Origin of the sequence: Photobacterium obscurum (genome assembly GCF_026191635.1) — a bacterium.
In the GTDB taxonomy this organism is placed as follows: Bacteria; Pseudomonadota; Gammaproteobacteria; order Enterobacterales; family Vibrionaceae; genus Photobacterium; species Photobacterium obscurum.
Genome location: NZ_JAKRRW010000003.1, coordinates 288,358 through 346,028, shown reverse-complemented (window position 1 = coordinate 346,028; position 57,671 = coordinate 288,358). Strand labels below are relative to the sequence as shown.

The window sequence follows — 57,671 nt, the reverse complement described above, 5'->3', positions numbered from 1 at the left end:
GATGTCCATTCTTTCTCTAAGTATTAGGCTCCAGGATCTCACTCCCTTCTTTTAAGCCACTCCGCCAGTCGCTTTCGTGAAACTTTAATCCCACCAGCAGCTAATGCTTCCGGCAAAACATAGTAGGCAACCGGCCGGCGAAATCCAGTAACCCGTGATTCCATATAGCTGTGGAGCTCCTCACGCAAAACGTTATCGAGTGCTTGCTGGGTTTCCACTATCGCTACCGGGCGCTGACCAAACTCGATATCATCGACAGGCAGAACAAAAGCCTGTTTGACGTCGGAATGGGCTAGCAACACCTTCTCTATCTCTTCAGGCTGGATATTCTCGCCACCTGAGATAAACATGTTATCGGCACGCCCCAGAATATGCAGCTCCTCGTCATGCCAGCAGCCTAAATCTTTGGTTGCAAACCACTCATCCTCAGCCACTGGGAAGATAGTCTTGTTACGGTAGTAACCGATGCACAGTGTTTTACCTCTTACCAGGATCTCACCGTCTTTCAATGTCAGTTCCCGGTTAGGCAATACTGCGCCGACGCCAGCACTGGCATCTGCTCGCTTGGCTGTTACCGTTGACCCCATCTCTGTCATACCATAGCCGCACCAACAGTGAATACCAGCCGCTTCAGCCTGCTTGGTCAGGCTAACGGGGATCACCGCACCACCAAGCAATACCTGCTTCAGTGTCAACGAGGGGGCTTGTGCTTTCTCCCGAGTCTCCAACAGCCGCTGCAGCTGAGTCGGGACCAGTGAGGCATGGGTGACCTTAGCCAGTGCTCCGTCAAGCTGTGCAGCTCCAGCAACGACCAACTTGGCACCGCGATACAGCCAACGCCAGACTATCGCTAACCCCGAGATATGAAATAACGGCAAGGAGAGCAACCAGCTATCTTGCTCATCAAAGTCCATCCACTCCAGTAGTCCAGCAGCACTCGCCAGCTGGCTTTGGGCAGAATGAACCACAGCTTTCGGCTGCCCTGTCGAGCCAGATGTCAAAGTCAGAGTCGCTGGGCGTGTCGGTTGCCAAGTCACCGGCACCAGGCGATTCTGCTCAGAAGGCAGCAGTTGCAACCGGGTGTATTGTTCAAGTGAAAAGGCAGTCTTCGCAGGATACCAAATAAAATCACATTGAAGCTGTTCTAGTTGCTGATCCAGTTCCGACTGGCTGCTACGCGGGTTTAATCCAACATAGCGGGCACCAACACGCAGCGTAGCGAGGATCAGCCACAGAACCTGAATCGAGTTGGTAGAAACCACAGCAATCAGCTGATCACGCTTCACTCCCTGCTCGACTAAGCCCTGAGCATATTCATCAACCCGTAATGCAACTTCCGCCCAGCTAAATGTTTGCTCACCAAAACACAAAGCGGCCGCTGACGGCCGCTCTGTTGCCCAATGTTGCCAGGGCCATGTGGCAAAGTATGACGTTACTTCTGCCATACCACCTCGAGATCAGCCAATGAAGTCACTGGCAGCTCACAATCCGGCCACGGTGTTTCAAGCTGAGCTTTAAACAGCTGCATGGTATCGAGGCCAGGGATCACCGCAGGTGTTTGCCAAGCGGCAAAGCGAGCCAGCTGGTTCAAGCCTAGGCTCGACTCCATGCTAGAACTAATCACGGCAGTCAGCCCAGCCTTGTGTGCTTGCTGAACAAGCTCTGCACAGCGCTGTACCGACCCGATCAGTGATGGCTTGATCACGATAGCAACCACACCAGGTTCTGCCTTTACCTCGAAGCCTTCATCACGCACGGTTTCATCCCACGCGATATTGATACCTGTCTCCTGGGCAAAAGCCAGACTGTCAGCCGGTGTTTTACACGGCTCTTCTAGGAACGCGATCCCTGCCCGGTGTTCAGGCTTCACATACTTGGCAAACTGCTGGGCTTTCAGCGGCGTCCAGTTACGGTTGGCATCAAGACGAAGGCGAATTTCCGGGATCGCCTCGATAAACATGTTGGCCACCATACCGTCACGCACTGCTTCGTACATGCCGACTTTGATCTTGGCAATCTTCTCGCCCGGCATCTTGCTAAGTGCGATGACCAAGTCATCCGGATCACCCGAACATAGCGGTGCAACCTGATAGTTACCTTCTGCCGGTAGTTCTCCCGCCAGCTCAAGCTCGGCCATACTCAAGCCAAAGGCAACGGAAGGAAGGGCAGAAGACAGATCCCATTCATCACCTTGTACCCAAGAATCTAACAACTGTTGAGCTTGCTCACCGGCCTGCTCTGCTGTTTCCTGGCTAAATTCCGGCAAAGGTGCAATTTCACCAAAGCCCACCGCATCACCGCTACGTAATTCAACAATCCAGCCTTCACGAGTGATCAAACGCTGATTACGTAGGATCACGCCTGAGTCCATTGGTAACTGGTACTGATACAATTTTGCGCTACGCATATTCGATGTTCGCCTTAAGAGTTACGTTGGAACGCCCTATTCCAATCTATCTAAAAAATGAGAGACCGCCATGCTGAACTCATGAGGCAGTTCAACATGAACGTTATGTCCCGCTGTCGGAATTACGGTAAGATCTAATCCTGTTTTTTCAGCCAGACATTTGAATTTGTTATCGTTTTCTCCGCATACGTAACAAACGGGAAACGGTAGTTGCTCAACCTTCGACTTCAGTTCAGGTTGCTTGGCCAGCGATGTAGCCAGTAGCATACGTGCTATACCAGAACCAAGGTTATCACTGCGTTTCTGGATCAAACTTTGTCTTTGGTCATGATTTAGTGACGAAAAAACCGGTTGCAGATACCAATCAGCCAAAACCAGCTCTAGCGATTCAGAGTCAAAGCGCTTTGCCCATTCCTCATCATTGGCTAAGCGAGAATCACGCTCTTTGGCAGGCAGTCCAAAATGCCCACCTTCCAATACCAGCCCGACCAGCTTTGCTTGACTTTCAGAGCAGGGAAAACAGGCATGGTACATTGCCAGACGAGCCCCCATAGAATAGCCAACCAACACATAGTGGCGAATATTACGATGGTTTAACGTCTGCACAATTTGCTGGTTAACGTCTTCGAACCCAGAAGGTGTCAGTAGGTTGCTATGACCATGCCCGGGCAAATCAATCGTCAGGCAGAGATAAGACGGTGATAACTCGTTCACCACCTGACGCCAGTCACGCCCGGAGCCCAGCAAGCCATGCAAGAAAACCAAGACCGGTCGTTCATCGCCAGCAGATAGGCGATGACCATAAGTTTCAGAGTAAAGTGGCATTTTTCACCTCGGCAAAAAGAGCTTTCAGCAGCTCACCGCTCTGGCCGGAAGGCGTTTTGACTTCAATCAATGTCGCCCCATTGTGCTGCAGTCCCAGACGACAGGCCTGCTCAGCCTCTGCCAGTGTTTGCGGGCATTGATAATCCAGACCAAACATCGCTGCCGCGTGGCGGAACTCCAAGCCATGAGGCATGCGATAGAGAGATTCTTTCTGCTGTTCCGGAACCGGTAACAAGTCAAAGATCGCCCCGCCATCGTTATTGGTCACCAACACCACCACCGGCTCAGTGATAGTTTTTAGCAAGGCCAAGGAGTTGAGATCATAAAGCAACGAGGTGTCACCCAGCAGGCAAAGTAAAGGAGCCTTGCGGGCTTTTTGTACCCCGGCAGCCGTGGCAATCAGGCCATCAATACCCGATGCACCGCGGTTAGCAAATGTCGCGGTTTGAGGCAGCTTACCGCACATGTCCAACAGGCGGACTATCAGGCTATTGCCCAAAAATAGCTCGCTGCCTTGAGGTAGCCACTGCATCAGGTTCGCCGCCAACGTCATTTCATTAAGACTGTTATCACGTGCCGCCAGCAGCTCGAAATAGGTAGCAGAAGCCTGTTTTAGGCTATCAGCCCAGCCATAATGGTTAAACGCGCTAACCAGCCGAGAAGCTTCATCAGCCCAGCTTTTCACTGTAGCCTGAATACGCAGGCTACGTCGGTGAGAAGGGTCAAGCCGACCAGACAAGGGATCAATTAACCAGTACTGCTGCCAACAATGATCAGCAATAAGCTGTAGTAAACGTTTTGAGACCAGGCGGGCGCCAAACTGCAACACCACCTCAGCCTGTTCAATCTGCTGCTGGCAATGCGGATTCTGGAGCCAGACATCATACCCTGCCCAATCGCTGCTTCCCCCGGCCTGAGGATCCACCAGCAAAGGCCAGCCGAGCTTCATCGCCAGAGCTTGCACTGCAGGTAGCTCACTTGGCTCCATTCGTCCGGCAATAATAATTCCCTTGTGTTCAGTCATTGACTGCCAGGCAGCTGTATCAATAATCACAGGGCCAAAGCCAGCTTGCTGGTGCCGAGTATATGGCAGGCCGTCATTCAGCCAGCTTTCCAGCGGAGTTAGGTAGGAAGAAAAGTCTACATCGCTACCGTAAAGAGGCTCGGGGTAATGACAGTTAAAATGCACGGCCCCGCCTCGTACTGACTGCTGAGACATGGCTGCATCAATTGTCGTGAGCAACCAGTTTGGCGAGATATCTAGCGAGGGTGAAGGCAGATCGTTAAATTCGGTAACATGCTCAGAAAAGATCCCCTGCTGACGGATCGCCTGATTGGCTCCGCATTGAATCAGTTCCACGGGACGATCGGAGGTCAGCAGTACCAGTTTTTCACCGGTCAGGCCGGCTTCGGCGACAGCGGGCAATAAGTTTGCAACAGCAGTACCGGATGTGACCACGACAGCAACAGGCTGTTGTGAAGCTTTGGCAATTCCCAGCGCCAAAAAACCCAACCCGCGCTCATCAAAGTGGGTATGCAGGGTCAGCTTCTCATTTTCATCAGCCGCCAAAGTCAACGGTGTTGACCTCGAACCCGGCGCAATACAAACATGCTTTACACCAAGCCGAGCAAGCTCTTCTAACATTAATCCAGCCCAAAGCTTGTTCAGGGCTGCACGGTATTGCAGCTGTACACAGGTGTCCGGTAGCGCTTTCATCATGCCGTCTTGCGCTCCAGTTCCGGTTCCTCTGAACCCAACAGGCTGCACAGCGTCGAGGTTTTACGATCCAGCTCTTTCCACTCGCTATCGGCAGTTGAGCCCGGCACAATTCCGGCTCCGGCAAAGAGGTGCAGCTCCTCACCCATGATTAACGCACTACGGATAGCCACACAGAACTCACTGCGCTGACGGCTGAGGAAGCCCACCGCACCGCTATACCAGCCACGGGCAAAGGGCTCGTGCTCGGTAATAAAATCCAATGCCTTGTCACGCGGCAGTCCGGCGATAGCCGCCGTCGGCTGCAGGCTATCAAGCAAATCGGCACTGTATACTTGCTCGTTGAGTTGAGCATCAATGCTGCGTTTTAGATGCTGTACCTTACGAAGGCGAACCAGCTCAGGAGTCTGAGCCACATTCATCGACTCACAACGCGGAACCAGACGACTGACAATATCGTCCACCACCAGACGGTTCTCGTAACGGTTTTTGTTATCATCCAGCAACCACTGAGCCAAGCGGTTATCTTCCGACGGATCGTCATCACGGCCAATCGTACCGGCAAGGGCCTCCGTCAGCAGATCCCGCTCATGACGCAGGAACAACCGCTCCGGAGTCGAACCCACAAAGCAATGCTTCGCGTCCAGCGCCATCATGAAGTGAAAGCTGTTCATGTTACTGCTACGGCTGGCTTTAAGCAGCTGTGCCGGAGCAACTGGTACATCAAGCTTCAAGGTGGTCTTACGGGCCAGTACCACTTTCTCAAATACTTTCTGGGATATTGCATCCAGTGCATTACTGATCATCGATGACCAGCCAGCAAAATCTGGTGCATAAGAGCGCCCTAAGATCTTGCTTTTTATTTCCGCCACTTCAGATGTCGTCGATGTGATCTGGGAAAGTGCCTGTAGCACCTTTTCCTTATCATCAGCAGAAAGGTTAACGGCCAGTTGCCAACAGCCATCAATTCGGATTACTTCCAAAAGTGGCAAAAAGAAAAAAGAAGAAAGGCAACGGCGGTTACGGCTGGTACGGCCGTCGAAAGAACGTCCGCCCCAAATCCGCTGTTCGTCCGATAGCACTTTCTCAGCAGCCATCGGATCAGTAAATGTTTTAATCTGACCTAGCGCCACAACCTCTTCACGGCTATCCCTGGACTGCCAGTAGAATTTCGGAAAGAGCGGTTGGGATTCCATCCAGTCAATAAGGTCGGTGTTGGCCGGCAAATCCAGCTTCACCATCAATCGTTGAGTTGTTTCTGTAGCTTGTTGAATTTTTTCAATTAAAGACTCAACTGCAGTTTGTAACGCGGTCAAGATAACCTCACTCAGCTCTAAAGCACCATAGCGGCTCGTCCCTGGCTGATTGTAAATATGCCAATCACTTGGCACATAGTTCGACCTTCATGTTAGTTAAAGAATTAACCACATAATGAATCCGCCATTCTACCTCACTAATAGCGATCTGACTAATAAAGTAATGACTCAACACGAATCTTCATATCTCAACATATTTACTAATCTTCGCTCGTCGCATAACGAGCCAAATCCGCCCCTCCGGCAAGTTAACTTACAGGATAACCCGCAGAATTCATAAAGGTACGAATCGCTTACCCCAAAATAAGAAAGCAGAGGATCGCACTCCCTAAAATAGAATTTAATTACACAAAACACTATTCTTCGTGATTTTTTTCTGTTCGCTATTTATTTTATCCAGTTTCATAGTGTAATTTGTTGGTATTAGATAATAATTTGCAGGAAAACAGCAATGCACAACATCGGGATGTCATCCAAGTTAAATAATGTTTGCTACGACATACGAGGTCCCGTTCTTAAGCATGCCAAACGCATGGAAGAAGAAGGCCATAAGATTTTAAAACTGAATATCGGCAACCCGGCACCATTCGGTTTTGATGCCCCGGACGAGATTCTGGTCGATGTGATCCGAAACTTACCGACATCGCAGGGATACTGTGATTCAAAAGGTATTTACTCGGCCCGTAAGGCAGTTGTGCAGCATTATCAGAAGCGCGGCATGCTCGATTTAGACGTCGAAGATGTCTATATCGGCAACGGCGTATCAGAGTTGATTGTGATGGCTATGCAGGCCCTGCTCAACAACAATGATGAGATCTTGGTACCCGCACCGGACTATCCGCTTTGGACTGCCGCAGTTTCACTATCGGGCGGCAACCCCGTGCATTATGTCTGTGATGAAGAAGCAGACTGGTATCCGGATCTCGACGACATTCGCAAAAAAATCACCCCGAATACCCGTGGTATTGTACTAATCAACCCGAACAATCCCACGGGTGCGGTCTACAGCCGTGATTTTTTACTGGAAGTAGTGGAAATTGCCCGCCAGCACAACCTGATTATTTTTGCTGACGAAATTTACGACAAAATCTTATATGAAGGCGCCCAGCATACCTCTATCGCCCCGCTGGCACCGGATGTCTTCTGTGTCACCTTTAATGGCCTATCAAAATCTTATCGTGTCTGCGGCTTCCGCGCTGGCTGGATGATCTTATCCGGACCCAAACATCTGGCCAAAGCCTATATCGAAGGACTGGAGATGCTGTCATCGATGCGCTTATGCGCCAATGTGCCTATGCAGCACGCAATCCAGACGGCACTTGGGGGCTACCAGAGTATCAATGAGCTGATTCTGCCAGGCGGTCGATTGCTTGAACAGCGCGATAAAGCCTACGACATGATCACCTCGATCCCGGGAGTCTCATGTGTCAAACCGAAGGGCGCGCTGTACCTGTTTCCGAAACTGGATCAGAAGAAATTTAATATCGTCGACGACCAACGAATGGCATTAGACTTCCTCCAGCAGGAAAAAGTACTGATCGTCCACGGCACTGGCTTTAACTGGAAGAAACCGGATCACTTCCGCATTGTTACCCTGCCTAGGGTGGATGATCTGGAAATGGCAATTGGCCGCCTGGAGCGCTTCCTGCACAGTTACCGTCAGTAATTTCTCGCCCGCCCCACTTTCAAGCCTCAGTTTTACTGAGGCTTTTGTTTTATACCCAAAGAATAATCATTTAACTCACCGATATTTCTGTTACCTTTATCTAGTAGTTATACCAAGCAGCATACGCACTTGCTCATTGCTGCTGGTTAAAATCGCCTATTGCCGCAAAGAAGTATCGATATGGAAAAAAGTCATTTTTTTGCTCACCTTGCTCGCATGAAACTCATCCAACGCTGGCCACTCATGCGTTGTGTTTCCACAGAAAACATCTCAGAACATAGCCTGCAGGTTGCTTTCGTCGCCCATGCGCTGGCGCTGATAAAAAACCGTAAGTTCGGCGGCAACACCAACCCCGAACGGATCGCCCTGCTCGGTATGTTCCATGACACCAGCGAAGTGTTAACCGGTGATATGCCCACTCCAATAAAATACTACAACCCAGCCATCGCCGAAGAATACAAGAAGATAGAGCTTGCCGCGGAACAAAAACTGCTGTCGATGCTGCCAAAAGAATTTCAGGATGACTATGCCCCGCTGCTCGATAGTCACCAAATCAACAAAGACGACTACGCTATCGTCAAACAGGCAGACAGCCTCTGTGCATACCTGAAGTGTCTGGAGGAACTCAATGCCGGCAATCACGAGTTTACCCAAGCCAAAAAGAGGCTGGATAACACGCTATCGGAACGCTCAACTCCGGAGATGGAATACTTTCTAACGACCTTTGTCGAGAGTTTCAATTTAACGCTGGACGATATCAGTTAATGACGCAATTTATTCTTAACCCCGAATGGGAAAGTCGCACAAGTAACGAGCAAAAAGTACGCCGCAACGATCATCGTTCGGTTTTCCAGCGTGACAGGGCAAGGATCCTCCACTCTGCGGCTTTTCGCCGGCTCCAGGCCAAAACACAGGTCCACGGTGCCGGACATCATGATTTCTACCGAACTCGCCTGACGCACTCGCTCGAAGCCTCGCAAATTGGTACTGGTATCGTCGCCCAGCTCAAAATCAAGCAGCCCAAGTTTCGCGACTTGCTCTCCTCAACCAGCCTGATGGAAAGCCTGTGCCTGGCCCATGATATCGGACACCCTCCTTTTGGCCACGGCGGCGAAGTGGCACTGAATTATATGATGCGGGAGCATGGCGGATTTGAGGGCAATGCTCAGACATTTCGCATTGTGACCTTGCTCGAACCTTATACCGAACATTACGGCATGAATCTGTCGCGTCGTACCTTGCTCGGCTTATTGAAATACCCTGCTCTTATCAGCAATACCCGAGCCACAGAGCAGCCAGCCGAAGTCAGTAACTTTCGCCACCTTAAAGCCAAAGACTGGCATCCAGCCAAAGGCGTATATAACGACGACAATAGAACCTTTGACTGGGTCCTTAAACTCTTGTCGGAACACGACAAAACCCTTTTTGGCCAAATGCGCCATGAACGCAGCAATCCGACCGATCATTTAAAAACCCGCTTCAAATCTCTCGACTGTTCGATCATGGAGCTGGCCGATGACATCGCCTACGGGGTTCACGATCTGGAAGATGCTATTGTAATGGGCATTGTCACCCGCGAGCAGTGGCACGAAGCCGTCGCCTGCAAACTGGCCGACTGTGGCGAGCCTTGGCTGGAAGAGCGTATTGGCCAGCTTAGCGAACAACTTTTTGGCACCCATCATCAAAGAAAAGATGCCATTGGCGCGATGGTGAATGCCCTGCTAACTTCCATCCATATTGCCCCGGCCATTCAAAATGGGATCGACAGTTTTGATGAACCTCTGTTGCAATGGAACGCCTTCCTAACAGAGTCCATGGAGCGAGTGCTTGAAGTCCTTAAACAATTCGTCAGCGAATACGTGGTCAGAAAGCCGGAAATCCAACTGGTTGAATACAAAGGCCAACAACTGGTGATGGAGCTGTTTGAAGCTTTTGCCTCGGATCCTGAGCGTCTGCTTCCTGCCAATACCCGCGAACGGTGGCTTCAGGCCACCAGCAATGGCGAGAATGCCCACCGGATCATTGCCGACTATATCTCAGGCATGACCGACGGCTTCGCCCAGCGACTATACAGCACCTTATTCCAGCCAATGGCTGCGGTTGGAGTGGGGAGCGAGGGCCATGGGTTTTAGTTATTATAATTTTTTTCGAAAACCCCCTCCGGCATCTGCTGTATCTGGTATTCAATCATCTGGTTGAAGGCATCAATCAAAGACATGAATTTATTGTTGTTACCTTCCAGTGCTGTCAATGCCAGGTAGCCCGCTTCAACCGTCGAAACACCTTGTTCTTTCGGTGACTTACGGATCCGATAGTTACCCTGTTCGACATTATCAAGGTTCACCGTTGGCAGAGCGTGCAGATTGGTGGAAAGCTGCCACATTTTATAGGCTTTCTTCCAGGTACCATCGAGTAAAATCAGACTTCGGACTTTATCTGAAGTATGCGGCTTTACAGCCAGCTGCGATATCGGAAGAGAACCTTCACCCGGGTAGACTAGGTAAACCTCACGCTGCGGATCTTGCAGCAAGGCATTGAGTTCATCATGCTGGGAAAAGTCCTCGCCAACCCACAAACGGGCATTCGCTAATGACAATGTCAGTATGCGTGCTGTACCAATTGCGCGTTTTACCTCTGACGGGTGTTGTAATATCCACAATTCAGTTTTAGCATCAACAGCTTGAATCCAACGGCAGATACAGGCTTTCTTGGCCTTGCCGCACTGTTCACAATATCGACTCATCGAGGTGACCTTGTCTATTCGTACATATTTAGTAATTGCCATCAGCCTCATGTTTATTGCGCAATGGCCAAGTATCCAAGACTGGCTGGCATGGGACCGCAATGCGATTCAAGATGGCGAAGTCTGGCGGATACTAACAGGAAACCTGACCCATACCAATTGGCCGCATATGATAATGAATAGCCTGGCGTTGGCAATCATCTCGTTTATCTTCCGGACCCATTTTTCCGTCCGCTTATATAGCTACCTGCTGCTGGTACTTGCAATATCGGTGGGCTTAGGAATCTTTGCGTCAGAGATCCAGTGGTACGCTGGACTTTCTGGCGTACTTCACGGGCTATTTGGATGGGGAGCAGTGAAAGATATTCAAGCCAAGCACAAAGGTGGTTGGCTGCTACTAGCCGGGTTAATTGCCAAAGTTAGTTGGGAACAAGTCTTTGGCGGCTCGGCAAGCTCTGAGCTGCTTATCGGCGCTCGTGTTGCTACCGAGGCCCACCTATCCGGAGCAGTTTCTGGCCTACTATTCGCCGGGCTGGCAATCTTCCTAAATAATAATAACGAAAAAAAACAGCGCCTTAGTAAAAAATAGTTCAGCGCATCAATATTAAATGATAATCACTCTTGATTAGCTACCACAAAGTGGTATTTTAAATACAGCTTTAACCTATTCCCTATAGAGAGATTGATTATGAGCCACCTTCGAATTCCTGCAAACTGGACGATACAGCGTTCAACACCGTTCTTCACTCCAAGTAATGTTCCGGCCGCCCTGCTCTCACACCACAACACTGCAGAAGGAGTATTCGGTCAGCTTTGTGTTATGGAGGGGACGGTCACCTACTTTGGTTTTGCCGACGAGAACGCAACAGAACCTGAAATCAAAGTTACCATCAACGCAGGACAGTTTGCCACGAGCCCGCCACAATACTGGCACCGTATCGAGCTGTCCGAGGATGCCCAGTTCAACATCAATTTTTGGTCTGAAAGGGATAAAAAAGATCAACCGCTATTTACTACAAAGAAATAGCTTAGGAACAAATAGCAAGGTATATAGGAATGAAAACGCCATGGAAGGCATCGAATCGAAGTTAGGTAGGTTAGGTTACAAAGGAGAACCACAGACTTCTCTCCTTCAAGATTTGTGACTACATTTAGGACCAATTAGATGCAATGCCTAGAGCTTGATGCGCTCAATATTCTTGGCTACTGTCGATGCTCCAATCCCCTTCACTTTCGCCAAATCGTCTGCCGTAGCAAACTTACCATTGGCAGTACGGTAGGCAATAATTCTCTCCGCCTTCTCAGGGCCAATACCAACCAATAGCGTATCCAATTCTTCTGCATTGGCGGTATTAATGTTCACGGTGATCTCGATCCCTTCATGTGAATCCCCACTTGCGTGACTCACTGGAACAAAACAAAGTGCAGCAATCAGTAACATGGCTTTCGTTAATAAATTCATTCTCACCCTCAATTCATAAATTTGTAGATACCAAATAAATACCAAATAAAGTAAAACTGAAGCTTGTTAAGCTCCATTAGCATATCGGCCAATAGAGGAAGGTAAACCAGATTGAAAAACAGGAAAGCAAAAAAACGACGGGCCGCACAATGGCGGCCCGTTAACTAATCAATAGATTACAATTAGTTTGCAGGTGTATCTAGCGTTGGGTAGCTCACTTCAGCCGTATTACGCAGCACTTTCAGTGTCGCCATAACATCCTGTTGTGCATTCATTTGCTCAACCTGAGTCGCCAACTGGCTATCGGCAGAAACCGGCTCAACATCCGCTTCGATAACGTCATCAAGCGCAATAATCAGCATATTGCCTTCCATGTCGCGCGTCATACCGTATACGGATTTGCCGTCAACCGGCTTGGCAAGACCAAAGGCTACTTGAGCAACCATACGATCTGCACCGCTACGACCGATGGTCTGCGCTTCTGAGAAGCTCAGGCCTTCAGCGTCCAGGATCTCTGTTTTGCCTTCACGTAGTGCTGCTACAATTTCGTCCGCTTTTACCTGGGCATTCTGCTCACCCTGCTGGGCAGCTAGCTGCTGCTTGACAGAACCAGCAACTTCGTCAAACGGTAGCACCATTTCGTCACGAGCATCTTCAACTCGTACAACCACAACGTGCTCTGGACCAATTTCAATCACATCTGAGTTCAGACCGTCTTCACGAACCTCTGGGCTAAATACCGCCTGCATTACTGCAGGGGTAGCCAGTACACCCGGAGCATCATTCTGAGAGAAGAAGTCCGTTAGCTGTACTTCAGCATTCACTGCTGCCGCTGCATCATCCAAAGAATCTGGCATCTCGAATGCAGTTTCCGCTAGCTTAGTCTGCAGGTCGTAGAATGCTTCAGCTGCACGCTGCTCACGAAGTTCTGCAGTGATCTCGCCACGAACCTCAGCAAAAGGTTTAACCTGAGATTCTTTAACGTCATCAAGCTTGATGATGTGGTAACCAAAAGACGTTTGAACAACAGTGGATGTTTCACCTTTATTCAACACAAAAGCTGCATCTTCAAAAGCAGGATCCATCACACCACGTTCGAACCAATCAAGCTTACCGCCATCTTTTGCACTGAACGTATCATCAGACGAAGACTGTGCTAGCTCGGCAAAATCAGCCCCGGCATTTAGCTGAGCCAGTAGCTCCTCGGCTTTCGCTTTTGCATCGCTGCTATCACCTTGAATCAGAATATGGCTAACCTGACGCTGCTCTGCAGTACCGTACTTCTGCTGGTTCTCATCAAAGTAGGCTTTCGCATCTTCTTCAGAGACTTCAAGCGTCGTTTTCAGTCCTTCACCAGATAGCTCAATATAAGCGGCTTTCACCTGATCCGGACGAGTAAACATCTGTGGGTTCTGATCGTAGAAAGCCTGAATTTCGTCTTCCGAAACATCAGCATTCTTGGTGAACTCAGCCACATTCAAAGTCAGATCACGAATTACGCGCTGCTGCTTCTCAAGCTTCGTCAAGGCTGTTAGCTCATTGCTCAGCGCAAAGTCACTGCCCTGGATCGCAACAAGCAACTGCTGGCGCAGCATGTCAGTACGCATAGATTCCGCGAACATATCTGGTGTAAAGCCAGAACGACGTAGCAAAGTATTGTAGAGCTCGTTGTCGAACTTACCATCACGCTGGAATTCGGTCATCGAGACAATCGCTTTACGGATCTGCTCATCGCTGATACGCATACCAAGTTCATTCGCACGTTGCTCAATCAGCACATCGTTAACCATGCGGTCTAGCACGCTACGACGGAACTGCTGAACATAAGCCGGATCACCCATCAACGTTGCAAAGTAATCACCTAGCTGTGACTGCATGCGGTTACGCTCATTCTGGTAAGCCTGCTCAAACTCACGCTGACTGATTTCACGATCATCGATCTTTGCTGCAGCTTGCTGACTGCCACCGGCGAGGTAGCTGCCAACACCGGCAAAGACAAAAGAAAATATAATTAGGCCGAGAATAATCTTAACCCAAATGCTGCTAGCGCCTTCGCGCATTCGCTCCATCATAATTTGCCGTATCTCCTACTCATTCGATCTGGCATGGTGTTGTGAAGAATGCCTTCGCGTACCTATCAATAAATGCCAGGTACTGAAAAATATCACACTGATACAAAGTAAAAAAAGCGCATCAACCCGATGCGCCCTCATTTCATGCCAAGTTGCCAGTGATTATGACAACCCGCATCGATGTTTGTTCAATACAAACAGTGGGCAGAAGCCCACTTTTAGTTTACAGAATCTTTAAGCGCCTTACCTGCTTTAAAGCCAGGTACTTTTGCCGCTGCAATCTGGATTTCTTCACCTGTCTGCGGGTTACGACCAGTGCGTGCTGAACGCTCACGTACAGAGAAGGTACCAAAACCAACAAGAGCAACCTGATCACCTGATTTCAAGGTGTCTGAAACAGCGTCAATGAATGCATCCAGGGCACGACCTGCCGACGCTTTTGAGATATCTGCATTTTCAGCAATTTTATCAACTAACTGAGTTTTGTTCACGATTTCATCCCCTCTATGAACATTGTCCGCAAGCAACCTTGTCAACAAGCATGAACTTGTAACGGACAATAAAATTTGTATCAGGCCTAATTATATCAGCACAGAGCACCAGAAATACGGGTAAGTATTGATATTATTGAGCTTACAGCGAATTAGACCTAACTTATAGCGATACAAAAAAACGCTGACAAGGCTTTTCGCACCTGAAAGCGTCTTTTCTTTACTTAACTTTGCTGCATGTCACTGTTTTCGGCGTTTACCAGCTCAATACCTGTCGGATTGTTCTGCAATGCTACGGTGAGCACTTCATCAATCCAACGTACTGGACGCACTTCCAGATCAGCAATCACGTTGTCTGGAATCTCTTCCAGATCACGTTCATTCTCTTTCGGGATAAGCACCGTTTTGATGCCACCACGGTGAGCAGCCAGCAGCTTCTCTTTCAAGCCGCCAATTGGTAATACTTCACCACGCAGGGTAATTTCACCCGTCATAGCAACATCACCACGTACAGGATTGCCGGTCAGGCTAGAGACCAGTGCCGTACACATCGCGATACCCGCACTAGGGCCATCTTTCGGTGTCGCGCCTTCAGGTACGTGAACATGGATATCACGCTTCTCGTAGAAGTCTGGAGCAACCCCTAGACGCTCTGCTCGCGTACGAACCACAGTCATTGCAGCCTGGATCGACTCCTGCATCACATCACCCAGCGAACCGGTGAAGGACAGTTTGCCTTTACCCGGCATCGACTCGGTTTCGATAGTCAGCAGGTCACCACCAACTTCTGTCCATGCCAAGCCGGTAACCTGACCAATACGGTTGTTCTCTTCTGCCTTACCGTAATCAAAGCGCTGAACACCCAGGTAAGCTTTCAGGTTTTCCTGGTTGATCGTTACTTTCTTGGTTTCAGAGTTAAGCAGGATCTCTTTCACTGCCTTACGACATAGCTTAGAAATCTCACGCTCTAGGCTACGCACGCCCGCTTCACGAGTGTAGTAGCGAATAATACCGATTAGCGCAGAGTCATCGACCTCAACCTCGCCCGGCTTCAGACCGTTACGCTTGATCTGCTTCTCTAGCAGGTGGCGTTTGGCAATATTGAGTTTCTCGTCTTCGGTATAGCCCGACAGACGAATCACTTCCATACGGTCCAGCAATGGTCCTGGAATATTCATCGAGTTTGACGTCGCAACGAACATCACATCGGACAGATCATAATCCACCTCAAGGTAGTGATCGTTAAATGCGTTGTTTTGCTCGGGATCAAGCACTTCTAGCAGTGCCGACGCCGGATCACCACGCATATCCGACGACATCTTGTCGATTTCATCCAGCAGGAACAGTGGGTTTTTCACTTCCACTTTCGCCATCTTCTGGATCAGCTTACCCGGCATAGAACCGATATAGGTACGGCGGTGACCACGGATTTCCGCTTCGTCACGTACGCCACCCAAGGCCATACGTACATACTTACGACCAGTAGCCGCAGCAATAGATTGACCCAGAGAGGTTTTACCCACGCCCGGAGGACCAACAAGACAAAGGATCGGACCTTTCAGCTTATTGATACGGCTCTGTACCGCCAAGTACTCGAGAATACGTTCTTTGACACGCTCGAGGCCATAGTGGTCTGCATTCAGAACCTCCTCGGCTTTGGCGAGGTTTTTCTTCACCTTAGAGCGCTTGTGCCAAGGCACACTCAGCATCCAGTCGATATAGCCACGTACAACCGTCGCTTCGGCTGACATTGGTGACATCATTTTCAACTTATGCAGCTCTTGCTCGGTCTTCTCGCGAGCCTCGGCCGGCATTTTCGACTCTTCGATTTTCTTTTTCAAAGACTCGAACTCATCCGGTGCATCATCCAGCTCACCCAGCTCTTTCTGGATAGCTTTCATCTGCTCGTTGAGATAGTACTCGCGCTGGCTCTTTTCCATCTGCTTCTTGACGCGACCACGAATGCGCTTTTCAACCTGAAGCAAATCAATCTCAGACTCCATCATTGCCATCAGGAACTCAAGACGTTCAGTGATATCAATGATTTCAAGTACTTTTTGCTTATCTGCCAATTTCAGAGGCATATGGGCAGCAATGGTATCAGCCAGACGCGCGGCTTCATCAATCCCATTGAGCGAAGTCAGTACTTCCGGCGGGATCTTTTTGTTCAGCTTGATAAAACCTTCAAACTGATTGATCGCGGTACGGACCAAAACTTCCTGCTCACGCTCATCCATTTCCTGGGTCACCAGGAACTCGGCATCAGCCGTAAAGAACTCGTCATCCTTCAGGTTTTCAACTTTGGCGCGTTGCTGGCCTTCGACCAGCACTTTCACCGTACCGTCAGGCAGCTTCAGCAACTGAAGGATGGTAGCAACCGTACCAACATCATAAAGGTCTTCGATCGAAGGCTCGTCAGTGGCCGCTTCTTTCTGGGCCACTAACAAAATTTGCTTATTGTCATCCATTGCCGACTCCAGGCAACGAATAGATTTATCCCGGCCTACAAACAATGGAATAACCATATGAGGGTAGACCACCACATCACGCAGTGGCAGAACGGGGATCTCAAGGCGTTCCGAACGCTCCAGGTTCATATTCTTCTCTCTTCCGTTCAATCTCTTTACTGAGTATATGGGGGTAAACCAGAAAGATTCAACGGGATAAGTAACAGAAAATAAAAAAGGAGGCAAAAGCCTCCTTTTTTTAAACATTATGAGCAGTTATTAGACAATCACTCAGCGCCAGCTGCTTGATTTTCCGTATTTTCATAAATCAGTAGCGGATCAGACTCGCCTTTAATTACTGATTCATCGATCACTACTTTGCTCACGCCTTCAGCTGAAGGCAACTCGTACATGGTATCTAGCAGAACCGCTTCAACGATTGAGCGCAGACCACGAGCACCGGTTTTACGTTGCATTGCCTTACGGGCAATAGCAACCAGCGCATCGTCACGGAACTCCAGTTCAACGTTTTCCAGCTCAAGCAATGCTGCGTACTGCTTGGTCAACGCATTCTTCGGCTCACGCAGGATCTGTACCAATGCATCTTCATCGAGCTCGTTCAAAATCGCTGTCACTGGCAGACGACCAATGAATTCAGGGATCAGACCGTATTTCACCAGATCTTCTGGCTCAACCTGCTCGAACAGATCGCTCAGGGTACGCGACTCGTCCTTAGAGCGGACATCGGCACCAAAGCCGATACCTGTACCCGTTGCAACACGCTGGTCTACAACTTTGTCCAGACCGGCAAATGCACCACCACAGATAAATAGGATCTTGGAAGTATCAACCTGCAAGAATTCCTGCTGTGGGTGCTTGCGTCCACCTTGCGGCGGAACAGATGCAACCGTACCTTCAATCAGTTTCAGCAAGGCCTGCTGAACACCCTCACCTGACACGTCCCGAGTAATCGATGGGTTGTCTGACTTACGAGAAATCTTGTCGATTTCATCGATGTATACAATACCACGCTCTGCTTTCGCTACGTCATAATCACATTTCTGTAGCAGTTTCTGGATGATGTTCTCGACATCTTCACCAACATAACCCGCTTCAGTCAGCGTGGTTGCATCAGCCATCGTAAATGGTACATCCAGCATACGTGCCAGTGTTTCAGCCAGTAGCGTTTTACCACTACCAGTCGGACCGATCAGCAGAATGTTACTCTTACCTAGCTCAACACCTTCACTGGTGGTATCGCCATTTCGAAGACGCTTATAATGGTTATATACCGCTACTGCCAGTACCTTTTTCGCATGGTTCTGACCAATAACGTAATCATCCAGGTTCGCACGAATTTCCTGTGGCGTCGGAAGCTCGCTGCCGTCACGCTTTGGCATCACTTCTTTAATTTCTTCACGAATGATGTCGTTGCACAAATCAACGCACTCATCGCAAATATAAACAGAAGGGCCTGCAATCAGCTTGCGAACTTCGTGTTGACTTTTACCGCAGAAAGAGCAGTACAGCAGTTTTCCACTACCACTCTCTTTTCGCTTATCTGTCATTCGCTAACCTCTTTTTGGGTCTCACCCCATCATTGCCTTGTTTTGAGTGTATAACAACTCTAGTCATTTTGCTCCGCGACTCAGCAATCCTGTGTCACGGAGCCAAAAAACAGAGTTAGTCACGATGACTCAAAACTGCATCTACCAAGCCATACTCAACTGCTTGCTCTGCCGACATGAAGTTGTCACGATCAGTATCGCGCTCAACAACTTCCATTGGCTGGCCAGTATGCTCTGAAAGCAAAGTGTTTAGCTTGTGCTTGATAGTTAAAATTTCTTGTGCATGAATCTGAATATCAGATGCCTGTCCCTGGAAGCCACCTAGCGGCTGGTGAATCATCACCCGCGAGTTTGGCAGACAGTAGCGCTTACCCTGCGCACCGCCAGCTAGCAGGAAAGCACCCATTGAACATGCCTGGCCCATACATACTGTGCTGACGTTAGGCTTGATAAACTGCATGGTGTCATAAATTGACATACCTGCAGTGACAGAACCGCCAGGAGAGTTAATGTACAGGAAGATGTCTTTATCTGGGTTTTCAGACTCAAGGAATAAAAGCTGCGCAACCACTAGGTTGGCCATGTGATCTTCAACTTGGCCAGTCAAAAAAATCACACGCTCTTTTAGTAGTCGGGAATAGATGTCGTAGGAACGCTCACCACGAGAAGTCTGCTCGACCACCATAGGAACCAGCGCATCCATAATCGGCGACATGGCGTTTTTTTCTTGGTAGCTCATAACGTTATTTCCCTAAAATAAATGGCCCGAATGAAATTACTCTCACACGGACCATTGTTAGCAGAAGATTTGAAACAAAGTCAAATCTCTACAGTAATTTCAGCAAATTAAGCTGCAGGCTGCTGCTGGTTCATTAGCTCGTTGAAGCTAACTTCTTTTTCAGAAACCTGTGCTTTCGCTAGAAGCGCGTCAATCGCTTGCTCTTCTAGAGCAACGTTGCGCATGTTGTTCATCATCTGCTCGTTCTGCTCGTAGTAAGCAACAACTTCTGTTGGATCTTCGTATGCAGAAGCCATTTCAGTGATTAGCGCTTTAACACGCTCGTCATCTGCTTTTAGCTCTTCAGACTTGATCACTTCGCCAAGAAGTAGGCCAACAACTACGCGACGCTTAGCCTGCTCTTCGAACAGTTCACGTGGTAGCTCAGGAGCGTTCTTAGCATCACCGCCGAAGCGCTGAGTCGCCTGCTGGCGAAGAACGTTGATTTCCTGGTCGATAAGGGCAGCAGGAACTTCAATGTCGTTCTGTTCGATTAGGCCGTTAAGAACCTGATCTTTGATGCGACCTTTAACTGCTTGCTTAAGCTCACGCTCCATGTTCTTGCGAACTTCAGCTTTCAGACCTTCGACAGAACCGTCTTCAACACCGAACTTAGCAACGAACTCTTCAGTTAGCTCAGGTAGCTCTTGCGCTTCAACTTTGTGTAGTTTGATAGCGAAAGATGCTGCTTTACCTTTTAGGTTCTCCGCGTGGTACTCTTCAGGGAACGTCACTTCTACAGTGAACTCATCGCCCGCTTTCTTACCAACGATACCGTCTTCGAAACCTGGGATCATACGGCCCTGGCCCATTGCAAGAGCGAAACCTTCAGCTTTACCGCCTTCGAATTCCTCACCGTCTACAGAGCCAGTGAAGTCGATAGTTACACGGCTGTCAGCAACTGCTGCTGCGTCAACTTCAGACCAAGTCGCCTGCTGCTTGCGTAGCGTATCAAGCATAGTTGTTACGTCTTCGTCTTTAACTTCTACTGCTGGTTTTTCAACAGCGATTTTGTCTAGACCAGATAGTTCGATCTCAGGGAAAACTTCGAAAGAAGCTTTGAATACTAGATCTTTACCTTCAGCGATCTCAACAGGAGCAAAAGTTGGTGCGCCCGCTGGGTTGATTTTTTCTTTAACGATCGCTTCGATGTAGTGACGCTGCATCACTTCACCAAGGATGTCTTGACGTACAGAAGCGCCAAACATACGAGCAACCATTTTCAGCGGTGCTTTACCTGGACGGAAACCATCGAAACGACGATTCTTAGCAATTTTCTTCAGTTCTGCTGTTACTGCATCTTCAATGTTAGCAGCAGGAACTGTGATAGTTAGATGGCGTTCTAGGCCTTCAGTGGTTTCAACGGTAACTTGCATTTTATTTAACCTCAAACTTACTCAGTATTCTCTGAGTGATGTTGCCGATCAGTCATACGCTGACGGTGGCATCCTTTCGTGTTATGGCTTGCGGACAAGCCGAAACCACAACGCCTTAATTCTGATAATTTCTGTTTCTGTCGGCTTTGAAGCCACTGAGCCAGAAATTAAAACGCGGTATTATAGCGAGACAGTGACCTCTCGTCGAGACAGAGTCGCCGCTACCGCACTCAACCTTTCACACAAGATAGGGGCAAAAATTCCATTTTCAAGGGTAAATAGTAAAAATCCCTCTCCCTTTTCTGTTTTTTTGACAACGAATTGAAATAAAGCCGGCAAAAATCGGTAATTGCTTCTTTAATGCACAATGCAACCCATGGTCTAAGTGACTATATTTTGAGCATAACTACGTCTAGGTTCTAGCACTCATTGTCATGCTGGATTATTTAACGACCAGTAGGAGGGTTAATGAACTACCTGATTTTTGGCGCTTCCGGCGGTATAGGCTCGGCATTAGTAGAACTGTGCCTGACACATGGGCATGCTGTAACCGCGATTTCTCGCCAACATAGCTCCCGGCTTGACCAACTGGCACAACAATACCCCAATCAACTGGCCACGCTTCAAGCTGATGTTTTGAATTGGCAGCCAAAGGACAGTCGACAACTGGAGAAACTGTGCACCACATTCGGTAAGCCCGACATTACCTTCAATGCAATAGGTATACTGCATACCCCGCCAATAGATTCAACATCCCAGTCCAACAAACTAAAGCGACCAGAAAAACAGTTAAGTCAAATTGATTATGGCTTTTTTCAACACAACATGAAGGTTAATTGCTTCTCGAGCATCGTTATAGCCCAATACTTATCCACTCTCTATCTGCGTAATGAAAAATTTGGCTTTGTAACATTATCAGCCATGATTGGCTCTATTTCCGACAATCGCACCGGAGGATGGTATAGCTATCGCATGAGTAAAGCGGCACTGAATATGTTCATCAAGACTTTAAGTATCGAATGGCATCGCACCTTCCCACATGCCTATGTACTAGCCATTCACCCCGGAACGACAGATACCAAACTGTCAGCGCCATTTCAGCAAAGGCTCACCAGCAACAAACTGTTCTCTGCCCAACAAACTGCCGAACGTATACTCGCGATCGTTGAGCAGGCAACCTCCGAGCACTCAGGCAACTACCTCTCCTGGGATGGTCAACCATTAGGATGGTAATGGCCTTATCAGCTACCAACGGGCATTAGGTCCCTCAGAACTCAGGCCAAACCGATAAATTAAGATAGTGAAGAATGAAAAAACACAAAACCTTCTAAATACGCATCAGAACGCACAAAAAATAGACAGTAATACCCTTATTATTTGTAGGCTGCATACTTCCCCCTACTGTAGATACCCAAGGAGAACAACCAATGAGAAGGAATAAGGCAAAAGTTATTGCTTGTTGGCAACCTAGCAACCAAAGAGAAGCCGAAGCATTAAAAGCATTGCTAGTACAAGAGATTGGCGGACAACCTAAACATCATCCAGGTGGTACCGGTAAAGTCGGAAAAGATTCAGGTCGAGTTATTCGCTAAGTGTACTTAGAGTTAAGGCAATAAGGCAGATGTAACAGTTGCCTGAAACACAAGATCAGCAAAATTGAAAAATGTATATTGAGTGTTTTCGATTTTAGGAAAGGAAATGGCGCGCCCTGCAGGATTCGAACCTGCGACCACATGCTTAGAAGGCACGTGCTCTATCCAACTGAGCTAAGGGCGCATCATTAGGCGTAACGATAAGTTACGGGACGGGATTATACGTTCCCTGACAGGGACGTCAACGCTTTTTCCCTTAATTTCTTCCCCATACCCACCAAGTGTTCAAACTAACAACAATTTGCATTAAATTCAGTAAGTAACTGCTAAAGGTATCAAATTTAACTTAAAAACGGACATAGAACCCTAGCTTAGTCATTTCGCAATTTTAGTTGAAGAGCCATCAATCGATAACAACCTTTCAACATGCTGTTATATTTTTCACTTAAACGCAAAAGGCAAACGTTTGCGCTATAGATCTTACTCACATTCTTTGCGACAATGCCATACCAAGCAGAACAACGATCTGACTTTTTCAGCAAGATAATTGCTCTGTTTGTACTGCTCAGTTAATTACAGCCCAAAGGATAAACATGGCCGCTCAAATTATTGATGGAAAACTCATATCTCAAACCGTTCGTCAAGAAGTCGCAGCACGTGTAAAAGCACGGGTAGAGGCAGGATTGCGTGCTCCGGGCTTAGCTGTAGTTCTAGTCGGACAAGATCCAGCCTCACAAATATATGTCGGCAGCAAACGCAAGGCATGTGATGAAGTCGGTTTTGTCTCCAAGTCTTTTGATCTCCCGGCAACAACTTCTGAAACTGAGCTACTGGCCCTGATCAATGAACTAAACAGCGATAACGACATTGATGGCATCCTAGTACAACTTCCACTGCCAGCTGGTATCGACACGACGAAAGTGCTTGAGCAAATTGACCCGGAAAAAGATGTCGACGGTTTCCACCCTTATAATGTCGGCCGCCTATGCCAACGAATTCCTAAGCTGCGCTCATGTACCCCGAAAGGCATCATGACACTGATGGAGCGCTATAACATTGAAGTACGTGGCAAGCATGCTGTGATTGTCGGCGCATCCAATATTGTCGGCCGCCCGATGACCCTTGAGTTGCTACTGGCAGGTGCCACGACAACAACCTGTCACCGCTTTACCAAAGATCTTGAGAGCCATGTTCGTCAGGCTGATATTCTAGTTATCGCAGTAGGCAAGCCCAACTTCATACCGGGCGACTGGATCAAAGAAGGTGCCACCATTGTGGATGTCGGCATCAACCGCTTAGATAGCGGTAAACTAGTAGGTGATGTTGAATATGATATTGCCCGAGAAAAAGCCCGCCACATCACCCCGGTACCAGGCGGTGTGGGTCCAATGACAGTTGCCACATTAATTGAAAATACCCTGCTGGCTTGTGAGCAATATCATTCGGAGTAACCGCCGAAACGGGATCCTAGTTCCGAGCTCCTCAAAAAAGCAAAAAGCGAGAGCAACTGGCTCTCGCTTTTGTATTTTGGGTTCTAGCAAATTAAAGCGTCTTCGCTACTTCTTTCAAGTATGCGGTGAAATCTTCACCAAGGCTTGGATGGCGCATTCCGTATTCAACAAATGCCTGCATATAACCCAGCTTGCTACCACAGTCATGGCTCTTGCCTGACATGTGGAAAGCATTCACCTGCTGTGACTCCATTAGCATATCAATCGCATCTGTCAGCTGGATCTCATCCCCGGCACCAATAGGCGTTCTTTCTAACAAGCTCCAAATCTCGGCTGGCAGAACATAACGACCGACAATCGCCAGATTAGAAGGCGCATCTTCAAGTGCTGGTTTTTCAACGACCTTGGCCATCGGTGCTGTTTCGCCAGGCTTAAGATTTGCACCATTGATATCGGCAACACCGTAACTAGAAACTTCTGACATCGGCACAGGCTCAACCATTACCTGGCTGATTTCAGTTTCGTTGAAAGCCTGAACCATAGCAGCCATATTCTCTTTGCGCAGATCGCTGGCTGCATCGTCTAAAATCACATCGGGCAAAACAACCGCAAATGGCTCATCCCCAACGAGCGGGTGAGCACTAAGTACCGCATGACCAAGCCCTTTAGCCTGACCTTGGCGGACATGCATGATAGTCACGTCTTTCGGACAGATGCTTTGCACTTCTTCTAGTAACTGTCGTTTCACGCGCTTTTCAAGCGTCGCTTCCAACTCGAAAGAAGTATCAAAGTGGTTTTCGATAGAATTTTTCGAAGAGTGTGTTACCAACACGATCTCTTTGATACCCGCCGCCACACACTCATTCACCACATATTGAATCAATGGTTTATCAACAATAGGCAGCATTTCTTTGGGAATGGCTTTCGTTGCAGGCAACATACGGGTACCAAGACCAGCAACCGGTATAACAGCTTTACGTACAGGGGAAGTATTAGACATTTTTAATTCCATTAATCACTAATCAGGCGGACTATAGCAAACAGCCCATGAAGTTTCGAGACAAGAGCTGGTTATAAACAGTAGGATTTACTTCTTTACAATGTCTTCGTTCTGAACACTGACTTTCACGGGTTTTCCGAGTAAATTGATCAGCATAAACGAGCGCTTCTCACCATCGGGTTCCTGATAAATAGCTTCAATGCCCTTAAATTGACCCTGTTTCAATTTCAGGCTCTCACCCGGGCGCGGCAGGCTCGACAGTTTTGACTGATGCTCTTCACAATCTTCATTCATCATTAAGCCATAGATCAGATCCGGCTGGACAACCTGCGGTCTCGCTCCCTGACGGATAAAGTCTGCAACTCCTCGGGTTGAACGTATTGTTGTATAGCTAATAGTTTCAGGATCAAAGTAAACAAACATATAACTGGGAAATAAGGGCTCAGACACTTCAACCCGTTTACCACGCACAATTTTCTGTACCGTTACCTGTGGGTAGTAACACTCAACCCCCTGACGATCAAGATTGATCACCGCGCGTTCTTGCTCACTACGCTTGCAATATAGAAGGTACCAATCTTTCATATTTTTCTCTACAATTCACCGCCAACTGACATCTGCCATAAATTATAAATACTGGCATACAAAGAACAACTTATTCCACTTCATTGAAGTAATCGAGCAAAATTTCACTTCACATGCTTACATCAATTGTAACAACTATTAAAAAGTATTTTTTATGGTTTAAAAATCCAATATTTACATAAAAAACAAATTAAAACACCATTCAATAACAGCATTCCAAACAATCCCCCCAAAACACCCATATGAATCTGAGTTTTCATTTTTGAATAAAAGATATGCAACCACTTTAAAATCAATAACTTGGCGTGTTTTTCTTTTGTTCTGCAAATGTGAAAATTTGCAGTTTAAAACTTTGTCCTTTATAAAAAGAACCGAATTTGCAAACACACAAACAATTCATTACTAGAGAATAATTATGAGCAATCTGAAAAGTGGTACATTGCTTGGCCACCCTAAAGGTTTGTTCTTACTGTTTGGAACAGAACTGTGGGAACGATTTTCTTACTACGCCATGCGCGCAATATTGGTACTTTATCTTACAGATAAAACCATCAATGGCGGTCTTGGCTGGTCGACTCAAGACGCACTTAACCTTTACGGCATCTACACCGGTCTCGTCTACATTACCCCTCTAATTGGTGGATGGATTGCCGATAACTTCCTTGGCCAGCGCCGCTCGATCATCATCGGTGGTATCCTAATGGCACTTGGCCAGTTTACCTTGGCACTGCCTAACAGCATGGTCGACCCGCATTCTGTTACCGCCTTCTACCTAGGCTTAGGTTTACTGATCATTGGTAATGGTATGTTTAAGCCAAACATTTCAACCATGGTTGGTGATTTGTACCAAGAAGGTGATAACCGTCGTGACGGTGCATTCACAATCTTCTACATGGGTATCAACCTAGGTTCTCTACTAGCTGGTATCATCGCTGGTACTGCCTCTGCTGCTTACGGCTGGAAAGCCGGCTTCCTGACAGCGGGTATTGGTATGCTAATCAGCCTGGTAACTCAGATGGTATTTGCCGAACGCCTGCTAGGCGATATTGGTAAAGTGCCTGCAGCCAAGCGCGCCGCAGCGATGAACAAGTCTGGCAAACAAGAACCACTAACCAAACAAGAGCGTGACCGCCTGAAAGTCATCATGATCATGGGTCTGTTTGTGGTTATCTTCTGGGCTGGTTTCGAGCAAGCCGGTGGCCTGATGAACATCTTCTCGCAGCAATATACTGACCGTATGATCGGTAGCTTTGAAGTCCCTGCGGCATGGTTCCAGTCTTTGAACCCATTCTTTGTTATCACACTGGCACCTATCATTGCATCTATCTGGGTGAAGATGGGGCCTAAAGAGCCAAGCTCTCCTATCAAGTTTGCAATGGGTCTATTTTTCCTTGCAGCAGGCTTCCTATGCATGATTGGTGCGGTTATGCAGCAAGGTGGTGACATCACAGTTAAGACATCAATGATGTGGCTGGTTGGCGCTTACTTCTTCCATACTCTGGGTGAGCTTTGCCTATCTCCAATCGGCCTATCAATGGTAACCAAACTTGCTCCGCTACGCCTGGCCTCTCTAATGATGGGTGCATGGTTCGGCTTTAACGCCATTGCTAACTATGTCGCTGGTATTGTCGGTGCGCAAGTTGGTGAAGCAGGCCCAATGGCTATCTTCAGTGGTATTGCAATTGCAGCTACTATCGCTGGCGTACTTCTACTACTTTGTTCTAACCAACTTATCCGCTGGATGCACGGTGCAGAAGGTAAAGTTGTTGAAGATGACGTTGCTGAAGCGCAGCCAGTTGAAGCGTAATTATTTTTATAATCCAAGAGCGGGGACCTAGATCCTGGTTCCTCATTCCTGGATAAAGCAAAAAGCGAGAACCTAGGGTTCTCGCTTTTTTTTATTTTGGGTGTCCAGGAACGGCTCTTTATATCATTGGATCAAATCAAGCTCTTGCTCTTCCTAGGTTCTGTTTTTCTCGGGGCGATGGAACCTACTTTTAAAACCCACATCGCTTCAATGTTAGGCTAAAACTGGCCGAGCCTATTTCACTCAACGACAGTCGCCCCCCAGATTCAGATAGCTGCAGCTTCACAATATCATTTTTCCCAGCATTCATACCTAGCCATGGCTGGGCAATAATCTCTCTATCCCCTTCACTCGTTTGAAGTACAGCGGACAAGCCTGCTGATGTCACTGATAAACTGCGATCACAGGCATCAAAAATACCAAATAGTGCTTTTATGGGTGAGGCATAACCTGAATGTTTTATTCCTTTCTCAATCAATTGAATAAGGCTGGCAATATTATTTTCATCTGACATCCGGGTACGAAGATAGTCATTAAAGAAAGCACGTATTAGTAGCGTAGTCGCTGTGCCATTTTCGTCCCCAGCTGAAGAATCAACAAGATAAAAAGCCAATCGTCCGTCAATCAGCCAAGTGTAATCCAATAATACAGGTTGAATATCCGCCGACTGCAGAACGCAGTAGTTTAACTGCCAGTCACCTTGCTTAGACTCGGTATCAGGCATAAGCCCCATTAACAGCTCACGAGCTGCCCGTGGGTTGGCTTTTAGCTCTTCAATATGCCACTCAAGCTCTTCATCAATTCCACTCTCATCTTCAACCACACCAAACCATTGGCTAGAAAAATCTCTGGTTTCTGTGGCTGAGTCTTGTGATTTTAAAACCGACAAAATAGCAGACTTCAACACCATGATGTTATCAAGCGGTTTAATTAAGAAGTCCTTAACACCATGCCTAAGTGCTGTAGCAACATCAGCCATGTCACCCGTTCCAGATATAACGATTACCGGTACCATGGGATATTGCAAAGAGATTTCTTCAACAAACTCCATCCCAGTTAAAACCGGCATTGCCAAGTCACACAGCAACACATCAGGGATGCTATCTCTTAATGCCTGCAAACCACCCAGACCATCCTCCGCTTCACGCACATTACATCCCTGGCTTTTTAGAAAACCAGTAATCATCAGACGGAACACGGGATCGTCTTCGACAACGAGAACATCTTTATTCTCAAGCAAAGGTTGTGCCCTCCATGAATGATGAGTTGCCACACCCTGCTCTTGCTCAGGGGAGCTGACAAATTTATCTGAAAAAGTGTGCATGAATACCTGAATTGCTGATCAACCTAACAAAAGCATAGGTCGGAATTTATGTTCCGTCATGGTTATCAAGCTTTTCAAACCAGAAAGAGTACGATTATGCAACCTACTTCAAATATTGATCTTTTTAGAATTAATGACTCCCCATCGTCAAATAAGACTGAGATATTGATTTACAGCAAAACTTGTTAGGATAATGACATATTTCAATATATTTTGTTATACAATTCCCAATTATAAGTTTTCAGTGATGTATAGTTATGAAGCTTGACGATTTAAATTTGTTCCGCATGGTTGTTGAAAATGGCAGCTATACCGCCGCCTCTCGAAAAACTCAGGTACCCGTTGCCACATTGACCCGACGGATCCAAGCCTTAGAAGAGTGCCTCAGCATTCGCCTGTTAAACCGTCATGCACGCAAGCTTTCATTGACTGAAGCTGGACAAAAATTCTACGACGATTGCAGCCCACTGCTGCAACAGCTGGTAGATACTAGTGAACAAATCAGTGAAGAATGCAAGGGTGCTGCAGGCAAGCTTAAAATTGCTGCCCCTTCTAACCTGACAAAAGTCATGCTGCAGCCGATGCTGAACGCATTCATGCTGGATCACCCGGCCATTAATATTGAGCTACATATGAGCAGTGAGCCAGAGCAGCTTGACCCAACTGACTGGGATGTCATTTTCCGTGTAGGGCCACAACGTGACTCAACGCTGATTGCCAGACGAATAAGTGCTGTCAAAGATATTTTGGTAGCCAGCCCCGAGTATTTGAAAAATAATGCTGAGCCCAAGCACGCGCAGGATCTCCACCAGCATTCGCTATTAAAGGGAAAACCTTTACTGCGCTGGCGCTTAACCGACTGTAATGGAGAAACCATTGCCGTTAATGAGCGGGGACGCTTTGAAGCAAACCAACTCAATGTTGTTCGTAAAGCCTGTGTAAGCGGCCTCGGGATCACCCTGATGCCAGATGTTATGCTTGAAAAATATATCGCTTCCGGCGAGCTGGTGCGTATTTTAGAAAACTGGTCAGCTAACCCGCGTGAAGTTTATCTGCTTTATAATCACCGTGATTATCAACCAGAAAAACTCCGCCTATTTATTGAATTTGCCAGCCAATACTTCAAGCTCTAACCCTCGTTCCTGCTTTCCAACCAGCCAGATTCTCTGGCTGGTTACTCCCAATTTCTTGCCAAGCCTGTTAACCCCGACTAAACGTTAATATACCAAACAGAACAATTATCTGTTCTGCACGAATACCTACAATCCTAATGGCAAGAGTGTACCGTTGAAATAGGACAGGTGATCTTGAATGCGATGCTAACTAGCAAGTTCACGCACACGACATCTAGACGAAAGGTCAGATAGTTATTCTGTTTGGTTACGCAAAAGAGCACCATTGTGGGTTGGGTTATTGCACTAAGTGTTCTTTGGACTAATGACATTATCGTGCGGAATTCGCACCTGATAACGAGGAAACGTTATGATTCTGGGACATTTATTCGGACTATACACGCATCCGAAACAAGAGTGGCGTGCCATTGACAAGGAACACGAAGGAGTCCAAAGCAGCCTCAGTCACATTCTACTGATCGCTTTACTACCACCAATATTTGCTTTTATCTCCAGTGTATTCATTGGCTGGCGTATTGGTGTCGGTGAGCCTATTTTCTTAACCCAGTCCAGTGCCTTAGGAATGTGCATTGCAATGTATATTGCCCTGGTCGCAGGGGTGTTCGCCCTCGCCTACCTAACCTACTGGATGAGCCACACATTTGGTTCAACGCCAACCTATACACAAGCTCTTGAACTTGCGGCTTATACTGCAACCCCGTTATTTATGATCAGTATTGCTGCTATCTATCCACAAGTATGGTTCTTGATGATTGCCGGGCTGATCGGGATTGCCTACTCAGTCTACCTTCTATACACCGGGGTGCCGATCCTCATGCACATTCCCGAAGAACGTGGCTTTATTTACGCCAGTTCAATTGTGACCTGTGGCTTGGTTTTGCTGGTATCGATTATTGCCGGCTCCGTCATTCTCTGGAATATGGGACTAGGGCCGCAGTTTAGTCATTAAAAAACAGAGGCTAGTTGCGGGGCCCTAGTTCCCAGAAAAAGCAAAAGCGAGAGGTCGATACCTCTCGCTTTTTGATTTTGGGTAGTGGGTACTGACAGAACCTTGAAACTTGCTCAAGCTCTAGCTACTCCCTAGAGCCTGCCTTTCCTAGCCCTCCGTTCTTAAACCCCTTCGTTGTGAAGCTCCAGGTTCGCTAAATCCTGCTGGATCCCACGCTTAGTCTTGGAATCTTCGCTTCGAAGTGATTCTAGATATTCCAAATATTCTTGGTTCACATCACCGGTAACGTATGTTCCGCTGAACACTGAGGCTTCAAACTGCGGGATATCAGGATTGCCTTCCGATACCGCGGCCACCAAATCCTGCAAGTCTTGGAAAATCAGGCCGTCAGCACCAATCATTTTGCAGATTTCATCGACTTCACGGCCGTGGGCAATTAACTCATTTGCGCTTGGCATATCGATACCGTACACATTCGGGAAGCGAACTTCTGGAGCAGCTGAAGCAAGGTAAACCTTATTGGCTCCTGCTTCCCTTGCCATTTCGATGATCTGCTCAGATGTCGTACCGCGAACAATCGAATCATCGACCAAAAGGACATTTTTATCTTTAAATTCCGAGCGGATCGCATTGAGCTTACGGCGAACTGACTTACGGCGCATTTGCTGGCCAGGCATGATAAAAGTACGGCCAACATAACGGTTTTTCACAAACCCCTGTCGATAGGGCTTATCTAACATACGGGCAATTTCCAGCGCACTGTCGCAAGATGTCTCAGGGATTGGGATCACTACATCGATATCAAGGTCGTCCCATTCGCGTTTGATTTTCTCGCCTAGCTTGGTGCCCATACGAACACGCGCACCATAGACTGATATCTTATCAATAAAAGAATCAGGGCGTGCAAAATAAACAAACTCAAAGATACATGGATTTAGAGCCGGGCTCTCTGCACACTGCTCAGTAAACAGTTGGCCATCAAAATCGATGTAAACCGCTTCACCAGGCGCAACATCACGCATAAAATCAAAACCCACAGCATCCAGAGCTACCGACTCCGAAGCCACCATATATTCAATCTTGCCATCAACCTCACGCTTGCCCAAACAAAGCGGACGAATACCGTTCGGATCGCGAAAAGCTATCAGGCCGTGGCCAATGACCATCGCGACGACAGCATAAGCGCCGGAAACAATGCGGTGAACTTCACGAACAGCAGAGAAGATTTCGGTGGGGGTAATCGGATAACTTGGGGAGTTTTCTAATTGATTGGCGAGAACATTAAGGAGTATTTCTGAATCGGAAGTCGTATTAACGTGGCGCTTGGCCTGCTCAAACAATGTTTCCTTAATATCGGCGGCATTGGTCAGGTTCCCATTATGCGCCAACGATATGCCATAGGGCGAATTCACATAGAATGGCTGTGCTTCCGAGGCACTTGAGCTACCAGCCGTTGGATAGCGCACGTGACCAATCCCCACATTTCCCTGCAGACGCTGCATGTGCCTCGCTTCAAATACATCACGCACAAGTCCGTTCGCTTTACGCAGACGAAAACGATTGCCTTCCAGAGTAACAATACCGGCAGCATCCTGGCCGCGATGCTGTAGCACGGTCAGTGCATCATAGATAGACTGGTTTACCGGGGTTGAACCCACGATTCCGACAATACCACACATGTCCTAAATCCTCGTCACGCATTAAATAGCAATTATAACCGTTTCATTTAACTAATAATTTTCAGCGGGAATCCGAAGTGTCCGAATGCCCGCCGAAAGCTCATCAATCAATAAAACCGTCTAAACACCGATGCTACAAGGCACCGGGCAAAAAGCTTGATGTGTCTTTGAGGTATGTGAAGAACCATTCTATTACAACGCCAAATTGCGGGATTAGCTCCGACTGTTTCCACCATTCGGCGTCCGAGAATCCCGTGAAGGCATCGATAAAAAACAGCAGGGCCGACACTATAAGCACGCCCCTCACTCCACCAAAGACAATGCCCAGAACTCGATCTGTCCCTGACAGACCCGTTTTCTGTACTAACTGTCCTATCACATAGTTCACCACGGCACCGACTATCAGTGTGGCAATAAACAATGCGGCAATGGCACTACCATTCCGTACCATCTCATCCTGGATATTTGTAAAATATGCTGCAAGTTGATTATAAAAGTTACTCGCGATAAAAAATGCAGCAAACCAAATTACCAGTGATAAAGCTTCCTTAACAAAACCACGGATCAAACTGACCAACGCAGAGAAGCCTATTACGCCTAAAATTACGTAATCTATCCAAATCATCATTTGTTATATTCGTCTTGTTGATGCGTATTCTAACAGAAAAAATGAGAACGCAAACGTTTACCTAAGGGTTAAGTGGGTTAAATCTGAGCAATCGGCCTTTTAATCCGGTTAATTTTTCCAAATCTTTGACCTGTGCAGACAACTTCGCTTTCGACACATCCGGACCGACTACCACTCTCGCCAAATCGCCTTTTTGAGGCTGCTTGGGAAATACATGTGCCTGGTAACCGGCATCGCGCAGCTTAACAACCAACTGGTTGGCATTATCGAAATTACGGAACACACCCAGTTGTACCACCCAACCACTGTCAAGATTACCGGCCTTCGGTTTCTCGACAGGCTGCGGGGCAACTTTAACCGGCTCACTAATTGATTCCTGCTCTTGTGGTTCATCGATAACCACAGTGACTGGTTCCGGAGGCAAATCAACCTCGGCAAACTCAGGCTCGGGAATGGTCGCAAACTCGTCTTCGATACCAATCTCAGGCTGGAGAGGAATGCTGGCGAACTGCTCCTGATAATGCTGCTTCTTACCATCAAATAAATCCGGCAAAAAGATAACTCCGATAGCAACCAAAATAATGGTTCCGACTAACCGGCTTTGGAATTTACTCGCCACGTCTACTCCTGTGTTGATGCTATATGGCTGGAAATCTGCCCAACAGTGTAAAACGAGCCAAACACGATTACCATATCCTCCTCACTGGCCTGTGTCAGCGCTGCGTCATAAGCTTGCTCTGGGGTTGGGAAAGAAAGAGTATCTATGGGTAAGTTCGCGATGATCTCATCAGCCGTTGCGGCTCTGGGGCCTTCTAATGATGCCGGATACCACACATCCACAACTGATGTCATTTCAGCAATTGTCGCGGCAATATCTTTGTCATGCAGCATCGCAACGACCGCATGGATACGGCCTTTGTTTTGCCGCTGTTTCACCTTTGCCAACTGCGCGGCAAAATACTGGGCTGAGTGAGGGTTATGGGCGACGTCCATGATAGTCAGCGGCGACTCAGACACTTGTTCCATTCGACCTGGCAGCGAAGCTTTCGCAAGGCCATTGGCAATATTCTCATCACTCACATCAAGTTCTGCGACCCCAAGCGCCATCAAAGCCGTCGCGGCGTTAGGAAGAGGCAACGCGGGTATCGGCAGCCTGTCCAAATCAAATGCGCCACAATGCCAGCTCCAGGTATCATCCTGTAGCTTATAATCGAACTGGTAGCCAACTTGATACAGTTTGGCACCGATATCATCGGCATGAGCCGGAACGCTTGCTGGTGGGTTAGGCTGGCCACATACCGCAGGCTTTTGCGCTCTGAAGATGCCCGCTTTCTCATAGCCAATCACCTCAATATCATCCCCTAGCCAGTCAACATGATCGACTGCCAGACTGGTGATAACAGAGACATCATGATCGACAATATTCGTCGCATCAAGGCGCCCACCCAATCCCACCTCGAGGATCACCACGTCGACCTGGTGTTGCTTGAATAGCTGCAAAGCCGCCAGTGTACCAAACTCAAACAAGCTCAGGCTCACCTCGCCACGGTACTGCTCAATAGCAGCAAACGCCTTGCTATGCTCACTATCAGCAAGCTCATTGCCATTTATTCGCACTCGCTCATTATATCTCACGAGGTGCGGAGAACTGTAAACCCCGGTTTTGTAGCCAGCGTCTAGTAGAATGGCTTCTAGAATGGCGCAGGAGGACCCCTTACCATTTGTACCGGCAACGGTGATAACACGCTGAGCAGGTTTAGTTAGCTGGCCGCGAGTCGCGACGTCAAGAGCACGATCTAAGCCAAGGTCGATGGCGCTGGTGTGAAGATTTTCTAGATAAGTCAGCCAGGTGGCTAATGGGGCAGTTGCTGATGGTGCTGTCAATCCGGACATTCTTTATAGTTCTAAATTAATACCTATGATGAGTACTAATTTACCACTTAACCGAGTCAGAGTTCATGCTCACAAGCGAATTAATTTATTCGATAATCCACTCTGTGAGCATGATTGACAGTTTTTTCGCGATTCAATAAGAAAAACGATTATTCCTGTTCGTTATCTACATCTGAATCCGCTTTCACCTCTGCAGGTACTGGTTTCACAACCGGTACCACCATTGGTGATGTTGCATGAGTCAGCTTGGCGATGATACCACCGATACGCTGACGCATTTCACGACGATCGACAATCATATCGATAGCACCGTGCTCAAGCAGGAACTCACTGCGCTGGAAGCCTTCTGGTAGCTTCTCGCGAACAGTCTGTTCGATAACACGCTGGCCAGCAAAGCCAATCAACGCCTTCGGCTCACCAATATTGATATCACCCAGCATCGCCAGACTCGCCGATACACCACCCATCGTCGGATCAGTCAGCACCGAGATAAACGGCAGACCTTTGTCTGACAGGCGCTCTAGTGCCGCACTGGTTTTCGCCATCTGCATCAGCGACATCAGTGCTTCCTGCATACGGGCACCGCCACTTGCAGAGAAACAAACCAACGCACAGTTGTTAGCGATAGCTTCATCAACCGCACTGACAAATTTCGCACCGACTACAGAGCCCATCGAGCCGCCCATAAATGAGAACTCAAACGCACAGGCAACAAGGGGCTGCTCTAGCAGGGTACCCTTCATAACGACCAACGCATCTTTCTCGCCGCTATTTTTCTGGGCTGTAGAGATACGGTCTTTGTACTTTTTCGAGTCGCGGAACTTCAGCTTATCTTTTGGCTCCAGTTCGGCGGCAATTTCAACTTGACCTTCGGCATCAAGGAAAGTTTCAAGGCGACGACGCGCCTTCATACGCATATGGTGATCACACTTAGGACAAACTTCTAAGCTACGTTCCAGGTCTGCGTGATAAAGCACTTGTTCACATGAAGTACATTTGGTCCATACCCCTTCAGGGATCGACGCTTTTCGAGAAGAAACAATGTTGCTTTTTGTGAGAATCTTTTCAAGCCAGCTCATGAATGACCTTTCATCTTCTTATTTCCCGCCTAAATAGCCGAGAATTATAAATTCGTTAGTTTACCGAGGTGGAATTAAAGCACAAAGTTGTCAATCTGTAGATAAAAAACTGGTTGTACTAGTTGGTAAAGGGGAGCTAGATCCTAGATTCTAGCTCCTGAACGCTCGTTTCGTGTTACAAAATTCAGTTTTTTTGGGGACTGCTTCCTGTTGGGCAGGCTTGCCGAGACTCAAGAGCGTGTAAAGCTCTTTCTCTCCCTAGGAGCTAGGAACACGCACCCTGCTCTTACTTAGTCTGCCAAAAACAGCGGACCTAGCGGCACCCTTGGCAACCCACACTCTTCCGGATAATCCACATCAACCAAGTACAACCCCTCAGCCTTAGCCGTCGCCCCTGCAAGGGTACGGTCTTTCTGCTCTAACAGCCACTTCATCCACTCTGGTTTTTCTTCACCGCGTCCCACTTTAATCAGACTACCGGTGATATTTCTAACCATATGATGAACAAATGCATTGGCTTTAATATCAATAATGACAAAATTTCCCTGGCGCGAAACATTCAGGTGCATAATGTTACGCCACGGGCTACGGGACTGACAGAAAACGGCACGGAAGGACGTGAAGTCATTCTCACCCAACAGGTACTGTCCTGCCTCCTGCATTTTCTCAACGTCTAGCTCACCGTGATAATGGCTTACGCCTGTTCCTAGAATCGCAGGGCGCAACGCATGGTTATAAATAATATAGCGGTAACGGCGCGCTGTAGCCGTAAAACGAGCATGAAAATCATCATTCACTTCCTTTGCCCAACGAACAGTAATATCTTTCGGCAAATGCGTGTTAACACCCATGGTCCAGGCCGCCATCTTACGTTCGACATTTACATCGAAATGGACAACCTGTCCGGTACCGTGAACACCGGCATCCGTACGGCCTGCACACTGAACCTCGATAGGTTGGTTGGCAATTTTACTCAGCGCCTTTTCCAGACGTTCCTGCACACTATCAACGTCACGCTGACGCTGCCAACCATAATATTTGGCACCATCGTATTCGATACCTAAAGCTATTCGCATAATTTACTTCGTCTTACTGTCGGCACAGCTGGCCTGTTTATCTAGGAGATAGGAGATTATAGGGAAAAAAGCCGGCAGAGCCTAGGGGATAAAACTGACAGTCACGTTGCTAGATTTTGGTTCCTAGCTCTTAGTGACTAGTGCCTAAAAAAGCAAGAAGAACATTTTCTGCCCCGAAAAGAAAAAAGCGAGAGCCATAGCTCTCGCTTTTGGGTCCTGCTTCTTCTAGGCTCTAGGCAAGCCGACCTTCTCCAACAACCCTTTTGCTTCGCGCTTACTTTGGGCATCGCCGTTATTCGCGACCTCCACCAGCAAATCTGCGGCACCTTCGGTGTCATTCATCTCAAGGTAGGCTTTGGCTAAGTCTAACTTACTGGCGTACTCGCCCTGACTATCGACATCAAACGCCGCAACATCAGACAGTACATCCGGAAACTCATCAAGGCCGACATCCAGATTTAGTGGCTCGTCTTCCACTTCTACCGAGTTTTCCGGCTCCATCTCTTTCATCAATTCATCAATACTAATGTAAGACGATGGATTGATCTGCTCATCAACCAGTTCGCTTCCCGCCTCGCCCTGAAGTAGCCCTTGTGACTCGGCCTCTGCCAACAACAGCTCTGCATCAAACGCATCGACATCTTCAATCTGCATTTGCGGCTGCTCAGCCCAATCCTCGGTTTCGAGTTCCGGCTCAGGGCTGCTCGCCGCCCAAATTTCAGAGTCTTCTTCTGGCATACCAAGCTCAGAGTCTGACAGTTCAGCAAGCGGCTCATCAGAACCAAAGCTTTCACCAAATGAAGCAGATAACAACTGCTCTCGCTCAGCATCAAGCTCATCCTGAATGGCAAAATCCGTATTGGCTGTAAACGGAGCGGCTTCATCAAGGATAGCCTCTGCAAACGCCGCCGCATCATTATCCATTGAGTCAGAAAGCGTTTCATCGCTAATCACGGAGTCGGCAGCAAGCTCATCGCCACGGATTTCATCGCCGGTAGCATTACTCAGAACATCTTCCGGTAATGGCGAAATAGATGCTTCATCCACCTCATGCTTCACCGGTTCATCAAACTCAGTGGCAACCTCCGGTTCAGAAGCAACAGGCGACTCAATCACACGCTCAGGCAGCACCATCTCTGAGTCAGACTGAATATCATCTATAACGCTATCAGGATCACTTAACAACGCCGCCATATCCAGGCCGGCAGAATCAACCAGCTCATCATCAAACATGTCAGCAGGCGGTTGAGGTTCATGCGCCGTAGGCTGAGGCTCTGGCTGACCATTCAGACCTTGTTCTAACTCATACTGCTCCAGCTCATGCTGCTCTTCAAAAGAAGCCTGAAGCGCTTCATTTTCACTGAACTCTGGCAATGAATTCGGGTCAATGGTTTCAAACTCAATCTGCTGCTCGCCATGAATTGACGCGGGCTGTTGCTCAGAAATACTGGCTTCAGGCTGTTCAACCTGTTCGTCAAATACTGGTTCAGAGGCAAGATCAGCATTATCTGGCTGTTCAATATGAAGCGGCTTCTCAGCAGCTTCAGCGGCTTGCTGCAACTGCTTGACAATGTTATCTAACGCGACCTGCTCTTCATCATCAGACAGCTGAACCGGTGTCTCCTCGAAGGTTTCAGCTTCAGGATCATTGAATGCCGCCTCTTCATCGAACTCAGGGAAATCATCCAGGTTCAATGGTTCTGCATCTGCAACATCAAGCGGTTCGATTTGAGGCTCAACCAACGACTCTGATTCGGCAAGCGCCACTTCCTCGTCAAACGTCGGGAACTCATCAAAACCCTCACCGGACAATACACTTTCTTCCAGTTCGGTTTGAACCCGAGATGTATCATCCTGCGGTACAGCGACAGCTAACTCCGGTTGCTCTGGTTGCTCTAATCCTAACTCTAAGTCGGATTCTGGTTGTAGCTGAACATCCTTCTCACTTCGCTCATCAACGGCAGCTGGCGCTTCATGTTGCTGCTCGTCTACCTGTAACCCTGGTTGCAAATCCTGTTCATGCTCAATGTTTTCAAGCAACTCATCAACGCTGCGCTCGATGACTTCGACATCATTATCATTACTGACTTCTGGTTCGTCCAGAAGGCCTTCGACATCTGCCAATAAGGCATCGATATCCTCGGCTTCTACCGAGTCATTCAAGCCCTGCTGCGGAGCCTCTAGTGGCGGTTCCAAAACCGTTTCGACCTCAGGCTGTAAAGCCTCGGTGACAGGCTCAACGCTGTCCTGGTTTGCCTGCTCTTCCAATACATCATTGAAAATATCTTCAAAATCCGGCTTGTCGAGCTCAGGGAAGTCAGCATCATCAACAGTCTCTAACGACGGCTCCTGCGAAGGCGCTGAAAAGGCCTCCTCAAAAGCAACGGCTGCGATATCTTCCGGCTGCTGGGTCAGGAGCTCATCGTTCTCTGGTACCGATTCAAACTCAGGCTCAGAGAAGTTATCTTCCGAGGGCTGGCTTTCTGCGAGCGGTGGCTCTGGGTACTGTTCTTCTGAAGATATGGCTTCTGACTGATTAGCGTCAATAAACGAAGAACCTGTAGACTCTGGCTCTAATAGCTCTGGTGACGAAGTCAAAGGCTCAGCAAACATATCATCACGAGTCGCAACATCTAACGGACTACTGTGCTGGGCTAGAATATCATCCAGCAGCTCCGTACTGCTTTCATCGATCACCACATCATCGATGTTAAGCTCTGGCTCTTCGGCAATGTCAGCCAATCCCGCCGCGTTGTCTTCTGCTGCACTATCTAACTCGTCAACCAGCTCGTCCAGAAGCGCCGTACTGTTCTCATCAATTGATACGCTAGGGTTCAGTAGTGAACTATCCTCTTCATCCCCATCAAGCAATTCGTCCAATAGCGCCGTACTGTTTTCTTCTACCTCGATATCACTGGTCAGTTCATCTTCTTCGATCAGCTCATCCAGCAGTGCGGTACTATTTTCTTCAACTTCTATTTCACCGGTATCACTGCTCAGCGGCTCTTCTTCAACCAACTCGTCCAGCAGTGCGGTACTGTTTTCATCAAACAATGCATCAAGTTCGGCACCGATATCATCCTCTGATATGGCTTCCGCCTCAGCGGCAAACATAGCATCGGCATCGGCTAACGCCTGATCAATCGCTGCCTGTTGCGCCTTGTCTTCACCCTCGGTCATCACGGTTTTAGCTGGCGGTTCAGCCACCTCTGCCGTCCCGACCGAATCAAACAATGAATCCAGTTCATCTTGCGCAATGACCTGCTGTGATGCATCGCTTGCAGCAGTATCATTATCAGCAGCGGCTTCCTTGAGGCTCTGGCTGTCCTGCATCTGTTTTTCAGCCTCGACCTCAGACAGCAGGTCATCAAGAATAGATTGATCCAGCAGGCCATCCTCGATTTCCTGCTCTGTCATCAAATCATCATCTAGCGCATTCAACGAGCCATCATCAGAGAGGTCAAAGCTTTCTTCATCATCAGCATCGTCTTGAAGCGACTGCTCCCACATGGCAGCCAAAGCCTCATCAGAGCTAGGCTCTGATGTCTGCTCCATTTCATCAAGTGCTCGCTCCATATCTTGGAGCCCGATAGCCTGTTCATCACCTTTTACCGATATGCTACTTGTCGATAAACCACTATCGATTTCAAACTCATCATTATGGTCATCACCAAGCTCCAATATATCGATTGAATCAGATTGCTCATCTGAATCAAGCGATGTCTCTGCTGAAAACAGGCTATTTTCAGGTTCGTCAAACAGCGATTCACCGTCATCAGCAAACAGATCATCAATATCATTATCGTCATTAAGAGGTAGGTCCGGCACCGCCTCATCACCGCTATTAACAGGAGGAGGAACCATTGCAGGCTCTTGTGCTTCAGGTCCTTCGAGCGCTTTAGTCTCATCCTCTTTCTTACGCCTTAACATAAAGAACGCAAGAACGCCGGCGATCAGTGCACCTGGAATCAAAGCCACCGCGGCTAACATCCAAGGACTGGCAATCAAACTATCAAACCATGACGGCTGCGGTGCAACAGGCTGCGGCTGTTGAACTTTTTGCTCTTGGATAAAGTCTTTAATTTGCTCACGTAGCACTTCATCACTACTGATCTGGTCTTTCAGTGCCGTCACTTCATGCTGCATTTCCGACAAACGTACACGCAGTAAATGGTTACTTTCCAATAGCTTGGTAATTTGCTCATCCGAGGCATCAAGCTGCTGCTGGAGGGCAACGGGCTTGGCTGGGATCCCCCCCTTGGCAATCTCACTGACTGGTGGCTTCACGGCCTCACCATTTGGCTTAGTCGTGGTTTGGCTAACAGGTTGCTCTTTGGCTTTATCTGGCTTTGGAAGAGCCGCAGCCACTACCGTTGGCGCCGGCTTCGTTCTCGGTTTGGGAGCCGGTGTGCTGGCAGTTGAAGAGCGTGGCGCTGGTGTCGATGCCTGACGGGACTGGCGTCGCTTGTCGGCCTCAAGGCGGCGTTTTACGCTATCAACATCCTCCCGGCGGATCTGCGCCAGAGTCGGCATCACCAGTGTACTGTCGGGGATCAGGCCATGAATATTGTTCTGTTCAAAAGCCGATGGGTTCGCGCGGTGAATCGCCCCTATCACCTGATAGACAGAAACTTGATTATTCGGGCGGGAACGAGATGCAATTGACCACAAGGTTTCATTGCCCCTTGTCGGTCCATAACGGGTCACGGAAGCGCCATTCTGGGTTGCTGCACTCTGGGTACGCTCCGCAACGAAGGCAGACTGCTCATCAGCAGAAGGGCCAATAATACGTACGGTATTGGCTTGTACCGGCATATGAAAGGCTGCGGTAGTGAAAATAACCGGTAATAGTAAACGTTTTATCATAGTCGATAAGTCAGACACTGCCTGCTGTCCTCTCTGACAGAGATAGGAAATTTAGTTTCGAGTATAAAGGCTTTAGCATAAAAAATTAGACTAAACCACCGAAATACTAGACTCTACATTCAATTAAGTGGCTTTAGCATAAAGAATCTATCGGCCTTGCATCAAGACTCTTGAGCGGTAAATGAGGATTGTTGCTCACCTGACATGTATGTCAAGACAGTCGGTGGGGTTTTACTATAAAGATCATGATTAAGAGCGGCCCTTGAACCACAGAGCCGCTCTTGGTGTATTACAAATACTCTTCGATCAGTTTCTCGGCGATCTGTACGCTGTTGGTAGCAGCGCCTTTGCGGACGTTGTCCGCAACAACCCACATGTTCAAACCACATGGGTGGCTGATATCTTCACGGATACGGGCAACCATGACGTGGTCTTTGCCGGTAGCATCGCTTACCTGAGTTGGGTACTCGTTGCCGTGAAACACTTCGATGCCTTCGGCATTTTCAAGCAGACTAATGGCTTCCTCAACATGGACTGGCTGGCAAGTTTCAACATGAACTGCTTCTGCATGGCCATAAAATACCGGGACACGAACACAGGTCGGGTTAACGCGAATATTGTCGTCGCCCAGGATTTTCTGGGTTTCCCACACCATTTTCATTTCTTCTTTGGTGTAGCCGTTGTCCATGAAGTCATCAATATGTGGCAGGCAGTTGAAAGCAATTTGCTTATCATAAGCCTTGTTTTCCGCCGGCAAGCCATTCAGCAACTTCGCTGTCTGCCCCGCCAGCTCATCAATACCTTTCTTGCCGGAGCCAGATACTGACTGGTAAGTCGCAACATTGATTCGCTCGATACCATAAGCTTCATGGATCGGCTTCAACGCTACCAGCATTTGGATGGTAGAGCAGTTAGGGTTGGCAATAATGTTGCGGTTACGGTAGTCAGCCAGCGCATGCGGGTTCACTTCCGGCACAACCAGCGGAACATCGTACTCATAACGGAAACGTGATGTATTATCGATAACGACCACGCCGTGATCCGCTGCAATCGGTGCCCAGCGGTCAGACGTTTCTGCACCGGCAGAGAAAAGTGCAAGCTGCACCTGGCTCCAGTCAAATTCTTCTACATCTGTAACGCGAACGCTTTTGCCTTTAAAGCGCAAGGTTTTCCCAGCGCTACGCTCAGATGCAAGCAAATATAGATTGCGAACAGGAAAATTGCGTTCCTCTAGGACTTCTACGATGGTTTCACCGACAGCGCCTGTTGCGCCGAGTACTGCAATATCAAATTCCTGGCTCATGGAGTTTCCTCTACTGTAAAACCTAATTCAGCCAGCGACTCTACCCCAAAACCTGCCTCTCCGGCTACCGTAATCGCACTATATTCACGTCGATCCCAGTAATTTTTCCTCATCCGGTCAAAAGCGGCAGCCATACGAGCATCATCACCCGCCGAATCAGCCATTTCTCGACGGAAAAGTGCGTCATCTTTGCGAACATCATAGATTAGCTGGATCAGGGTAAATAAATCCTCTTCTTGCCAGCGCTTACTCAGTTTAACAAAAGGCACCGGAGCCACCGGCAGCAAACTTGATGCGGCAACATGGTTCTCTAGGCCAAGGAATTCGCAGTATCGATTGAACACCATGGTTGTGCCACGAGCCTTGCCTTCGAGGCCATAACCGGCAATATGCGGCGTTGCAAAAGCCAGTAGCGGCAGTAACTCCAAGTCAACCAAGGGTTCGTACTCAAACACATCCAGTACAGCCGTTAGTGCTTTGCCTTGACCAGACTGAGCCTGCAGCAAAGCCGATTTCAGCGCCGCATTGTCAACAACTGGGCCGCGAGCCGCATTTATGAGGATCGCATTGGGTACAAGCTGGCTCAAAAATGCCTGATCGACCAGGTGATAGGTAGGAAACTCGCCATCACGAGTAATTGGCGTATGCAGGGTGATCACATCACATTGCTGTTGCAGCTCTTCCAGGGAGTGGAACTCACGGCTGTCGCCATTCAGCTCTTTCAATGGATCATTCAACAGGTAACGGATACCCAGGGCATCAAGGCACTTTGCGAGGTAGGTACCGACGTTACCGGCACCAATAATACCGACGGTTTTATCAAATATTGAAAAACCCTGCTGCTGGCCCAATACCATCAGGCTACTTAACACATATTCGGCAACCCCAACTTTATTGCACCCAGGTGCCGCCGTGAACGTAATACCACGCTCGGCCAGCAGGGGTTGATCCACATGATCCTGCCCTGCCGTTGCCGTACCGATAAATCGCAGCGTATTGGCTTTATCCAGAAGCGACTCATTGACTTTGGTCACAGAGCGGATCATCAGCGCATCGACATCAATCAAATCATCCGCTGTCAGCGTACGACCCGGTTTAGCCACCACTTCACCTAGCTGGCTGAATAATTCAGCAGCATAGGGCATGTTTTCATCTATGAGGATTTTCATGGGGGGTTCCTAGTTCCTAGAACCTAGAACCTAGTTTCCAGATTGCTGAATCCAGGAACTAGTTCGGGGAAAGTGTTGATTTCAGAACGTTAATTTTACTGCTAAGTGTCTACGTTGGCTAGAACTCCTAGGCCCTAAAAAACCTCCCGTAAGAGTCAAGCTTTAGCTTTTATCTATGAACTAGATTCCAGGAACCCGCTCCTGTTTTAGGCACAAAAAAACCCGGCATAAAGCCGGGCAAAAAAATCCAGGATATAAAAACACTAGCTTCTGCGATAGACAGCTCCCGCAAAAGAAAATACTATTCACAAAAGCTAATGTAGCGTCTGTTTTATAGGCACTGGCTATAGATAAACTAATCTGCCGAAGTCTCTGCGAAAAGTCATCTTAGATTAGCCACTTAGTCAGTGCCGCTCCCGGACAAAGACAAAAGAAGTTACCAGTCGCGAGAAAAGAGTGTCGAGTCTCTTGAATCTCGTCGCTTGTTACTCATAGCTTTAAACAGGAGGCCCGGGACCAGGCCCCGTATTCTTAGCCTTCGTACTTCTTAATCACTAGCGTAGCGTTCGTACCACCGAAACCGAAACTATTCGACATTACCGTCTTCAGCTCCTGCTCACGGGTTTCTGTTACAATGTCCAAGCCTTCAGCAGCTGGATCAAGGTTTTCAATATTGATGCTTGGCGCAACAAAGCCATTGTCTAGCATCAGTGTTGAGTAAATTGCCTCGTGAACACCTGCCGCACCCAGTGCGTGACCTGTCATAGCCTTAGTTGCAGAAATTGCTGGGCTGTTTTCACCAAACAGTTCCTGAATCGCACCAAGCTCTTTCACGTCACCAACAGGGGTAGATGTACCGTGGGTGTTGATGTAATCAACCGGCGTATCAAGATCCTGCATTGCCATCTTCATACAACGTACCGCGCCTTCACCAGAAGGAGCTACCATATCGTAGCCGTCAGAAGTTGCACCATAGCCTACGATTTCACCGTAGATTTTCGCACCACGAGCCAGAGCGTGTTCCAACTCTTCGACAACCAACATACCGCCGCCGCCAGAGATAACGAAACCGTCACGGTCTGCATCATAAGTACGTGACGCCTTAGTTGGATCGTCATTGTACTTAGTCGACAATGCGCCCATCGCATCGAACATCATGGTCAGAGTCCAGTCTAGCTCTTCACCGCCACCGGCAAAAACAACATCTTGTTTGCCTAGCTGGATAAGCTCCAGTGCGTGGCCAATACAGTGTGCAGAGGTCGCACACGCAGAGCTCATGGTGTAGTTCACGCCACGAATTTTAAATGGTGTCGCCAGACATGCCGATACCGTCGATGACATCGTACGAGGGACCATGTATGGACCAACACGCTTAACGCCTTTCTCACGTAGAATATCTACGGCCGCGCATTGGTTGTACGAGGATGCGCCACCCGAACCCGCCACTAGGCCAGTACGGTCATTAGAAACCTGTTCTTCAGTAAGACCTGCGTCTTCAATTGCCTGCTCCATAGACAAATACGCAAATGCTGCGGCATCGCCCATGAAACGCATTTTTTTACGATCGATATGTTCAGACGGGGTCATCTTTAAGTCGCCCCAAACATTGCTTCGCAGCTTCATTTCTGCGAACTGTTCAGAGAAGTTGATACCGGATTTACCCGTTTTCAAAGACTCCAGCACTTCTTTAACGTTGTTACCGATGCTGGATACGATACCCATGCCTGTAATTACGGCTCGTTTCATGATGAATTCCTACTGTCATTTAACGATGATGATAATAACGGGTTTATTCACGGAAAGTGGTCAGCTTTCCCTACTATCAGGTACAATCCCCGTCAATTTCACTTAATTTGATCGTTATTACTGCTGTTAAGGTACGTTACCTAACTAAAATCAAGCAATAACGATAACCTGTTACACCATTACATGAGGTTTCCCCTTTGCCAGACCTGTCTAACAAGCGCATTGAAAATGCCATTCTTGACTGGAATGAGTCCGGTACCCCGGTATCCAATGACTTTGACGATGTTTATTTCTCCAATGCCAACGGTTTAGAAGAAACTCGCTACGTTTTTCTCAAACAAAACGGATTACCCGAGCGTTGGGAAACCTTTGACCGTCGACGCTTTGTCGTCGCCGAAACCGGATTCGGTACCGGCCTGAACTTTCTGGCCGTGTGGCAATGGTTCAAAGCCTTCCGCCAGGCTAATCCCGATGCACAGGCCAAAGAACTACATTTCATCAGTTTTGAAAAGTTCCCGGTCACCAAAGCCGACTTGGTCAAGGCCCACCAATCTTGGCCTGAACTCGCCGAGCTGGCCGAACAGCTACATGCCCATTACCCATCAGCCGTCGCGGATTGTCACCGCATCGTGCTGGAAGATGGCATGATCACCCTTGATTTGTGGTTTGGCGATATCAAAGAGTGTATGCCTCAAGTATGGACCAATGATGACGGTATTGTGGACGCCTGGTTCCTTGACGGCTTTGCGCCAAGCAAAAACCCGGAAATGTGGAACCAGGATCTGTTCAACGGTATGGCAAAACTGGCTCGGGTTGGGTGTACCACAGCAACATTTACCGCGGCAGGATTCGTACGCCGCGGATTAATTGAAGCCGGGTTTGAAATGGCTAAAGTGAAAGGCTTCGGTACCAAACGGGACATGCTGGCTGGCTCTGTCACCAAGCGACAACACAAAGCCAACTTCAAGCCATGGTATAAACGTACGAGCGCAGAAAGCCCACAAGATGTTGCGATCATCGGTGGTGGCGTCGGCTCGGCAACTGCAGCCCTGTCACTCGTTCGCCGTGGTATCGATGTCACGTTGTACTGTGCCGATACGTTGCTGGCAGAGGGTGCTTCAGGTAACCGTCAGGGTGCGGTATACCCATTGCTCAATGGCTCGAACGATGCGCTCTCCCGTTTCTTTGCCCCAGCTTTTCTCTATGCTCGCCAGTTCGTCGAGCAGGCTGCTAATAAGAAAACTTTCGCTCATGATTGGTGTGGTGTTACTCAATTGGCCTGGGATAACAATGCCAAGACCAAACTGGACAAAATGATGTCCGGTGGCTTCCCTGAAGCCTTGATCAGAAGCCTTGATACAACACAAACCGAGCAGATTACGGGTGTTCCCTCTGGCCACACGAGTGTCAATTACCCGCTCGGCGGCTGGCTGTGCCCACAAGAGCTAACCCGCGTATTGGTTCAGCTTGCCCAGGAAAGCGGCCACCTGTCGTTAAAAACTGACACCGAGATTTGTCAGCTAGAGCAACAGGCTGAAACGTCTGGCTGGACTCTGACTGATTCTCACGAAAACAAATACCAACACTCTAACGTGATTGTGGCCAATGGCCACCGTTTTGCAGAATTCGAGCAGACCAAAGCCATCCCGGCCTCTCCGGTGCGCGGACAGGTGAGCCATATTCCAACCAACAAATCACTATCGGCACTTAAAACCGTACTGTGCTATGACGGTTATCTGACCCCGGTTAACCAACAAACACAGAGCCACTGCATCGGAGCTAGCTACGGACGAAATAATACTGATTTAACCTTCAGCGACGCAGAACAAACCGACAACAAACAACGCTTGGTTAACTGCCTGCCTGATACTGACTGGCCAGCTGAGATTGATGTGTCAGGCAACCAGGCTCGTGTCGGCGTCCGCTGTGCCAGCCGTGATCACCTGCCATTTGTCGGTGACGTTTGTATCTACGGCCAATTAGTTGAACAGTATGCAGATCTGCGTGATAACCAAGACACTGCCAAAAGTGTACCGGTTTACCCGAACTTGTACTCTATGATTGGGCTGGGGTCTCGCGGCCTAAGTTCTGCCCCTCTTTTAGGCGAATTGCTGGCATCACAGATCTGCGGCGATCCTCTACCGCTTCCTAACGATGTCCTAAATGCCCTGCATCCAGGACGGATGTGGGTACGTCGGTTAGTTAAAGGCAAACAGCTTTAAGATCCTAGCTCTTAGAAATTAAGACCAAGATAAGAACGAGAAGCGAGAGGTGTAAGCCTTTCGCTTTTTTGTTGGGGTCCTTGGTCCTGCAAGACTGATTCTCTGAACCTTGAAGCTAGGTCAAGCTCTTGCTCTTCCTAAGGCCTGTTCTTCCAAAGGCCTAATACCGACTTTTCCTGGGAACTAGGATCTAGTAACCCGCACCGGCTCTTCCCTATTCCGCCTGAACCGTTACCGGTGGTGCTGGATCGTCCCCACCTCCGGTATCTGATACCGCAACCCCGATAACGATAGCTGCAACACCGACAGCCAATACCGTTGCAGTTAAGCCACCAGCCGAAGCAGCCATGGCCGTATCGATACCTGCAGCGGTCCCTTTCTTACTCGCTTCTTCCGCAGCGTGTGAAGCAGTATGTACAGAAGATGTCGACTGTGAATTAACTGGAGGGTTGGTCGATGTTCTCGTTCCGGACTGCACGGCGGCACCATCAGCAGCACAGGCCGACATACTCATCATCCCGGCACAAAAAAGTGCAATTGTTGTTTTGTTCATATCATTCCCCGAACCACAAGCGAGCTTATTGATATGAAAGTAAGTATAGGAGAGGTTCTCGCACCTTGAGTCGAGATCTGAGGAGTGAAGTGTAGAGTATTAGAAATAAGAATGAGAGAGAAGCGAGTAACGAGACGAAAGGTGCTCGTTACTCGGGAAATAAACAGGCACTGGGCACTGCAAGTAAAATTCAAAAGCACCAAGAAATAGTCGAGCTTTTGCTTTTCCCTAGGATCAGTTCTTCCTAGAACCTAATACCGGCTTTTGATCAATCCGCGCCAAACAAATCGCGGGTGTAAACTTTGTCTGCTACGTCTTCCAGCTCTACCGCCATACGGTTGGAAACTATCACATCAGACATCTGCTTGAACTGCTCGAGATCCGTAATCACTTTCGAATTAAAGAATTCAGATTCCTTGAGTACAGGCTCATATACAACCACTTCAATGCCTTTGGCCTTGATACGCTTCATGATGCCCTGAATTGAAGAGGCGCGGAAATTATCAGAACCGCTCTTCATGATAAGGCGATAAATTCCCACCACTTTCGGCTGCTGGCTGATAATTGAGTCTGCCACAAAGTCTTTACGGGTACGGTTCGCATCAACAATCGCGCTGATAAGACAGTTCGGTACCTGCTCATAGTTGGCACGGAGCTGCTTGGTATCTTTAGGCAAGCAGTAGCCACCATAACCGAATGACGGGTTGTTATAGTGGGAACCAATACGAGGATCTAGACCAACGCCTTCAATGATTTGGCGGCTATCTAGACCATGCGTTTCCGCATAAGAATCCAGCTCGTTAAAGTAAGCAACGCGCATCGCTAGGTAGGTATTAGAGAATAGCTTCACCGCTTCAGCTTCTGTTGAATCAGTGAACAAAACAGCAATATCTTCTTTGATCGCACCTTGTACCAATAACTCGGCAAACTGCTGGGCACGTTCAGAACGCTCGCCCACAATAATACGGGAAGGGTGCAAATTATCGAACAGTGCACGCCCCTCACGCAAAAACTCTGGTGAGAAGATAAGGTTATCACAACCCAACTCATCCCTAACACGCTGAGTGTAACCAACAGGAACCGTCGATTTAATAACCATTACCGCATCAGGATTAATGGCCATCACATCTTTAATCACAGCTTCTACCGACGAGGTATTAAAATAGTTCGTCACCGGATCATAATCTGTCGGCGTTGCAATGATCACAAACTCAGCGCCTTCATAGGCACATTGTTTATCAATCGTTGCAGATAGGTTTAGCGTATGATTTGTCAGGTACTCGGTGATCTCTTTATCTTCGATAGGAGAAATACGCTGATTGATTAGATTTACTTTCTCTTCAACAATATCTAGCGCAATCACTTCATTATGCTGAGCCAAAAGCACAGCATTAGAAAGGCCTACATATCCTGTTCCTGCAACAGTAATTTTCATTACTCTACCTCAAACTATTCAACAACCAGTGCCAGGGTAACAAAGAAAGTCTAATCAATTTCAGATTAGTTCTTAATAAGCCAGAACATCCCCCTATCCAGCACTGTACAAAACTGACAAAATACTACCTTAGATCACTACAGTAGAGTAGCTTAACAGCCAAATAAGCATCATTTATTATTGATTCGCATCAAGCATCCAATAATATTTGGTCAACTTCCCTCTTCGGCAGCAATGATAACCTCACAACCAGGCTTTACCGCTGCCAACTTTTTCGCCAATGCTCGTTGCGAAGACAAATCACCATGGACTATACGAATTTGCTGTGGACCTTGCTCGATGCCAGCGACAAACTTCACCAAATCGAATTGATCGGCATGTGCTGAATAGCCCGACATAGTATGAACAGTGGCATTCACTTTGATATTTTTGTTTTGGATTTCAACTGAATCCGGTTGGCTCTGTAAGCTCCGGCCTAAAGTACCCTTAGCCTGATAACCCACCAAAATCACATCCGTTCTGGAATCCGGTAACAATGCTTCCAGGTAGTTCATAATCCGCCCCCCCTCACACATGCCGCTGGCCGCGACAATGATTGCTGGCTCACCCGTGACTTTCATACGATTGACGATAGCTAAGTGGTCAGAGTGCTGGTTGACGGTAATACATTGCTTAAAGGACAACGGGTGGCGACCGCTTAACAGTCGCTGTTTGGCTTCCTTAGCCCACAGGCGCTGAAAAGTAATATATTGCTCGGTGATTCCAATCGCTAAGGGGGAGTCCAAAATCACCGGCAACTGGTGCCAATTTGTTGCTGCATCTTCTTTTCGTGATTTCAAAGGCAGAGTACGGGAAATGATATTCTCAATATCAAACAGCAATTCCTGAGTACGCCCAACACTAAACGCCGGGAGCAAAATAGCCCCACCATCGTTCATCGAGCGCTCAATAATCTCGGCTAGCTGCTGCTCACGGTAGTCAATAGGTTGGTGGTACTTACCACCGTAGGTGCTTTCTATAACCAACGTACCAACCTGTTTCGGTGACTGTGGGTCAACCAGCAATGGTGTGCTATAGGGCCCCAGGTCCCCTGAAAAAATAACGTTTTCTCCGTCAGGAAGCACAAGCTCAATGTAAGCTGAACCCAAAATATGGCCAGCAGGGCGAAAACAAATACTCACCAGCCCACCGTCAGGCAAAACCAGCTGTGCACGGCAGTCAAAAGGGATAGGTTTCAGTAGCAATTTCACCAGGCGAGTAAATTGTTCGCATTGTGATTTATCCAGACCAAGATGAATTTTCAGGCCATCTTCTAGCATCAGCGGCAATAATGCAGACGTAGCCTCGGTCGCATAAATTGGACCACGAAAGCCCGCAGCCAACAACCAAGGAAGTCGGCCTACATGGTCAATGTGGCAGTGCGTCAACAATAACGCTTTAATATGCTCTATCGGAAACTCAATGTTGAGTGTCCGCCCGGCCTCCTCTCCTTGAAAGAGACCACAGTCAACCAGTAAACCATAAGTACTGATCCGTACCTCGTGACAAGAACCTGTCACACCAGTACGCGCACCGTGATGTATAATTTGCACGCTCGCGCTCCACCTAGATTGAACAATCAATAAGATGATGACAAAGGAACGTAGAAGATTAAGGCTCGTCGTAATATTGCTAGAGTGACATCACGAAAAAAAATATCCGCCCCACCCTGCATAATCAAGAAATATAAACCGTTGCGCATAAACGAATTTGAGAGTGAAAACAATAGTAAGTGAACGTTCGGTAACAAACTTCAATCTTTCTGTAACAACTTGAGGCTTTAGTGGTATGTCGAAATTTGATATAGTTTCGGGATAAATCCAACTTTTGATGTAATTTTGATGTTTGCTGATTTTTTCTTTGTATTTTTCTCTTCTCTTACTGCTTTGTTCTTACTCAGGAAGTTTGCAAAAAAAGTCGGTTTGGTGGATCAACCGAATGCGCGTAAGCATCATAATGGCTCAATCCCCCTTGTTGGTGGAATCGCAATTTGCATTACTCTTGCACAGTTTCTCTATTATAACCCGCAAATCTTTGATGACTCGGGATTGTACATTTTTTGTATCAGCACCCTTACAATCGTCGGCGCATTAGATGACAAATATGATGTCAGCTTCAAGCTCAGAATGCTGCTGCAGGGAGCGCTATCAATTTGTATGATCTATTTTGCCGGCTTAGAGTTACATAACTTAGGCAACATGATTGGCTTTGGCAAAATTGACCTAGGGTTATTCGGATACCTAGTTACAGTACTCGCAGTTATCGGGGCAATTAATGCGTTCAACATGGTTGATGGAATTGACGGCCTATTGGGGGGATTGTCGATTGTTACATTTGGAGGGCTTGGAATCATCCTCACATTTGATAACCAGCCAAACTTAGCCTACCTCTGCTTTGTCATAATTTTCGCCATCATTCCATACATCCTTCTCAATCTAGGAGCGTTCGGACGCAGACGGAAAGTATTTATGGGCGATGCAGGCAGCATGCTAATTGGTTTTACGGTAATTTGGATGTTACTGGTTGCCACTCAAGATGGTATTATCCCGCCATTAAGACCAGTCACTGCTCTATGGCTAATTGCTGTACCCCTAATGGATATGGCTGCAATTATGATCCGTCGAGTTCGGCGAGGAGACTCTCCTTTCAAGCCTGACCGTGAACATTTACATCATATTTTTCAGCGCATGGGCTTTAACTCAGTTCAAACTCTAATAGCAATATGCTCCATCGCAACCGCTTTTGCGGCTTTTGGGATTTATGGCGAATTCATTGAAATCCCTGAATATCTAATGTTTTGGTTGTTTATAATCTGCTTCTTCATATATTTGACGTTTCTATCAAACGTATGGAAGATTAGTGCATTTATTAATAGAAAGCTAAATTCTCAAAAAGCATAATACAACTCAACATAAAAGAGAGTGATTAGTCACAACTACATCATTTAATCTATATGTAGGATAACTACGAACACTCTCAAAATCCGTATGAATCATAATCACGGCGATGATATACTATCCTCTTGTGTTAAAGTCCCATTACTTTTACTGGAATAAAAAGTGTGAGCAACCATCAAAATTCAACCACTGCGAACCAACAAACTCATCAGCCACAGCGAGAAAAACTAGTTGTTAATAATGACGACCTTAGTATAAAAGAACTTGTGGCTGCGCTTTTCAAAAACAAAGCAATTATCATTGCCTGCACAATAGCACTGATGCTAGTGTCAATTGCATATGTAATGCTAGCTCAAGAATGGTGGTCAGCTACCGCTAAAGTTGTAAAGCCTCAAATTCAAGACTATTCAGAATTATCATACCAAGTCAGAAAGTTTCAGCCCGCATTTGAAATACAAGAAGAAGAAAAAATCATTCAGAATAATGATATGTTAGATCTGATTGGCAATGAGGCAATGTTTGAGCAATTCATTCTCGCTTTTAACTCAACCTCGAACAAAAAAAGATTTCTTCTTAACAGCCCGCAATTCAATCAATATCTCTCTGCTAACAATATTTCAGAGCAAGATACAGATAAAGCACTCTCAAACTGGTACTCAAAATTAACGGCAAAGCCGGCAAATAAAAGAGATAAAAATCCAAGTGTTTTCATCATTACGATGCAAAGCCATACCAGAAACAGTAGTTATGAAATGCTAAATGACTACGTTAATTTTGTTTCAAATATTGTTCATGACGAGTTACTTTCCGGGATCAAAGCAACAATAGACGCGAAACAGAGTGAACTTGAAAATAAACTATTTATTATTGAGTCAAAAGCAAAAAACACGCTTGAGATTGAAAGAAAGAAAACAAAACTTGCCTTAAGAATTGCCAAAGAAGCGGGTATTCAAGAACCACTTCAAAATTTGAATAATAATGAGTTCTTTTCAGTCAGCTTAGGATTAAAAGCATTAAATGCAAAAAGCAATGTACTAAATGATTTCGATGAACTGAGTATTTTAGAGCCTGAATTAGGTGATTTAAATGCTAAGTTAGCACTACTAAACAGAAACAACTTACAAAATGATATTTCCTTTGATGTATATCGGTACTTAGAAAATATAGAGATACCTTATTACAGAGACAGCCCAAAACGCTCGCTAATCATATTATTCGGCACCCTTGCTGGTTTTATCTTTGGCGTTGGAATAGTGTTATTCCGACAAGTACTTAAGTAAAAAAAAGGCCAGACAAATGTCTGGCCTTTTTACATCAGCTTATTTTACTAAGCCAATCTTTTTCTTTATTAAATCAAAAAGGTATTTGCAAACAAATTTCGGATAGTCTCTAAATAAACGATCTCGCACATGTTTGTGCATCACAGCTCGTTGCATCCATCGCAAACCAAGCTTCTTGATAACTGGATGGTAATAGTCTCCACGCGATGCAGTTTGCGTTAGAAAACCTCCACAAGTAAACAGTAAGCATGCACGATTCAACTTTGATTTCGCATCCAGAATAAACTGTTCTTGTAATGGTGTACCTAGTCCAGCTATAACGATATCGGGTTCTGAGTCTAGTAATTCACTGGACACCAAAGGCAACTTAGCACTATCAAAATAACCGTCTCTGGTATATACAAGCTTCAAACCTGGATAATTTTGTTTAAGGTAGTCAGAACATTTGTCGATTTCAGAAGCATTACCACCAATAATAGCTACCTTCAAATCATGTTCATTTGCATAACTAAATACATCACCAGCAATAGAGGAAAAATCGAAACTCAATCGTTCAACTGGAACCGTTCTAGACATGTTTGTCAAACGACACAGTAAAGCACCGTCAGAAAACCAATAATCGATACTCCTAACTATGTGCTCATCAATTTGAGAATACGAGAAAGGATTTACAAAACTGACTGCAATTGGATTACCAATAGTTTCATCAAGAAATGCTGAGTGAAGAATAGAAAAAAAAGTATCTTTTCCAAATATCTTACTCTCAAGTTCAGCATTAATTATTGAATAGTTCATTCTTCACCTGGAAACTTTTCATACTTTTTAATAATGAGTCCGACGATATCAAAATCAAGCACATCGGAAGTGCAAAGAAAATACTGTTGAATGAAGATACTGACAGACCATTTAAAATGAAAATTGAAATTAGCACTAGCGCAAACTTCAAAGAAAAACCTTTCTTTGTTAGCAAATAAATATAACTACCACAAATAAATAGCAACCCCAATATTCCATGATCAAATATTGTTCTCAATATAAAGGAATGTAAAATTACTGAAAAGCAATCATTGCTACTTCCCTTACTAAACAAACTTGTATAGAAACTGAGGTCATCACAAGATGAAACCAACAGTGGTGTTATAACAGGTCGGCCAAATAATAGTTCATTAAAGCTAAATGATTCAAATTCATCTAAGAAAACGAATAGGAACCTTACTCTGTCAATTGAGTATATATCTGTATCATTCAATCGCGTGACGAATACGTATGCGAAAACAGAAAATAAAAACAGCAAAACTGCATACTTAATGACAGTTTTCACAATTGATCTTTCTTTATATAGAAAATAAAAAGAAAAAAGTAAACATGCTAAAGCTGATCGAGAACCTGAAATTATTAGCACATAAAACAAACATAACGTCGCAATTGTAGATACCTTGACCTTATGAAAAACCAGTGCAAAGTATATTGCTACTAGCATTAATAATTCAAAGTTGTTCTCAGTATAAACACCTGGTCTTGATATGTTAAAGGCGAACTTTCCTACTGAATATTTAAGCAAAAAAACTGTTATTAGAAGGTAAAAAACATTCAAAAGATCCTTACTTGTAAAACTCAACCTCGAAGGTATTGCTAAAATAAGGAGATAAAAATATGTTTTGTAAATTAACAGATAATCACTTAATGCATAACCTTCCTTATTCCTTATTACAAACAAAGCAAAGGTAATAAAGAGGTAAGCAAACATTGTATAGCATATGGTGTATTGATAAGTTTGAAACCTCAATCGACACCCTATAATCACAATACTTATCAGTAAGATTTCAAAAATTGATTGAGCCGGTAATAGATTATTCCGGTAATAGACATTTGTTAACTTTTCATATGAAAGTAAACCGGTAAAGCCTAAAATAACTACAACACAAACAAGAACCATATAAACAATTCTTGTCCTTTCGAAATCTACTGATATTTTATCCATTCAAAAGATTCCGCAAAATAAATTTTAGTTTCAACCTCGATTTCCAAAGCCCCCTTGGACCTAGCTTGAATACTGATGTAAAGACATTAACAAACAGCTTTGGCCAAAGCTTGGCACAATATAAACGACCAGATATCAAATAAAACTGATAGGCTGCTTCTCCGTGTTTAGACATGAATGATTTCATTTCATTAAGCCACCAGAAACAGTAAGTGAAATCTTCCAGTTTAGATTTATATACAGCGCCTTCGATGTGATAAATCGTTAATGGCTCGGCAATATATTTTATCGGAAGCCCTTTACTAAATACCCTCAGGCAAAAGTCATAATCTTGGTGTCTTTTAAAGCGAGTATCAAACTGTATTTCCTTAGCCACTTTACTCGGGACACAGATCGCACTGGTTTGAATGAAGCCACCAGTCAGAAACAAGTATTCGCTTACATGCTCAGTCTCAGAAATACCACGTTCAGGCCTAGTGAATGTCTCGCCACCTTCGTTAGATACAGTTACTTGACTGTAAAGTAAATATTCACCACCATACTCATTTATATGGTCTTTATACTTTTCAAGTTTGCTTGGCACCCACTCATCATCAGCATCAATAAACGCGATATATTCACCTGTTGCAGCCTCAATTCCGGTATTCCTTGCCGCTGCGCCATTTTTATTCGTTTCATGCTGAATAAACGTAACATCTAGGCCATCAGCAAAAAAGCCATCAGCAATCTCCTTCGTTACAGATGCATCTCTCGATGCATCATCCACGAGAAGAACTTCAAAGTTTTTATATGATTGAAGCTGAAGCGACTGTAGTGTCCGTGCAATTGTATCTGATGCGTTATACGCAGCTATTACTACACTAAACTTCATTAGTTTCACCTGACTCTTTATAACGTAACAAAACGCCAGATGTTTTCTTCGTCGAAACCGGAGAGCTACACTCCATATCTTGGTGGCCAATAGCCACTAAACAGATGATCGTTTTGCTAAGATCTAATCCGAGATATTCAACACCACTTCTATCATTGTTCCAATCAGGTACCCAGTTCAGTACACAGCTAGATAAACCAATCGATTTCAAGGCAGGCAAGAAGTGTCCAAGAAACAACGCTGAG

General features: G+C 46.9%; 46 protein-coding genes and 1 tRNA gene (1 of these 47 running past the window's edge). 14 read left to right on the top strand and 33 right to left on the bottom strand.

What is annotated here, in order from left to right:
- Positions 1-38: 38 nt before the first annotated feature.
- Genes menE through MD588_RS05695 form a run of 5 tightly spaced genes read right to left on the bottom strand, consistent with a single transcriptional unit; the run spans position 39 to position 6,265 of the window.
- The gene (menE, locus tag MD588_RS05715) at positions 39-1,445 is read right to left on the bottom strand and encodes an o-succinylbenzoate--CoA ligase (RefSeq protein WP_265695987.1); all 1,407 of its coding nucleotides are present in this window, start codon (positions 1,443-1,445) and stop codon (positions 39-41) included.
- On the bottom strand, positions 1,433-2,407 hold the full coding sequence (gene menC / locus MD588_RS05710) for an o-succinylbenzoate synthase (protein ID WP_265695986.1): 975 nt from the start codon (positions 2,405-2,407) through the stop codon (positions 1,433-1,435). Before menC ends, menE begins: the two co-directional genes overlap by 13 nt.
- 36 nt (positions 2,408-2,443) lie before the next feature.
- Positions 2,444-3,232 carry a 2-succinyl-6-hydroxy-2,4-cyclohexadiene-1-carboxylate synthase gene (gene menH / locus MD588_RS05705; RefSeq protein WP_265695984.1) on the bottom strand — a complete coding sequence of 263 codons (789 nt, stop codon included), beginning with the start codon at positions 3,230-3,232 and terminating at the stop codon, positions 2,444-2,446.
- Positions 3,216-4,952 (bottom strand): 2-succinyl-5-enolpyruvyl-6-hydroxy-3-cyclohexene-1-carboxylic-acid synthase, encoded by a 1,737-nt coding sequence (menD, locus tag MD588_RS05700; RefSeq protein ID WP_265695983.1) that lies wholly within the window; start codon positions 4,950-4,952, stop codon positions 3,216-3,218. The genes menH and menD overlap by 17 nt, the downstream gene beginning before the upstream one ends.
- Positions 4,949-6,265 (bottom strand): isochorismate synthase, encoded by a 1,317-nt coding sequence (locus MD588_RS05695; RefSeq protein WP_265696108.1) that lies wholly within the window; start codon positions 6,263-6,265, stop codon positions 4,949-4,951. Before MD588_RS05695 ends, menD begins: the two co-directional genes overlap by 4 nt.
- A 451-nt stretch (positions 6,266-6,716) precedes the next feature.
- Between MD588_RS05695 and MD588_RS05690 the strand changes: the two genes are divergently transcribed.
- The 3 genes from MD588_RS05690 to MD588_RS05680 all read left to right on the top strand — a co-directional run bounded on the left by MD588_RS05690 (position 6,717) and on the right by MD588_RS05680 (position 10,063).
- A complete protein-coding gene (locus MD588_RS05690) occupies positions 6,717-7,931 on the top strand; it encodes a pyridoxal phosphate-dependent aminotransferase (protein WP_265695980.1) in 1,215 nt (404 codons plus the stop codon).
- A 180-nt stretch (positions 7,932-8,111) separates the two neighbouring features.
- Positions 8,112-8,696, top strand: coding sequence for a 5'-deoxynucleotidase (yfbR, locus tag MD588_RS05685; RefSeq protein WP_265695979.1), 585 nt, complete (start codon positions 8,112-8,114; stop codon positions 8,694-8,696).
- A complete protein-coding gene (locus tag MD588_RS05680; protein WP_265695977.1) occupies positions 8,696-10,063 on the top strand; it encodes an anti-phage deoxyguanosine triphosphatase in 1,368 nt (455 codons plus the stop codon). Before yfbR ends, MD588_RS05680 begins: the two co-directional genes overlap by 1 nt.
- Here MD588_RS05680 and MD588_RS05675 read toward each other — a convergent pair.
- Entirely contained in the window at positions 10,060-10,674 is a 615-nt protein-coding gene (locus MD588_RS05675; protein WP_265695976.1) for a tRNA-uridine aminocarboxypropyltransferase, read from the bottom strand. The two genes, MD588_RS05680 and MD588_RS05675, sit on opposite strands and share 4 nt — an antisense overlap.
- A 49-nt stretch (positions 10,675-10,723) precedes the next feature.
- Here MD588_RS05675 and rrtA point away from each other — a divergent pair, with 49 nt between their 5' ends.
- Both rrtA and MD588_RS05665 read left to right on the top strand, forming a co-directional pair.
- A complete protein-coding gene (gene rrtA, locus MD588_RS05670) occupies positions 10,724-11,263 on the top strand; it encodes a rhombosortase (RefSeq protein ID WP_407676548.1) in 540 nt (179 codons plus the stop codon).
- A gap of 99 nt (positions 11,264-11,362) precedes the next feature.
- Complete coding sequence (locus MD588_RS05665; protein WP_265695974.1) at positions 11,363-11,701, top strand: DUF1971 domain-containing protein; 339 nt, start codon at positions 11,363-11,365, stop codon at positions 11,699-11,701.
- Between the two features lie 147 nt (positions 11,702-11,848).
- Here MD588_RS05665 and MD588_RS05660 read toward each other — a convergent pair whose 3' ends face one another.
- The 7 genes from MD588_RS05660 to tig form a co-directional block, all read right to left on the bottom strand.
- Positions 11,849-12,115: a ComEA family DNA-binding protein gene (locus tag MD588_RS05660; protein ID WP_265696107.1), complete on the bottom strand. Its 267-nt coding sequence runs from the start codon at positions 12,113-12,115 to the stop codon at positions 11,849-11,851.
- A 203-nt stretch (positions 12,116-12,318) separates the two neighbouring features.
- Positions 12,319-14,208, bottom strand: a complete 1,890-nt coding sequence (gene ppiD / locus MD588_RS05655; protein ID WP_265695973.1) for a peptidylprolyl isomerase — start codon at positions 14,206-14,208, stop codon at positions 12,319-12,321.
- Between the two features lie 218 nt (positions 14,209-14,426).
- A complete protein-coding gene (gene hupB, locus MD588_RS05650) occupies positions 14,427-14,699 on the bottom strand; it encodes a nucleoid-associated protein HU-beta (protein ID WP_128781973.1) in 273 nt (90 codons plus the stop codon).
- A 224-nt stretch (positions 14,700-14,923) separates the two neighbouring features.
- A complete protein-coding gene (lon, locus tag MD588_RS05645; protein WP_265695972.1) occupies positions 14,924-17,296 on the bottom strand; it encodes an endopeptidase La in 2,373 nt (790 codons plus the stop codon).
- Positions 17,297-17,433: 137 nt separating this feature from the next.
- Positions 17,434-18,714 carry an ATP-dependent protease ATP-binding subunit ClpX gene (clpX, locus tag MD588_RS05640; protein ID WP_265695971.1) on the bottom strand — a complete coding sequence of 427 codons (1,281 nt, stop codon included), beginning with the start codon at positions 18,712-18,714 and terminating at the stop codon, positions 17,434-17,436.
- 115 nt (positions 18,715-18,829) lie between these two features.
- The gene (clpP, locus tag MD588_RS05635; RefSeq protein WP_265695970.1) at positions 18,830-19,453 is read right to left on the bottom strand and encodes an ATP-dependent Clp endopeptidase proteolytic subunit ClpP; all 624 of its coding nucleotides are present in this window, start codon (positions 19,451-19,453) and stop codon (positions 18,830-18,832) included.
- 107 nt (positions 19,454-19,560) lie between these two features.
- On the bottom strand, positions 19,561-20,868 hold the full coding sequence (gene tig, locus MD588_RS05630) for a trigger factor (RefSeq protein ID WP_265695969.1): 1,308 nt from the start codon (positions 20,866-20,868) through the stop codon (positions 19,561-19,563).
- A 468-nt stretch (positions 20,869-21,336) separates the two neighbouring features.
- Between tig and MD588_RS05625 the strand changes: the two genes are divergently transcribed.
- Complete coding sequence (locus MD588_RS05625; protein WP_265695968.1) at positions 21,337-22,101, top strand: SDR family NAD(P)-dependent oxidoreductase; 765 nt, start codon at positions 21,337-21,339, stop codon at positions 22,099-22,101.
- Between the two features lie 194 nt (positions 22,102-22,295).
- Entirely contained in the window at positions 22,296-22,460 is a 165-nt protein-coding gene (locus tag MD588_RS05620) for a hypothetical protein (RefSeq protein ID WP_265695967.1), read from the top strand.
- Positions 22,461-22,567: 107 nt separating this feature from the next.
- Here the strand turns inward: MD588_RS05620 and MD588_RS05615 are convergent.
- Positions 22,568-22,644, bottom strand: a tRNA-Arg gene (locus tag MD588_RS05615).
- A gap of 409 nt (positions 22,645-23,053) precedes the next feature.
- On the opposite strand from MD588_RS05615, the gene folD reads away from it, so the two are divergent.
- A complete protein-coding gene (gene folD, locus MD588_RS05610) occupies positions 23,054-23,911 on the top strand; it encodes a bifunctional methylenetetrahydrofolate dehydrogenase/methenyltetrahydrofolate cyclohydrolase FolD (protein WP_265695965.1) in 858 nt (285 codons plus the stop codon).
- 91 nt (positions 23,912-24,002) lie between these two features.
- Here the strand turns inward: folD and galU are convergent, their stop codons facing one another.
- The gene (gene galU / locus MD588_RS05605) at positions 24,003-24,911 is read right to left on the bottom strand and encodes a UTP--glucose-1-phosphate uridylyltransferase GalU (RefSeq protein ID WP_265695964.1); all 909 of its coding nucleotides are present in this window, start codon (positions 24,909-24,911) and stop codon (positions 24,003-24,005) included.
- An 87-nt stretch (positions 24,912-24,998) separates the two neighbouring features.
- Complete coding sequence (gene rfaH, locus MD588_RS05600; protein WP_265695963.1) at positions 24,999-25,496, bottom strand: transcription/translation regulatory transformer protein RfaH; 498 nt, start codon at positions 25,494-25,496, stop codon at positions 24,999-25,001.
- Between the two features lie 415 nt (positions 25,497-25,911).
- On the opposite strand from rfaH, the gene MD588_RS05595 reads away from it, so the two are divergent.
- Positions 25,912-27,303, top strand: a complete 1,392-nt coding sequence (locus MD588_RS05595; RefSeq protein ID WP_265695962.1) for a peptide MFS transporter — start codon at positions 25,912-25,914, stop codon at positions 27,301-27,303.
- 190 nt (positions 27,304-27,493) lie between these two features.
- Here the strand turns inward: MD588_RS05595 and MD588_RS05590 are convergent, their stop codons facing one another.
- The gene (locus MD588_RS05590; RefSeq protein ID WP_265695961.1) at positions 27,494-28,543 is read right to left on the bottom strand and encodes a response regulator; all 1,050 of its coding nucleotides are present in this window, start codon (positions 28,541-28,543) and stop codon (positions 27,494-27,496) included.
- 341 nt (positions 28,544-28,884) lie between these two features.
- Here MD588_RS05590 and MD588_RS05585 point away from each other — a divergent pair, with 341 nt between their 5' ends.
- Together MD588_RS05585 and MD588_RS05580 are read left to right on the top strand one after the other, a co-directional pair.
- Positions 28,885-29,760: a LysR family transcriptional regulator gene (locus tag MD588_RS05585; protein ID WP_265695960.1), complete on the top strand. Its 876-nt coding sequence runs from the start codon at positions 28,885-28,887 to the stop codon at positions 29,758-29,760.
- A 349-nt stretch (positions 29,761-30,109) separates the two neighbouring features.
- Positions 30,110-30,709 (top strand): Yip1 family protein, encoded by a 600-nt coding sequence (locus MD588_RS05580; protein WP_265695958.1) that lies wholly within the window; start codon positions 30,110-30,112, stop codon positions 30,707-30,709.
- A gap of 161 nt (positions 30,710-30,870) precedes the next feature.
- Here MD588_RS05580 and purF read toward each other — a convergent pair whose 3' ends face one another.
- The 10 genes from purF to fabB all read right to left on the bottom strand — a co-directional run bounded on the left by purF (position 30,871) and on the right by fabB (position 46,148).
- The gene (gene purF, locus MD588_RS05575; protein ID WP_265695956.1) at positions 30,871-32,388 is read right to left on the bottom strand and encodes an amidophosphoribosyltransferase; all 1,518 of its coding nucleotides are present in this window, start codon (positions 32,386-32,388) and stop codon (positions 30,871-30,873) included.
- A gap of 133 nt (positions 32,389-32,521) precedes the next feature.
- A complete protein-coding gene (gene cvpA / locus MD588_RS05570; RefSeq protein ID WP_265696106.1) occupies positions 32,522-33,013 on the bottom strand; it encodes a colicin V production protein in 492 nt (163 codons plus the stop codon).
- Between the two features lie 64 nt (positions 33,014-33,077).
- A complete protein-coding gene (locus tag MD588_RS05565; protein WP_265695955.1) occupies positions 33,078-33,635 on the bottom strand; it encodes an SPOR domain-containing protein in 558 nt (185 codons plus the stop codon).
- A gap of 2 nt (positions 33,636-33,637) precedes the next feature.
- A complete protein-coding gene (folC, locus tag MD588_RS05560) occupies positions 33,638-34,909 on the bottom strand; it encodes a bifunctional tetrahydrofolate synthase/dihydrofolate synthase (protein WP_265695954.1) in 1,272 nt (423 codons plus the stop codon).
- Positions 34,910-35,058: 149 nt separating this feature from the next.
- Positions 35,059-35,988, bottom strand: coding sequence for an acetyl-CoA carboxylase, carboxyltransferase subunit beta (gene accD, locus MD588_RS05555; RefSeq protein WP_265695953.1), 930 nt, complete (start codon positions 35,986-35,988; stop codon positions 35,059-35,061).
- 290 nt (positions 35,989-36,278) lie between these two features.
- A complete protein-coding gene (gene truA / locus MD588_RS05550) occupies positions 36,279-37,064 on the bottom strand; it encodes a tRNA pseudouridine(38-40) synthase TruA (RefSeq protein WP_265695951.1) in 786 nt (261 codons plus the stop codon).
- Positions 37,065-37,289: 225 nt separating this feature from the next.
- Positions 37,290-41,948: a FimV/HubP family polar landmark protein gene (locus MD588_RS05545; protein WP_265695950.1), complete on the bottom strand. Its 4,659-nt coding sequence runs from the start codon at positions 41,946-41,948 to the stop codon at positions 37,290-37,292.
- Between the two features lie 271 nt (positions 41,949-42,219).
- A complete protein-coding gene (locus tag MD588_RS05540; protein ID WP_265695949.1) occupies positions 42,220-43,233 on the bottom strand; it encodes an aspartate-semialdehyde dehydrogenase in 1,014 nt (337 codons plus the stop codon).
- Complete coding sequence (locus MD588_RS05535; RefSeq protein ID WP_265695947.1) at positions 43,230-44,402, bottom strand: 4-phosphoerythronate dehydrogenase; 1,173 nt, start codon at positions 44,400-44,402, stop codon at positions 43,230-43,232. Before MD588_RS05535 ends, MD588_RS05540 begins: the two co-directional genes overlap by 4 nt.
- 531 nt (positions 44,403-44,933) lie before the next feature.
- Positions 44,934-46,148: a beta-ketoacyl-ACP synthase I gene (gene fabB / locus MD588_RS05530; protein WP_265695946.1), complete on the bottom strand. Its 1,215-nt coding sequence runs from the start codon at positions 46,146-46,148 to the stop codon at positions 44,934-44,936.
- Between the two features lie 206 nt (positions 46,149-46,354).
- Here fabB and mnmC point away from each other — a divergent pair, with 206 nt between their 5' ends.
- Positions 46,355-48,370: a bifunctional tRNA (5-methylaminomethyl-2-thiouridine)(34)-methyltransferase MnmD/FAD-dependent 5-carboxymethylaminomethyl-2-thiouridine(34) oxidoreductase MnmC gene (gene mnmC, locus MD588_RS05525; protein ID WP_265696105.1), complete on the top strand. Its 2,016-nt coding sequence runs from the start codon at positions 46,355-46,357 to the stop codon at positions 48,368-48,370.
- Between the two features lie 214 nt (positions 48,371-48,584).
- Here the strand turns inward: mnmC and MD588_RS05520 are convergent, their stop codons facing one another.
- The 3 genes from MD588_RS05520 to MD588_RS05510 form a co-directional block, all read right to left on the bottom strand.
- On the bottom strand, positions 48,585-48,923 hold the full coding sequence (locus tag MD588_RS05520) for a hypothetical protein (RefSeq protein ID WP_265695945.1): 339 nt from the start codon (positions 48,921-48,923) through the stop codon (positions 48,585-48,587).
- A 268-nt stretch (positions 48,924-49,191) separates the two neighbouring features.
- Positions 49,192-50,358: a nucleotide sugar dehydrogenase gene (locus tag MD588_RS05515; protein WP_265695943.1), complete on the bottom strand. Its 1,167-nt coding sequence runs from the start codon at positions 50,356-50,358 to the stop codon at positions 49,192-49,194.
- A 212-nt stretch (positions 50,359-50,570) separates the two neighbouring features.
- Positions 50,571-51,950 (bottom strand): MBL fold metallo-hydrolase RNA specificity domain-containing protein, encoded by a 1,380-nt coding sequence (locus tag MD588_RS05510; protein WP_265695942.1) that lies wholly within the window; start codon positions 51,948-51,950, stop codon positions 50,571-50,573.
- A 288-nt stretch (positions 51,951-52,238) separates the two neighbouring features.
- On the opposite strand from MD588_RS05510, the gene wecA reads away from it, so the two are divergent.
- Positions 52,239-53,297 (top strand): UDP-N-acetylglucosamine--undecaprenyl-phosphate N-acetylglucosaminephosphotransferase, encoded by a 1,059-nt coding sequence (gene wecA, locus MD588_RS05505; RefSeq protein WP_265695940.1) that lies wholly within the window; start codon positions 52,239-52,241, stop codon positions 53,295-53,297.
- Between the two features lie 161 nt (positions 53,298-53,458).
- Positions 53,459-54,574, top strand: coding sequence for a Wzz/FepE/Etk N-terminal domain-containing protein (locus tag MD588_RS05500; protein WP_265695939.1), 1,116 nt, complete (start codon positions 53,459-53,461; stop codon positions 54,572-54,574).
- A 39-nt stretch (positions 54,575-54,613) separates the two neighbouring features.
- Here the strand turns inward: MD588_RS05500 and MD588_RS05495 are convergent, their stop codons facing one another.
- From MD588_RS05495 to MD588_RS05485, 3 genes are all read right to left on the bottom strand, one after another.
- A complete protein-coding gene (locus MD588_RS05495; protein ID WP_265695938.1) occupies positions 54,614-55,369 on the bottom strand; it encodes a WecB/TagA/CpsF family glycosyltransferase in 756 nt (251 codons plus the stop codon).
- Positions 55,370-56,547: 1,178 nt separating this feature from the next.
- Positions 56,548-57,426 carry a glycosyltransferase family 2 protein gene (locus tag MD588_RS05490; protein WP_265695936.1) on the bottom strand — a complete coding sequence of 293 codons (879 nt, stop codon included), beginning with the start codon at positions 57,424-57,426 and terminating at the stop codon, positions 56,548-56,550.
- Positions 57,416-57,671, bottom strand: partial view of a nitroreductase family protein gene (locus MD588_RS05485; protein ID WP_265695935.1) — the 3' end only. The gene runs 788 nt beyond the window's last position; the window shows 256 of its 1,044 coding nt (coding positions 789-1,044); the start codon falls outside the window, past its right edge — the gene reads right to left on this strand; the stop codon is at positions 57,416-57,418. The genes MD588_RS05490 and MD588_RS05485 overlap by 11 nt, the downstream gene beginning before the upstream one ends.

Excerpts from the sequence above, each read along its gene's own strand:
- menE (WP_265695987.1), bottom strand. The coding sequence starts at position 1,445 with ATGGCAGAAGTAACGTCATACTTTGCCACATGGCCCTGGCAACATTGG.
- menC (WP_265695986.1), bottom strand. The coding sequence starts at position 2,407 with ATGCGTAGCGCAAAATTGTATCAGTACCAGTTACCAATGGACTCAGGC.
- menH (WP_265695984.1), bottom strand. The coding sequence starts at position 3,232 with ATGCCACTTTACTCTGAAACTTATGGTCATCGCCTATCTGCTGGCGAT.
- menD (WP_265695983.1), bottom strand. The coding sequence starts at position 4,952 with ATGATGAAAGCGCTACCGGACACCTGTGTACAGCTGCAATACCGTGCA.
- MD588_RS05690 (WP_265695980.1), top strand. The coding sequence starts at position 6,717 with ATGCACAACATCGGGATGTCATCCAAGTTAAATAATGTTTGCTACGAC.
- yfbR (WP_265695979.1), top strand. The coding sequence starts at position 8,112 with ATGGAAAAAAGTCATTTTTTTGCTCACCTTGCTCGCATGAAACTCATC.
- MD588_RS05680 (WP_265695977.1), top strand. The coding sequence starts at position 8,696 with ATGACGCAATTTATTCTTAACCCCGAATGGGAAAGTCGCACAAGTAAC.
- MD588_RS05675 (WP_265695976.1), bottom strand. The coding sequence starts at position 10,674 with ATGAGTCGATATTGTGAACAGTGCGGCAAGGCCAAGAAAGCCTGTATC.
- rrtA (WP_407676548.1), top strand. The coding sequence starts at position 10,724 with ATGTTTATTGCGCAATGGCCAAGTATCCAAGACTGGCTGGCATGGGAC.
- MD588_RS05665 (WP_265695974.1), top strand. The coding sequence starts at position 11,363 with ATGAGCCACCTTCGAATTCCTGCAAACTGGACGATACAGCGTTCAACA.
- MD588_RS05660 (WP_265696107.1), bottom strand. The coding sequence starts at position 12,115 with ATGTTACTGATTGCTGCACTTTGTTTTGTTCCAGTGAGTCACGCAAGT.
- ppiD (WP_265695973.1), bottom strand. The coding sequence starts at position 14,208 with ATGATGGAGCGAATGCGCGAAGGCGCTAGCAGCATTTGGGTTAAGATT.
- lon (WP_265695972.1), bottom strand. The coding sequence starts at position 17,296 with ATGAACCTGGAGCGTTCGGAACGCCTTGAGATCCCCGTTCTGCCACTG.
- clpX (WP_265695971.1), bottom strand. The coding sequence starts at position 18,714 with ATGACAGATAAGCGAAAAGAGAGTGGTAGTGGAAAACTGCTGTACTGC.
- clpP (WP_265695970.1), bottom strand. The coding sequence starts at position 19,453 with ATGAGCTACCAAGAAAAAAACGCCATGTCGCCGATTATGGATGCGCTG.
- tig (WP_265695969.1), bottom strand. The coding sequence starts at position 20,868 with ATGCAAGTTACCGTTGAAACCACTGAAGGCCTAGAACGCCATCTAACT.
- MD588_RS05625 (WP_265695968.1), top strand. The coding sequence starts at position 21,337 with ATGAACTACCTGATTTTTGGCGCTTCCGGCGGTATAGGCTCGGCATTA.
- MD588_RS05620 (WP_265695967.1), top strand. The coding sequence starts at position 22,296 with ATGAGAAGGAATAAGGCAAAAGTTATTGCTTGTTGGCAACCTAGCAAC.
- folD (WP_265695965.1), top strand. The coding sequence starts at position 23,054 with ATGGCCGCTCAAATTATTGATGGAAAACTCATATCTCAAACCGTTCGT.
- galU (WP_265695964.1), bottom strand. The coding sequence starts at position 24,911 with ATGTCTAATACTTCCCCTGTACGTAAAGCTGTTATACCGGTTGCTGGT.
- rfaH (WP_265695963.1), bottom strand. The coding sequence starts at position 25,496 with ATGAAAGATTGGTACCTTCTATATTGCAAGCGTAGTGAGCAAGAACGC.
- MD588_RS05595 (WP_265695962.1), top strand. The coding sequence starts at position 25,912 with ATGAGCAATCTGAAAAGTGGTACATTGCTTGGCCACCCTAAAGGTTTG.
- MD588_RS05585 (WP_265695960.1), top strand. The coding sequence starts at position 28,885 with ATGAAGCTTGACGATTTAAATTTGTTCCGCATGGTTGTTGAAAATGGC.
- MD588_RS05580 (WP_265695958.1), top strand. The coding sequence starts at position 30,110 with ATGATTCTGGGACATTTATTCGGACTATACACGCATCCGAAACAAGAG.
- purF (WP_265695956.1), bottom strand. The coding sequence starts at position 32,388 with ATGTGTGGTATTGTCGGAATCGTGGGTTCAACCCCGGTAAACCAGTCT.
- cvpA (WP_265696106.1), bottom strand. The coding sequence starts at position 33,013 with ATGATTTGGATAGATTACGTAATTTTAGGCGTAATAGGCTTCTCTGCG.
- folC (WP_265695954.1), bottom strand. The coding sequence starts at position 34,909 with ATGTCCGGATTGACAGCACCATCAGCAACTGCCCCATTAGCCACCTGG.
- accD (WP_265695953.1), bottom strand. The coding sequence starts at position 35,988 with ATGAGCTGGCTTGAAAAGATTCTCACAAAAAGCAACATTGTTTCTTCT.
- truA (WP_265695951.1), bottom strand. The coding sequence starts at position 37,064 with ATGCGAATAGCTTTAGGTATCGAATACGATGGTGCCAAATATTATGGT.
- MD588_RS05540 (WP_265695949.1), bottom strand. The coding sequence starts at position 43,233 with ATGAGCCAGGAATTTGATATTGCAGTACTCGGCGCAACAGGCGCTGTC.
- MD588_RS05535 (WP_265695947.1), bottom strand. The coding sequence starts at position 44,402 with ATGAAAATCCTCATAGATGAAAACATGCCCTATGCTGCTGAATTATTC.
- fabB (WP_265695946.1), bottom strand. The coding sequence starts at position 46,148 with ATGAAACGAGCCGTAATTACAGGCATGGGTATCGTATCCAGCATCGGT.
- MD588_RS05520 (WP_265695945.1), bottom strand. The coding sequence starts at position 48,923 with ATGAACAAAACAACAATTGCACTTTTTTGTGCCGGGATGATGAGTATG.
- MD588_RS05515 (WP_265695943.1), bottom strand. The coding sequence starts at position 50,358 with ATGAAAATTACTGTTGCAGGAACAGGATATGTAGGCCTTTCTAATGCT.
- wecA (WP_265695940.1), top strand. The coding sequence starts at position 52,239 with ATGTTTGCTGATTTTTTCTTTGTATTTTTCTCTTCTCTTACTGCTTTG.
- MD588_RS05495 (WP_265695938.1), bottom strand. The coding sequence starts at position 55,369 with ATGAACTATTCAATAATTAATGCTGAACTTGAGAGTAAGATATTTGGA.
- MD588_RS05490 (WP_265695936.1), bottom strand. The coding sequence starts at position 57,426 with ATGAAGTTTAGTGTAGTAATAGCTGCGTATAACGCATCAGATACAATT.